We start from the raw sequence: 57671 nt of genomic DNA, 5'->3' as shown, positions 1-57671 counted from the left end.
ATCAAGAGAGGAGGAGCCGGGAGAAAAGCCAGATTTGACCAAAGTCGCCTGAACATCACGCAAATTGTCATTCTTCAGAGAAGGATATTTCCATGCTTCGCGAGCTTTTCAATGACGAGATCGGTTTCGTGTCCGGGGGCCTGCGGCAGGACCACAGCCCCATGCCCAAGCCCACCGGCCCCGACGTGGGCGGTAGTGTCGGCGGTGGCGGCGGCGTCAACGTCTGGAGCGGTGGCGGTGTTTCGGTTGACCTCCGCCCGACAGGCGGCGTCCCCCCGACCGGCGGCGTCGTGACCGTCACCATCGGCGGAAGCTCAGGCGGTAGCGGCAATAGCGGGAGCACCAACTGGGCTGCGGAGGCCCGAGAACTGCAGCTCCAAAATGACGCCGCCAGCGGCCGATCACCGAACGACTGACGGGTTTCATCAGAAAATATTAGGCACCTGGGTGAGCGACGGATTTCGTCGCTCACCCTTTCCCGAAGGTTTGGCCCCATGAAGCGCTTCTTTGTCATGTTCCTCGCCTCGATCGGTATTATTACGGCTTTCCCACCTTTGCAGCGTGAGGTGCGGGCTCAGGATCAAGACACGACCGAACCGCGTTTAGGCTTCAATGCCACCAAGGCGATGCAGTGGCTTCCTCTCGCCGGCGACGAGCAAAATGGGATCATTACCGTCCCGGTGACGGTCAACGGGCAGGCAACCCTTGCCGAAATCGATACCGGATTGAGCACCCCTGGCGTAGCGGTCATCTCGTCGAAACTGCTCTCCAATGCCGGCAAGGCGGTAGGTGGGAAGACTGTTTCCTCCGACGCATATGGCGGCGCGGGCCGCTATGTCATGCGACGCGTCGAATCGCTGGTCGTCGGGGGGGCGACACTCCTCAACCAGCCCGTGGCGGCGACGGAAAGAACCCTCTCCAAAGACGGGCGCGTTGGTGCCGTGATCGGCATCAACCTACTTATGGGTCTCGCACTGCAAGTTGATTGGGAACATGGTCGTGCGCGCTTCCTGCTCGGTGGCGACCTGCCCAAGGATGAGCATACCGCGATGGTGGTGATCGATAGTCGATCTAAGCTCCCCTTTGTTGATGCCAATATCTGCGGAACCACGGTCAAGGCGCTACTGGATACTGGCACCAACAGCGACCTTCGCCTGGTCCCTGAACAGGAAAACCTCTGGGAATGTGCGAGTGTGGCAAGAAGTACGATTCGCGGCAACGGCGCTGGCGGCCCAGTCATCAGCGGACTGGTGAGCTTGCCTGCAGTGCACATTGGGAAGCGTCCGATGGGGCCGGCATTGGCCTCAATCGATCCCGAGGGTGGACCGCTTTCCGCGCTTGGCTCTTCGGCGTCAGTCGGAACCGGGCTACTACGGCGATCCAACTTCGTGCTCGACATCGGGAACGCAGCGCTCGCTTTCTACGGACCCGATCGCAGCGCCAAAGTTATCGATCGAACGAGAATAGGCATCCAGTATCGCGTCGATGGGAATGGGCTGCTTATCACCCATCTCATGAAGGGTTCGCCTGCCTCGCAGACAATCCTCAAGGCGAATGACCGAATCTGCGCGCTCAACGGCAAGGCGATCGAAACGCTTGCGGGAAGATATGGCGATATCAATCCGCGTGTCGGGCAGACCACAAGGATCGGCCTCTGTGGCGGCCCGACGGTTTCGATCGTGGCTCGCGACTTTCTGGCCTTTCCCGGAGCACCGGATGCGGCCCTTCCGGCGGGCGCCCCGGCAGTTTCCGAGCCAGCGGGTGTAGGCAAGGTTACCGGCGCCTTCGCCCGCTGCGTGAACGGAGACCTGTCCGGCGAGGAACTGGCCGGAGCATGCTCGATCGTACTGAATGCCCCTGCGGTAGCGAATTACTGGAAGGAAATTGCTCGTACCAAGAGGGCCGCTGCCCTTTCCGGGGCCAAGAGCCCCGGAAGTCGCTAGTTCCTCGTTCGGGCTGTTTGGAGTGCAGGCCCTGCGCACACGGTCGGCTGGGCGGCGGGTTCGACGCCCACCGTTTCGAAGAGGCCGAATCTCCATGGAGTACTTACTCGCCTCGGCGGCCGTAATGATCAGCCTCATCATGTTCCCTCTCCTTGCCCAAGCCCAGCCTCAGGCCCAGCCCGAGGCGCGCTTCGGCTTCAACGCCACCCAGGCACTGCAATGGCTCCCGCTATCCAGCGGGGGGTGGGGCGGCATCATCATTCCGGTGACGGTGAACGGACAGGCGACCTATGCCAATGTCGACACGGGATCGACCGTATCGGATGTGGCGGTGATTTCTTCGAGGCTCCTGCCCGCCGGCGAGGGGGCCAAGGATGAACAGAGAATTTCCGCCAACGGCTATGGCGGCATCAGCCACTATCCCATCCGGCGCGCTGGCTCTCTGGTGATCGGCGGGATCACACTCCTCAATCAAATGGTGGCGGTGACCGATCAGCCCTTGTCGCTCGACGAGCGCGTCGGCGTCACGATCGGCATCAAAATGCTCATGGGCCTCACGCTGCAGATCGATTGGGAGAATCGCCGAGCCCGCTTCCTATTAGGTGGCGATTTGCCGAAAGGCGCAGACACGGTGACGGTGGCGATCGAAACACGAACCCACCTTCCCATTGTCGATGTCGAGATTTGCCGACTACCGGTCAAAGCATTGCTGGACACCGGCGCCAACAGCGACCTCAATCTGGCGTCAGAACAGGAGAAGCTGCGGGAATGCGCAGCTCCGGTACGCAGCGACATTCGAAGCGTGGGCGCTGGTGGCCCGGTTATCAGCGGGCTGGTGAGCTTGCCTGCGGTGCGCATCGGGACGCGTTCGATGGGGCCTGCCATAGCATCAATCGACCCTGAACGCGGACCACTTTCCAGGCGAAGCATTCCTGCCTCGATCGGCACTGGATTGCTAAGGCGCTCCAACTTTGTGCTTGATGCGGGAAACAGCGCGCTCGCCTTCTACGGCGCCGACCGCACGGCCCGAGTCATCGATCGGCCAAGGATAGGCATCCAGTACCGCCCTGACGGGAAAGCGCTGCGCATCACCCATCTCATGAAAGGTTCGCCTGCCTCGGAGACAATCCTCAAGGCGGGAGACCGGATCTGCGCGCTCAACGGCAAGACCATCGAAGCGCTTGCGGGAAAATATGGCGACATCAGCCCTCCCGTCGGCCAGACGGCCAGGATCGGCCTCTGTGGCGGCCCGACGGTTTCGATCGAGGCTCGCGACTTTCTGGCCTTCCCCGGAGCACCGGACGCGGCCTTTCCAGCGGGCAGCCCGCCGATTCCGGAGCCGGCAGGGGTAGGCAGGGTGACCGAAGCCTTCGCCGGCTGCGTGAACGGAGAGCTGTCCGGCGAGGAACTGGCGAAGACGTGCTCGATCGTGCTGAACGCACCTGGCGTCGCGAACTATTGGAAGGAAATCGCTCGGACCAAAAGAGCTGCCGCCCTTCCCAACACTGCAAATCCGGGGCAACCATAATTTCGGCGAGCAAAGCAGGCTTACCCGCGCGGAATCCACTAGGGCGCGATCACCGCACCGAGGGTCGACGGATCGATCCACTCGGTTGTCAGGAGCGTAGAGTGAGCGAATTGGCTTGGGCTTTCGTCCACGCTTAGCTGGTTCGACGGCCGGACCAGGAGTGTTTGTCACTCCGTCGCACTGCGAGGGGGCTGCGATTCACGTCTTCTTCTCTTCCAACGCGCCCGCTGTTGGACACGGTGGCGCCATGGCACAGGGCATGAATCACGGGTGTGGATGCGCAAGGCTGCTCTCGAGGACGTGATCTCCAGCCTCAATCACAAGGCTGTCTCCCTCCATTCCGAGCGCGAGCTGGCCCTGGACGACTAGGGGCCAAAGCGGGCATCGGAAACATCACGCTCTGCTTTCCAGCATCGGTGTTTCGTCGCCACGCAGCGTCAGGATCTCGGCGCCGGTTCTCGTGACGGCGACCGTATGCTCGAACTGGGCGGAGAGCTTCCCATCATTGGTTACGACCGTCCAGCCGTCGTCAGCAGTGGAAACCTTGCGGGTGCCCTGGTTCAACATCGGCTCGACGGTGAAGACCATGCCTTCGCGCAGTTTCAGACCCGTTCCGGGCCGCCCGAAATTGAGGATCTGTGGCTCCTCGTGCATCTCTCGGCCAATGCCATGCCCGCAAAATTCTCGCACGACCGAGTATCCGTTCCTCTTGGCATGCCGTTCGATCGCAAAGCCGATGTCGCCAAGATGGGCTCCGGGGCGGACCTGTCCTATGCCCTGCCACATCGCCTCACGGGCGACCCGCACGAGCCGCCGTGCAGCGGGTAGGACGTTGCCGACCAGGTAGGTCTTGCTCGAATCCGCGATGAAGCCGTTCTTTTCCAGGGTGACGTCGAAATTCACGATGTCGCCGTCGCGGATGATCTCGCCCGAGCTGGGTACGCCGTGGCAGACTACATGATTGATCGAACAGTTCAGGACATACTCGAACCCATATTGTCCCTTGCTTGCTGGGCGGGCGGCGAGATCGTCGGTTATGAAAGCTTCGACCAGGTCGTTGATGTGCAGGGTCGACATGCCGATAAGGTCCTGTCCGTCCAGCATCTCGAAGACCGATGCCAGCATTTTGCCTGACGCACGCATGAGCGCCAGTTCATCGGGTGTCTTCACCATGTCAGGCGGCCACCAAATCCTTTGGATGCACGTCTGCCGCTTCCAGCTGCATCTTCGTGATGTCGTTGAAGGAAAGCGTCGGGTTGGCCTCGGCCAACATTCCGATCTTCATCCAGAACTCCGCCTGCGCATTGATGGAGCGGCACATCACCGTGCTGGCCCGACGAATATCATCATGCAGGTGGTCGTCGATCTTCACGATGCCCATGGATTACCTCGAATGTTGCACGATATACGAACCGTTTATGAAACGTATATCATGCCGTCAAGGGCTCGTTCTGACGCACGACCGGTTATGGGCACTCCAGGACTTAACCATCTCGTGGAAGCCAGCTTGGCCACAATGAGGCCGGCGCGGCCCCTGGAGCAGCCTCCCTAACCTCCGTTCTGCTCACCCGGGATATGCGAAAGGCTGGCCCGTTGCGCGAAGCGATAAGGCATGGCGGAAAGATCGTGGACATGACGACATATGACGCCGCCGGCCTGCGCTGGCGCCGTTTCGAGCCTGCCGAGCCGATCTGGGCAACCGGCTATCGCCGCCTTGGCATCGGCGCCTATGATGGGCGGTCTGAATCCGGAGGACGACCATGACGTCTATCGAGGCCCAGCCCGTTGCCGCGCGCCTCTCACGCTCCGCGATCTTAGCGGCGTCCGGCCCCGCACGGGCCACGGCGGCGTGAGCCCGTCACCGGCCAGCGCGATCGAGCTTCCCATGCGCCGGCTCGGCCTTGCGGAATCCGGAAACGAGGCGTTGACGCGGCTCGTGCCGATCGAGGCACCGGTCTCGGTCGAGATCGGTGGCCTCGGCTATGCGGTCATGATGGCCACGCCTTCCGACCTTCACGACTATGCGCTCGGCTTCGCCCTGGGTGAAAATCTGGTGGACCGGCCCGACGAGGTCGACGGCGTCGATGTTGATGAGGTCGCCGGTGGGTGGGCCGTGCGAATCTGGCTGGCGCCCGAGCGAATGGAACGCGTGCGCGCGCGCGCGCGCCGGCGCGTCTCCGAAAGCAGCTGCGGATTGTGCGGCATGGACAATATCGACGAAGTGCTGCGCCCGCTGCCGAACGTCACCGCTCGGATCCGCGTGGACAGCGCCGCCATCGCGCGCTCCCTGGCGTCCCTGCGGAACCATCAACCGCTCGGCCGGGAGACCGGCGCGGTCCACGCCGCCGCGTTCTGCACGGCGGACGGCCAGATCCTTTGCGTGCGCGAGGATGTCGGCCGGCACAACGCGCTCGACAAGCTGATCGGCGCGCTGGCGCTCGGAGGGATTGATCCGGCGGGCGGGTTCATCCTGCTATCCGCGCGGTGCAGCTGCGAACTGGTCGAGAAGACGGTGCGCGCCGGCTGCCCGATGCTCGTCACCATCTCCGCGCCGACCAGCCTGGCCGCCGAGCGGGCGGCGGGGGCCGGCTTGACGCTGGTTGCGCTCGCGCGAACGGATTCGGCGCTGATCGTCAGCGATGCGCAGCGGATGATCGCATGAGAACGCTGGGCGTCGTTCTGGCCGGCGGCCAATCCCGGCGCTTTGGATCGGACAAGGCGGTGGCGATGCTGGGCGGCCGGGCGCTGCTCGACCACGCGATCGATGCGCTACGGCCCTTTTGCGAGGCGCTGGCGATCGCCGGGCGAGCCTCGCCCGACCTGATGTCCATCGACGATCGGCCGCGCCCCGCGCTGGGACCGCTGGGCGGCCTCGCCGGTGCACTGGCCTATGCCAACGACCAGGGGTTTGCCCAGGTGCTCAGCATCTCCGTCGATTGCGTCTGGCTGCCGCCCGACATCCTTCGACTTCTCGATCCTGCTCCCTCCTGCCTGGCCGGGCAGCCGGTCATCGGGCTGTGGCCCGCCACCGCCCTGGCCGACCTCGACGCCGAGCTGGCCGGCGATGGCGGACGATCCGTCCGCGCCTTTGCCGCGCGGATCGGCGCGCGGGCGGTGGCGGGGGATTTTGCGCCTCCGAACATCAATACGCCGGCCGACCTGGCACAGGCGGCCGCCGCCCGCACCGCGCCGCGCTAGCCGGCCACCACGCGAACCGGAATGGACTTGGCGGCCGGCGTGCCGCTGGTCTTGTCGTGATAGTCGAGCGGCAGAAGCGGATTGAGCTCCGGATAGTAGCCGGCGACCGATCCGCGAGCCATCGGATAGTCAAGGAGCGTCAGCCCCTCGACACGGCGGTCGATCCCATCGTCGCTGATCGTCTCAAGCGCGACGCGCGATCCAGCCTCCAGTCCGCGGCAGGTGCGGTCCTCGGCGTTCATGAAGAGGACCATGCGATCGTTGTACACGCCGCGATAACGGTCGTTGTAGCTGTAGATCGTCGTGTTGAACTGGTCGTGCGAGCGCACCGTGGCGAGGCGCAGCATCTCCGGGTCGGCGACCGGCGCGTTCACCTCAAGGCCGGGCAGGACCAGGAAGTTGGCCTTGCCATTGGCGGTCTGCCAGACGCGGCGGCGCGGCGGCACGTCGAGGTGGAAGCCGTTGGGCGCCTGAATACGCTCGGAGAAATCGCTGTAGATCGCCGGATAGACGTCAGCGATCCTGTCGCGGATGCGGCCATAGTCGTCGATATAATCGGCCCAGGGCACCTTGCTCGCCGGCAGCGTCGCCATCGCCATCCGGCAGACGATCTCCACCTCCGGCATGAGGTCCGGGCTCGCCGGCTCCAGAACGCCGCGCGATGCGCTGACGTTCGAGAAGGAATCCTCGACCGTGATGAACTGCTCGCCCAGCGCCGTGCGGATCGCCTCGGAACGCGCGACGACGGGGAGGATGAGCGCCTCGCGGCCGTGAACGAGATGGCCGCGGTTGAGCTTGGTGGTGATCCCGACGGTCAAGGCGAGCTTGCGCATCGCCGCATAGGACCGGTCGGTGTCGGGGACGGCACGGACGAAATTGCCGCCGAGGCCGATGAAGACCTTGGCGGTGCCCCGCTCCATCGCCGCCACGCTCTCGACCGTGTGGTGGCCGTGGGCGCGCGGCGGGTCGAACCCGAAGACGTCGCGGACGCGGTCGAGATAGGCCTCTGACGGCTTTTCGTCGATGCCGACGGTGCGGTCGCCCTGGACGTTGGAATGGCCGCGGATGGGCGAGATGCCGGCGCCGGGCCGACCGAAATTGCCCTTGAGCAGCAACAGGTTCGCGACCTGCTGGACCAGCTCGGATCCCCGCAGCTGCTGGGTGATGCCCATGCCGTAGCAAATCATCGTCGCGCGGGCGCGGATATAGATTTCGGCGCAGCGGCGGATCTGCGCCTCCTCGACGCCGGAGGCGGCGACGATATCGGGCCATGCGAGGGCCAGGACCTCGTCCCGGACCGCCTCGATGCCGATCGTGTGCTCGGCGAGGAAATCGTGATCGAGGATTGCCTCGCCGGCCGCTTCCCGCTCGAACATGACCTTCATCATGCCCTTCAGCAGTGCGAGATCGCCGCCGATCCGGATGTGCACGAACTCGCTGGTGATCGGGGTCGAGCCGAACGTCGCCATCTGCACGATGTCCTGCGGCTCGGTAAAGCGGATCAGCGCCCGCTCCGGCATCGGATTGACCGCGACGATCGGGACGCCGCGTTTCCGCGCCTCGACCAGGTTGCTCATCATGCGTGGCGAATTGGTGCCGGTATTCTGCCCGAGGATGAAGATGGCGTCGGTATGCTCGAAATCCTCCATGACCACGGTGCCCTTGCCGATCCCGATCGAGAGCGGCAGGCCGCGGCTGGTCGGCTCGTGGCACATATTCGAGCAGTCGGGGAAATTGTTCGTCCCGAACTCGCGCACGAAGATGGAATAGAGGAAGGCCGCTTCGTTCGGCGTGCGTCCCGAGGTATAGAATTCCGCTTCGTCGGGGCTGTCCAGCGCCTGGAGATGGCGGCCGATCGTGGCGAACGCCTCGTCCCAGCGCACCGGCACATATTTGTCCGACGCCGCGTCATAGCGCATCGGCTCGGTGAGGCGGCCCTGCATCTCCAGCCAATAGTCCGTCTGCTCCATCAGCTCGGTGACGGTGTGCTGTGCAAAGAAATCCCGGGTAACGCGGAACTTGGTGGCCTCATGCGCGAGCGCCTTGGCGCCATTCTCGCAGAAATCGAGCGTCTTCTTGCAGTCGGCGTCGGGGTAGGCGCAGCTCGGGCATTTGAAGCCGCCGGGCTGGTTCATCGAGAGGAGGGCACGCGAGCCCTTGGTGATGACGCTCTGCTCGAGCAGAACCTTGGCGGTCGCCGCCGCGGCGCCCCAGCCACCGGCGGGATGGTTGTAGGTCTTGTACCGAGGCGTGTCGTCGACCATCGCGCAACTCCCCGACTTTCGTAGAACATATTCCCCGCTGGCGCCAAGATGATCTCCGCCTAGAAATCGAGCACGTCGACGGTTTCGCCGGCCGCGCGCGCCGGCGCGCCGATGCCGCGACGTACGAGCAACTCGGCGGCGGCGAGCGCGCGTTGCGCGCCGCTGTCCTGGTCCGAAAGCGGCATGACCCGGTTTCCGGCCCAGCATGCGCGCACGAAGGTCTCGCGATCGCGAACCGCCGGAAGCCCCTCGGCCAGCACGGACTCCCGCCAGCGCAATGCGGAGCTCGGATCGCCGCCGCCCATGCGCAGCAATAGCGGCGCGAGGAACAGGCGTGCGGCGACCAGCGCCGACGTCGGGTTGCCCGGCAGGCCGAGCACCAGCTTGCCCCTCGCGCGCCCGAGCCACGCCGGTTTGCCCGGCTTGATGGCGACTTTGGTGAAGATGCATTCGAGGCCCGCCGGCCCGAACATGGCCTTGGCATGATCCTTCTCGCCCACCGACGCGCCGCCGGTCACGACGATCAGGTCGGCCGCATCCAGCGCGGCGCGGGCCGCGTGTTCCAGCACGCCGGAATCGTCGGGCAGCCGGTACCGGCCGGCCGGCGCGCCGCTCCATTGCGCTGCCATGGCAGCGACGCCGAAGGACACGCTTTCAGGAATCGCGACCGGAGAAGCGCGAGCCGTGCCCGGTTCCGCCAGCTCATCGCCCGTGGCGAGCACGATCACGCGCGGCCGGCAATGGACTTCGATCTCCGACAGATCGGCCGCCGCCGCCGCCACTATCGACCGCGCATCGAGCCGCGTTCCGGCGGCGAGCAATATCTCTCCAGCGCGAAAGTCTCCTCCGCGCGGCCGGATGTGCCTGGCAGGCCCGAGCGGCCTCTCGAAGCGTACGACACCGCCGTCGCGCGTCACCTGCTCCTGGATCACAACGCGATCGGCGCCCGGTGGAACCGGAGCACCGGTGAAGATGCGCACGCAGGCCCTCTCGCCGACTTCAGGCAGATCGGGCTGGCCGGGAAAGGATTCGCCGGCCAGCCGCAGCCGGGCCGGCAAGCGAGCCAGATCCGCCTCGCGCACGGCATAGCCGTCCATCGCCGAGACGTCGGCGCGCGGGGCGTCGAGACTGGCGACGATGTCGGCGGCAAGAATCCGTCCGGCGGCCTGGTCGAGCGGGATGCGCTCGACCGCGGCGCGCTCCGGCAGCGCGGCAATGCGCGCGCAGGCTTCATCGAAGCCGATCATTCGGCCGACCGGCGGTTCGGTCTGCCGCCGGCCCTGGCGGTCGGGCGCAGATCGGCAACCCATATGCCGCGGTCGATCGCGCCCGGCATGTCGTGGGGCGTCAGGGCGACGGCGCTGCCTGGTGCGTCGATCTCGAGCCCAAGTTCGCGAACAGCCCGGTCGGCCAGCCGGCCGAAGGCGACGATGGCGAGAGCCCGGCTCATGGCGCCCGTCTTGGCACGGGCATCAGCGAGGCGCCACTCTCATATCGGACCCATCAGGTCGGTCGGTGACCGACCTGTCCACCCTGGAGCCTGAATCAGCGGAAGGGCGTTTCGTTCCTGTGGCTCGGAAATACGGAAATCTCTCCTGGCGCGCATTTCCGCGCTGCACATGCGGGATTTCATCCCTTGGTCGCAGCCGCTTCGGCAGCGCATGGATCGGAACGCGCGGGCCGCGGAAGTTCAGCGGCCAGCGATCTGCCGAGCCGCATCCTTCAGGCGTTCGCGTTGCACCTTGCCGAGCGGCGTCAGCGGCAGCGCGTCGATATACGCAATGCGTACCGGCGGGAGCTCGGGGATCGCAAGTGCCTTGCCGAGATGCGCCTGCTCGATCTCGCCATTGCGGACGATCGCGAGCCAAGGCTGCGCAATTCCGTCATCGTCCTCCAGCGCGAAGGCCGCCACAGCCCCGACGCCGGCAACTTCGAGAACCGGTCCCTCCAGCGCACCGGGCAGGAACTTCTGGCCGCCGAAGTTCATCACTTCGTCCTCGCGGCCTTCGATATGGAGCATGCCGTTCGGGGTCGTGCTGCCGATATCGCCCGGATAGAACCATCCATCCTTGAAACGATGGTCGGACTCGACGCCCAGATAGCCTGTGGCGACGTCCGATCCCCGAACGCGGACGCGTCCGCTGGCGCCATGCGGCAAGCCATTGTCGTGCTCGTCGACAACCTCGATCTCGCTCCACGGCGTGATCCAGCCGACCTGGCTGCCATTGCCCAGGCTGGCGGCAAAGCCATTGGTGCACACCCCCGCCTCGGTCGAAGCATAGGTGACGTTGACCGTGCCGAGACGCAGCGCCGCGCGGTCGCGCAGCCTTGGCGCGGCATGGGCGCCGCCGATCGCGATCTGCAGGCCGGGCAGGGGCGTCGCGTCCTCGGGCAGCGCATCGAGCAGCGCGGCGAGCTGGGCCGGTGCCGCCAGCATGCCGGTCGGCTGCAGGACCGTGAGCGAGCGGGCAAGGAACTGGGGATCGGGCGCGCCGAACAGCACGCAGCCGCCGCGCGCCCAGCACCAGAGGAAGAGCGGCAGCGCGCCGCTTTCCGGGCCGATCAGGGACAGCAGCCGCTCATAGCCGAAATTGCGTGTCCAGGTATGCTCGATGCGGCGATCCATCAGCGCCCAGCTCATGCCGACCGCCTTGGGCTCACCGGTCGAGCCGGAGGAAAGCTGGACGCGGCCCAGCGCCTCGGGATCGCGCTTCGGCGTCTCCAGCATATGCGCCGGCGTGGCGATCGCATCGGCGAGCCAGGCGGCGTCGACCAGCAGATCGGGTGCGTGCGCGGGATCGTCCGACAGCAGCTTCACCGCGCCGGTGAATGCCGCCATCGGCCGCGCCGTCTGCGGGATCAGCGAGACTGTCGGCACGCCGCGGCGGGCGCAGGCAAGGATCAGGACGAGATGGCGATACGCGTCGGGCGTGCTGACTGCCACGAGCTCCGGTCCTTCGACACCGGCGCGATCGAGTGCCGCCGCCGCCTGATCGATGATCCGGTCGAAATCCCGATACAGGATGTGTTCGGCGCCGTTGGAGACGGCAACCGCCAGCGGGGACATACGGGCGGAGAAGCGGACGAGACGGTCGAACATGCAATCACACCGGATAGGAGGTCAGATCAGAAGCGCCAGCTCAGCGCTGCCCGCGCGCCGTGATCGGTCGCGCGCGTGCCATAGCTGCCGGCATAGGAAATGCCGAGCGTGACGTGCCTGGCCAGGTCCAGCTCCAGCCCGGCATCCACCACGGCATTGTCGCGGTCCAGCGCATTGCCCGCGGTGACGAAGCCCGGCCCGGTTGCGAAGCCCAGGTCGATCATCGGCACCGTGTCGCCAAAGGCGTGGCGTAGCGCCGCCGAGCCCTTGAAGCGCAGCGCGCCGCCGCCGAGCGCCATGTTGGTGCGCAGGCCGAAGCTGCCATAGGTCATGCTCTGGTCACGCTGCCCGCCATGGAGCGCGGCCGCCCCTCCCTGCTCGGCGATGTCCGAGCCCTGGAGACGGACCCAGGCCAGGCCGGCAAAGGGCTGGAGCGCGACGCCGCCGAGTTCGCCCTTGACCGCGACTTCGCCGAACACCTGCGCGGTGTTGGCGTGGTAGCGATCGCCCAGCCCCTGGTGGAGCCCGCCGAACCCGATCCGGCGCTGCGAGCGGACATCGTTCCAGGCATAGGCAGCGCCGAGCTGGACCGAGGCGATGCCGTAGCTGCCAGCGAGATAGCCGCCGGCATGATAGGTATCGGCCTTGTGCGTGGCATTGCCGGTGCGCAGCTCGCTCGCGTCGTAGCCGGTAACCAGCCCCGCGCGCCAATGGCCGCCGAACCCGGCATCGAAGCCTGCAAGGAAACCCTTGAGATCGCGGTCATAGCCTTGGGCCAGCGCGCCGTGGTGCATCGAGCCCCAATTGCCGAGGGCAGTGCCCCAGACCGACAGGCCCTCCTCGCCCGCCAGGTCGCCGCGCGCCAGCATCGCCTCGCGCGCGAAGCGACTGTCGTCCAACAGCCGGCCGCGCATGCTGGCATAGTCCGAGCCGGAAAGCTGGTCGAAGGCCGCGCGCGCTTCCGGCGCGGTGAGCGCGACGACTGCGTCGTAAACGGTGTTGCCCAGGCCCAGTGCCTCGACCGCCGGGCCAACGCCGCGCTGATTGCGCGTCTGCGCCACCGAGGCGAAGTCGATCGTGTTGCGCTTGAGGCTGAGCGTCACCGCGTTGGCGCCATAGGCGAGGCTCGGCGTCAGGAAGGCGAGGTTCGAGGTCACGCTCGAGAAGGTGCCGGTCAGGCCGCCTGTGGCGGTCAGGATCGTGTAGCTGGTGTTGACCGCGTAATTGCCGTCCGCCGCGAGCACGCTGACCACCGCGCCGCTCTGGATCGATGCGCTGCCGTTCACGACGATCTTGTCGCTCTGGCCGGAGGCGTTCGCCTCGACCTCGTAGGTGCTGCCCGAGAGGAAGCTGAGATTGCCCGCCACGGTGAGCGTGCCGATCGAATTGCCCGGCGCGATCGTGCCGGCGATGCGGCTCGCGCCGATCGTGCCATTGCCCTGCAAGCGCCCGCCAGCCAGCACGTCGATCGTGCCGCCCAGCGTGCCGTTGACCGAGAGCAGGCTGCCGATCGTGGTGACGCCGGCAAAGCCGGCGGAGTTGCCGGTGAGCAACACCGTGCCGCCGCCGCGGAACAGCACGCTGCCCGCGCCGGTGAGCGTTCCGGCATAGCTGCCGTTCACCGCCTGGTCGAAGACGAAGCTGGTGCCGGCACCGAGATCGAGATTGCCGGTGAACAGCGTCGAGGTGGAGACCAGGCTGCCGCCGGTGACCCGCCAGTTGCCGCTGCTCGCCGCGGTTAGGGTCAAGGCTCCCGCGCCCGACTTCACATAGCCGCCCGCCCCGCCGGTCGTGCCGGCGAAGCTCGCATTGCCCGCCTGGTCGAACACGACCGTGCCAGCATTCTGGACATTGCCGCGGATCGAGGCGGCATTGCCGATCAGCGTGCCCGCCTGGACGATTGTGCCACCGGCATAGCTGTTGGCGCCGGTGAGGGTGAGCGTACCGAGATCGGTCTTGACGAGCGCCGCGGCGCCGGTGAGCGCCGAGGCTATGGTGGCGCCGATGCCTGCCCCCGCGGCGGTGCCGTCGCCGACGCGGACGATCGCCTGCTCGCCCGACAGCGCCAGCGCGCCGCCGGCGAGAGTATAGCCGCTGACGGCGAACTGCATGCCGGTCGCGCCGACCTGGCCCGCGCCATTGTCGATCGTGACCGTGCTGCCATTGCCCTGGAACACCGCGAACCCCGGCACAGGCTGCATCGGCCCGTTGAGCGCGCCGTTCGCGTCGGTCCAGTTGCGTGTGCCGAGGCTCCAGGCGCCGCTGCCACCCTCGATCCGTCCATTGTCGTGGTTGGCGGCGATGCCGCCGTCCCAGAAGGACAGAGTGACGCCGCTGCTGTTGACCAGGTTGACCTGGCCGGCATTGGCGGTCTGGACGAACAGGTCGCCGGTTCCCGTGCCGAGCGCTAGGCCCTTGTCGGTGAGCGCACCGCCATAGGAGAAGAGGCGGTAGATGCCCGTGCCATAGCCCGGCTGGGTGGCGACGTTGAGCGTGCCGTCCAGCGTGAGGTCGCCGGCGATGGCGAACAGCGCGCTGGTCGAAGGCTGGCCGAGCGTGATGTCGACCATGCTGCCCGAACCGAGCACCAGCGCGCCCATCGACAGAGTCGATCCGCTGATGCCCGCGAGATGCGCGCCGTCGGCCAGCGTGACCGTGCCGCCGATGCTGCCGGCACCCGAAAGCGTACCGCTCGCGACGTTGAGGTGCGCGTCCGCATTGCCGAACTGGCCGGTGACAGCGAGGCCGGCGCCGGAGGCAGTGAACGTTCCGCCAAAGCCGCCGCTGCCGCCGCTGAGCGTGAGGCTGCCCTGCGCCTGGCTGACGCTGCCATTGCCCGAGAGCGCGCCGGCATAGGTCACCGCGTCGCTGCGATCGAAGACCAGCGCGCCGTTCACGGCGACGTCGCCGGTCAGCCAGCCCGCAGTGCCGCCATTGCCGATACGCAGCGTGCCGCCGGCGATGACGGCATTGGTGCCGGTCGCGGTGCCGGCGAGGATCGAGGTGCCGCTCGCCTGGGCAAGCGTCCCGCCGGCGAGATTGGCGTTCACCGTCGCACCGTTCAGCGTATAGCGCGCGGCGGACAGCGTGCCCGCGCCCGAAAGCGTGCCGGAGAGCGCGAGGCTGCCGATCGTGTCGCTGAAGCCCTGCAGATCGAGCGTCGTGCCGGATGCGACCATGATCAGGGCATTGTCGGCAAGGCGGTTCGAGCCGCCGAGGCGGAGCGTGCCGCCGTCGATCTCGACGGCCTGCGCGGCCGTTGTGCCGTTCAGCAGCGAAATGCCCGAGCGCTGGATCAGCGTGCCTGCGCCAAGGTTCGCATCCAGTGTCGCGCTGTCGAGCGTGTAGGTGCCGGCGGCAAGCGTGCCGGTGCCCGAAAGCGTGCCGGCCAGCGCCAGCGTCCCGACCGTGTCGCTGAAGCCCTGTAGTGCCAGCGTCGCGCCGTTCGCCACCGTGACCGCGGCGGTGTCGGCAAGCCGATCCGAGGCCCCGAGCCGGAGTGTGCCGCCGTCGACGCGCACGGTTTCAGCCTGGGCGATGCCGCTCAGGAACGACGTGCCGGAGCGCTGGATCAGCGTGCCTGCGCCAAGGTTCGCATCCAGTGTCGCGCTGTCGAGCGTGTAGGTGCCGGCAGTGAGCGTCCCGGTCCCCGCGAGGGTGCCGGCCAGCGCCAGTGTCCCAACGGTGTCGCTGAAGCCCTGCAGCGCGAGCGTCGCGCCGTTCGCCACCGTGACCGCGGCGGTGTCGGCAAGACGATCCGAGGCGCCGAGCCGGAGCGTGCCGCCATCGACGCGCACGTTCCCGGCCGCGGCGCTGCCATTCAGGAACGAAGTCCCCGAACGCTGGACCAGCGTGCCTGCGCTGAGGTTCGCGCCCACCGTCGCGCCGTCCAACGCGTAAGTGCCGGCGCTCAGCGTGCCGGTGCCCGAAAGCGTGCCGGCCAGCGCCAGTGTCCCGATCGTGTCGCCATAGCCCTGCAGCGCGAGCGTCGCACCGTCCGCCACCGTGACCGCGGCGGTGTCGGCAAGGCGATCCGAGGCTCCGAGCCGGAGCGTGCCGCCATCGACACGCACCACTTCGGCCGCGGCGCTGCCGCTCAGGAACGAGGTCCCCGAATGCTGGACCAGCGTGCCCGCGCCGAGGTTGGCGCCTACCGTTGCGCTGTCGAGCGAATAGGTGCCGGCAGTGAGCGTCCCGGTCCCCGCGAGCGTGCCGCCGAGCGCGAGGCTGGCGACCGTGTCGCTATAGCCCTGCAGGTCGAGCGTGGCCCCCGTCCCGACCGCGACCGCGCTGGTGTCTGCCAGGCGGTCCGACGCGCCGAGTCGGAGCGTGCCGCCATCGACGCGCACCACTTCGGTGGCGGCGGTGCCGTTGAGCAGAGAAAGGCCCGAATGCTGGACGAGCGTGCCGATGCCGAGATTGGCGTTCACCAGCGCGCCATCGAGCGCATAGGTGCCCGCGGTCAGTGTACCGGTGCCGTTCAGCACGCCGGCCAGCGCCAGGCTTCCGACTGTGTCGGCGAAGCCCTGGAGGTCGAGCGTCGCGCCGCTCGCGATCGTGACCAGCGCCGTATCGGCCAGACGATCATCGGCGCCGAGCACCAGCGCGCCGCCCTCGACATGCACCGCCGACCCCGCCGAGCTGCCATTGAGCAGCGTCGTACCCGAGATCTGGTGAATCGCGCCGCCGCCCAAGTCGTGGTCGATGGTGCCGCCGAGGAAATTGTAGAGCGCGGCGGTGAGCGTGCCGGCGCCGACCAGATTGCCGCGGATGGTGAAGCTGGCGACGGTCTCGTCGAAGCCGTTCATGTCGAGCGTGGCGCCGTTCAGCACCTCGAGCGTCGAATCGTCGGCGAGTACGCCGGCAGCGCCGAGGCGCAGCGTGCCGTCCTGCACCGAGGTGAGGCCGGTATAGCGGTTGGCGCCCGAGAGCGTCAGCACGCCGGTGCCGGTCTTCACCAGCCCGCCGCTGCCGCCGATCACGCCGGAGAACAGGCTGTCCAGATTGTCGCCACCCAGCATCAGGTCGTTGGTGCCGAGCGCTACCGTGCCGCCGCCGGAGAGATTGGCGATGGTGACGTCGCCGGCCGCGCCCGAAATGTCGAACGCGCCGTTCGCGATCACCGCGCCCGCGCCGACCGTGCCGGTCAGCGCCAGCGTCGCGCCGGTGTCGATCCTTGTGGTCCCGGCATAGCTGTTGGCGCCGGCGAGCGTGCTGCTGCCCGCCGCGAAGATCAGGCCGCCATCCCCGGAAACCTCGCCCGAGAAGCTGCCGCCGCCGGTCAGTGTCAGGCTGTTCGCGCCGAGCAGGACCGTGCCGCTGCCGCTCAGTCCGCCGATGCGCGCGGCGCCGGCGTGCAGGCTGATGTCGAGCGTGCCGTCGATCTGCGCCGCGCCGGTCAGCCCGCCGTCGAAGCCGAGCAGATAGAGGCCGGCCCCCGCATCCACGGTGGTGGTGCCGGTGTAGAGCTGCGTGGCGCTGAACTGGCCGTCGCCGCCCAGGATGTGCACGCCGCCGGTGCCGTCCATGACGCCGCCATAGACCTGGTAGCCATTGGTGATCTCGAGCGTCTTGCCGCCCAGATGCACCGCGCCATTGTCGGAAAGATCGCCGATGGCGAGGCTGTCGGCGGTGATGCCCGAGATGTCGAGCGAACCGAAGGCGATGGCGACCTCGGCATCGGCGCCGATCGTGCCGTCGCCGGCCAGCGCGACGGTGCCGTCGAACACCAGCAGGCGCGACAATTCGTTCTGGCCGCTCAGCGTCCAGGTGCCGGTGCCTTCCTTCCGGACGCGGCCGGGGCCGAGGATTGCGCCCGAGAAGCTGGTGTCGGCATTGTCGCCGCCGACATCGAGGTCGCCGAAGCCGAGCTGGACGCTTCCTCCGCCCGAGAGCGACGCCACCCTGGCGTTGCCGACCAGGTTGCCGAGATCGAAGAAGCCGTTCACGGTCACCGCCGAATTGGCGATCGACCCGGACGTGAGCACGTCCCCGGTATTGAAGTCGAAGGTGTTGCGGAGCGCCAACGTTGCGCCGCTGTCGATCACCGTGTCGCCGCTATAGCTGCTGGCGCCGGTCAGCATCAGGTTGCCGCCCGCGATCGTCAGCCCCCCGGTGCCGGTGATCGTGCCGCCGAAATGGTCATTGGCGTCGAGCAGCGTCAGCCTGGCGCCGCCGAGCGCCACGATGCCCCGATCGCCGCCCAGCGACGCGAATTGCGTCATCTGGGTGGAGACGCCCGAGGCATCGAGCGTGCCGCCCTGGAGGAACAGCCGCGCAGTGTCGCCGAGCCTACCATTGCCCGCGAGCGCAAGCGTTCCGCTGTTCAGGTCGATCCGGTTGAGTGCGTTCCAGCCGGTGAGCGTCAGCGTCTCGGGCCCGCCCAGCGTCAGGTCGCCGCCCAGGCTGTCGAGCGTGCCGGCGAACATGGTCGAGGCATTGCTGCCGACATAGAGGCCCTTGGAGCCGATCAGGACGGTGCTGCCCGCCACGCCCGAGAGGTTGTGGATGTTGGTGGCACCGAAGCCGCTCTGGCCGACCTTGAGCACCGTGCCGGCGCCGGTGAGCGAGACCGAGGCGACATTGGAGAAGGACGTGCTGTCGTTGAGCGACAGCGTGCCGCTCTGGATCACCGCATCGCCGGTGAAGCCATAGGCGTTGGTCAGCAGGGTCGTGCCGGTGCCGGCCTGGACGAAGGTGCCGCCGCCGCCGAGGCCGTTGATCGACGCCACATCGGAACGATCGACCGTGAGCGTGCCCGCCTCGAGCACGATCGGGCCGCCGACCGAGCCGCCGGTGCCGCCATTGCCCAGGATCAGGCTGGCATCGCCGAGCAGCCGGGTGGTGCCGCTATTGGTCCAGTTCGTCGTCACGCGCTGGGTGCCCGAGCCGATCGTCACGCCGCCGGTGCCGCCGGTGACGGTGCCGGCGAAGTCGCTCTGTCCCCCGTTGCCGTTGATCACCAGGCTCCGGTTGCCGAGCGTGATCGTGCCGGCGCCCGAGAGCGTGGCCAAGGTGAGCGTATCGCTCATGCGCTGGAGATCGAGCGTGCCCGCCACCGCGACGTTGCCGCTGGCGAAGCTGCCCGCGCCGAACAGCGCCAGTGTGGCGCCGGCATCGATCGTCGTGGCACCGGTATAGGCCTGGCCGGCCGCCAGCCCCCAGTTGCCGCCGCTCAGATGCACACCGCCGCTGCCCTGGATCGCACCGCCGAAGTCGTGGCCCGACACGGCGTTGCCGATCGCCAGCACATTGTTGCCGAGCTTGACCGTGCCGCCCGCGCCGCCGAGATTGGCGAGCGCATAGGTGCCGCCGGTACGGGCAGTCAGGTCGAGCGTGGCGCCCGCCGACATCTGCAGATCGGTGGACGAGCCGAGCGTGCCGGCACCCGACATGGCGAGCGTCCCCGATGCGATGCCGGCTCGCCGCACGTCGCTCTGTCCGGTCAGCGTGAGCGTCGCGGTGCCGCCGAAATTGATTGCGTTGGGCGCCGGTGCGTCGAAGGTGCCGGCGAAGTTCGTATCCTGGGTGGTCGACAGGGCCAGTCCGGAAATGCCGACGCGGACCACGCTGCCGCTCACGCCCGAGAGGTTGTTGATCGCCGCACTGGTGGCAGTGGCGCTGGCATCGAGTACGCTGCCGGCGCCGTCGAGCGCGACCGAGCTGCTGCCGCGCAACGCCTGGCCATCATCGAGGAACAGCGTACCCGCCTCGATCACGGTGGCGCCGGTGAAGCCGCCAGTGCCCGAGAGATGCGTGGTGCCGGCCCCCGCTTGGACCAGGCGGCCGGCCCCCAGCAGCCCGTTGATCGTCATGCCGTCCGAACGATTGATCGTGAGCGTGCCGGTGCCGAACGAGATGAGGCCGGCCAGCGAGCCGCTGGTGCCGCCATTGCCGAGCGTGAGATTGGCGTCGCCGTGGAGATAGGTCGTGCCGGCGAAGCTGCTGTCGCCGGCGAGCGTGAGCGTGCCTGCGAGGACGGAGAGCGAACCGCTCGAATAGCTGTCGCGGATGAGGCCCGAGAAATTCCCGCCATTGCCGAGCGTCAGCCCGTTGCCGTTCAGGTCGAAGACGCCCGCGCCGGACAGGCTGCCGACCGTCTCGCTGCCGCCGAACAGCTGCGCGGTGGCGCCGGACAGGACGATCAGATCCGAGGTGTCGGCGATCGCGTCGCCATAGTTGAGCTGCAGGATGCCCGCGGCCGCAGTGGTCGTGCCGGTCCATGTGTTGTGCCACAACTGGGTGAGGCCGGTGCCCGCCTGGACGAAGTTGCCCGCGCCGCCGGTATAGCCGACCGCATAATTGTCCGAATGATTGATCGTCAGCGTGCCGGCGTTGAGCACGAAGGGCGTGCCGGAGACATAGCCGCTGGTGCCGCCGTCGCCCAGCGTGAAGTTGCCGCCGTTGAGCGCGATCGTGCTCGGGCCGCCGCTGCCGGTGTAGACGAAGGTGCCGCCGGTGAGAGAGAGCGTGCCGCTGCCGTTGAGCTGGCCGGCATAGGTGCCGCCATGGGTGACGGTCAGCGTGTTCCCGTTGATGAAGGTGGCGCTCATCGGCGAACCGCCCGACAGGCTGCGAACCGTCGCGTCGGCGTTCAGCAGCTGGAAGAAGCCGTTGGCCGTCACGTCCGAATTGGCGAGCGAGCCCGCGCCGCTCAGATTGAGTTGCGCGCCGGACGCGATCACGGTCGTGCCCGAATAGCTGTTGGCGCCGGCCAAGGTGGCGATGCCGCTCGACAGGGTCACACCGCCTGTGCCCGAGATCACGCCGGCATAGCTGTTGCCGTAGCTGCCATTGACGATGGTCAGCCGCTTGTCGCCCAGGATCACCGAGCCGCCAGAGCCGCGCAGATCGTTGATCGAGGTGCCGGTACCGCCAACCCCGGAGATGTCGAACCCACCGCCGTTCACTGCGATATAGCCGGCGCTCGCCAGCGAGCCGGCATCGATCAGCGCGATGGTGCCGGCGCTGATCAGCAGCGGCGCGGTGAGGCCGGAATTGTTGCCGGACAAAGTGAGCGTGCCCGATCCCGCCTTGGTTATCCCGCCGGAGGAAGTGCCGCTGAGCGTGCCTGCAAAGATCGTGTTCGCGCTGTTCGCCAGCGTGGTGCTCTTGCCGCGCAGCAGCACCTGGCTTCCCGCGACGCCGGACAGGTTGTTCAGCACGGCGCCGTCCGAGCTGTTGTTGTCGAGCACCGCCGTCGCGCCTGTCAGCGCGATGCCGGAGGTGCCGGAAAGCGCGCCGACGCTCGTGAGTTGCAGCGTTCCGGCCTCGATCGTGGTGGCGCCGGCATAGTTGTTCGCGCTGCTGTACAGGAGCATGCCGCTGCCGCGCTTCACCACGCCGCCGCTGCCGGAGATCGCGCCGATCTGCGTGTAGGTGCCGGTTTCGTCGAAGATGATCGTGCCGTCGTTCGCGATGGGGTTGTAGCCGTTGCCCAGCGCGGTTCCCATTCCCTGAAGCGTCGCCCCGGCCAGGATCCGGGTGCCGCCGCTCCAGAAATTATTCTGGTTGGTGAGCACGATCGTCCCCGATCCGCCGATCACCAGCGGCTGGCCCGTTCCCTGTTCGAGGAGCTGCCCGGTGAGCGTGGCGACCACGCCGCTGTCCGCCTCGAGGCGCGTGGGATCGTTTGTCGGGTCGGCCGAAGCGAGGATGATCTGGTTCGTATAGGTGCCGGTCGCGCCATATTGGATCGTCGGGTCGATCGCGGTGATCCTGCCGGTGCCGAAAGCGCCTGCGCTCGTGGCGCGGAGGATTGCGCCGTTGACGGTGATCGCGCCGGTGAGCCCGCTGCCGTTGAAGACCAGCGTGCCGCTCGGGGTGCCGTTGCCGGCGCCGATCACCATCGCCGGGCTCGCGGCCGCGCCGTTCAGCGTCCAGGTACCGCTGCCGACCTTGTTGAGGATCTCGAAGGTCGCGACGTTCGCCAGGTCCAGCGTGCCGGTGGTCGTGCCGCCGAGCACCAGCGTATCGGTGCCGGCGCCGCCGGCGAGCGCCCCGAAGGTCGCCCCGGTCATGATGTTGAGCGTATCGTCGCCGCTGCTGAGGCTGATCGAGCCGATCGTCACCGAACCCGGATTGAGCGTGACGACATCGTTATAGGCCGACAGCGAGATCGCCCCGGAGCCACCCGAGATGGTGCCGCTGTTGACCACGGTCGTCGCGGCGCCCGCGGAAGTGATGCCGTAGGACACGCCGATCAGCGAACCGGTGTTGGTGATGCTGCCGCCGCCGTTCAGGGTCGCGCCGATCGCGCCGTTGACGCTGCCCGAATTGGTGAGGGTCGCCGTGCCGGAGGGCACATAGATCGCGAAGCTGGTCGAATTGATCGTGCCGGAATTGTTCAGCGTCGATCCCGACGCGTCCGTGCGGATCCCGATGTTCGCCGTGATCGTGCCGCGATTGTCGAGCGTCGAGGCCGCGCCGGTGCTGCGCAGGCCGGTGCTGTTGTTGCCGCTCGCGTTGATCGTGCCGTAGTTGGTCGCGGTGCCGCCCGCGTTGAGCATGATGCCGGCGGCATTGCCCACGCCGATCGTGCCGCGATTGTCGATCGTGCCGGCCGCGCCGGCGACGTTCACGCCGTTGCCGCCGCTGCCGCCGCCGTTGATCGTGGCGCCGGCATTGTTGGTCAGGGTGCCGCCGGCGAGGAAATTGACGCCGAAGGTGGAGCCCTGGATCAACCCCGAATTCACGACCGAGGATGCCACGGTGCTGGTGATGCCCACGCCGCCGCGGACAGTCCCGCCGTTGTTGGTCGTTCCCGCGCTGCTCCGCGCGATGCCGGATACGCCGCCCTGGACGGTGGCGTCGGAGCCGACATGGATGTCGGTCGCGGTGGAGCTGCCGGTATCGATGCCGGCCGAAACCGCATCGATGCTCGCGTTGACGCGGATGACGTTCCCGGCGAGCCCCATCCGGTTCTCGAAATAGATGCCGGTGTTGACGTTGCTGATCGCGCCGTTGGAGGTGATGTCGAAGCGGGCGGACGATGAGCTCTCGCCAAAGCCGGTAATGCCGACCGACTGGGCCGTGCCGGTGCCGATGATCGTGCTGCCCGAGACGATCGTCGTCACGCCCGCGGAACGGGCATCGATGCCGGTCAGCGCCGAGATCGTGCCCCCGCCGGTCGTCACGTTCGCGCCGGCATAGCCATAGGCATAGATGCCGGTGCTCGCGCCCCCGGCGACGCTCACTGTGCCGAGGTTCAGGGTCGCGGCGCCGTTATTGGCCCGGCTGTACACGCCGGCCCCGCCGGTCGCCGAGATAGTGAGCGGTCCGCCATTGTTGACCAGGTCGATCGCGTCCATCGCCCGGAGATGCAGGCCGTCGGTGCCCGAGAAGCGCTGCGTCCCGCCGTTCAGCGTCAGGGTCAGGTCCCCGTTCAGGGTCTGCGCCCGGAATGCCGTTCCGCCCGCCTGCGTCGTCGCGAAGCTGTTGGAGCCGTTCAGCGTGATCGACTGGGACGTGGGATTGGTGTTCACCAGGCCGATGGCGTTCGCGGCCTGCCCCACCGTGGGGCCCGCACCGGTGGTGTTCGCGATCGTCACGTCGGTGAAGGTGATCGGAGCCCCGGCGCTCATCACGAAGATGCCGCCGCCCGCGGGGGTGTTGTCCTCTACCGTCTCGGCGCCGGCGCCGGCGATCGCCCCGCCATGTTGCGGCGATGCGATCTGGGTCTGCGCCTGCGCCGGCAGCGCCGCGGCGGCGGCGATCAGCGCGGTGGAGGCCAGCAGGGTGCGGCGGGCATTGCGCTTGGTGGCGGCGGTCATCGATACTTCCCCTGTTCTTCGCCGTCGCGCGCAGGGCGCGCGAAGGCTCTCGCGCAGGCACGGGCCTGCGCGTGGCAATTCGGTCGCGATCATGCGAAATTCGTCTGCACGGACGCGGATCGGGTCGCTGACCCCGATCCGCGCTGCCCCCGGCCGTCGCTTGACCTAGGGGAAGGCCTTAGGTGCGGCAGGCAGGCCGCTCAACGGAACAAGTTGGTACGATCTGGTCGATCACGGGGTTCTCCGATCGAGAAAATCCTGTAAACACAGCGATATCGCTCTCGTGTCTCACGTGATGGAATCCTGGATTGACGGAAGAATCCCCAGCCTGCCCGTTGTTCCCGCCCTATCTCTCGCCCGAGGACATCGCGCGGCATCCGCGCTTCGACGATGCCGTGTCGAACCTGATCGACGGCCTCGCCAATCTCTATGGCGACGACCGGCGGCTGGTGCGCGAACTCTCCGAATATGGCCGGGCCGTAACCTTCATGCTCGCGATCTGCATCGCGATGGCGGCGGAAGAGGACAGGCCGGACACTTGGCTTACCGTCGGGCGCCTGGCCCAATTGGGAGCGTTGCTGGGGCTGGGGACGGAGCGCCGCATCCGTCGTTTCGTCGAGGAAATGCGCAGTGACGGCTATCTGATCGAGACGCCGATGCCCGGAGACAAGCGGCGCCATCGCTTGCACCCCGGTCCGCGCATGCTGGAAATCGATCGCGAATGGACGGTCGTCTTCCACGCGCCGCTCGCGCTGATGATGCCGCAAGAGGCCCGCTATCAGGCTGCGATATCGGGCGACCCGAACTATCATCGCCTTTACCGTGCCGCTTCGCTGAAGACCCTCGGGCTCGCCCGGGACAACATGGTCGAGCATCTCGCGGTCGATTCCTTCATGCATCAGGCCGGCGGCTCGCGGGTGCTGGCTGCGCTCATGCGCGCGGCGCAGGACAATCCCGGCGGGTGGAGCGAAGCCGGCTTCTATTCGATGGCGGCCGAGCGCAGCGCCACCACCCGCGCCCATGTTCGCGGCATGATCCGTGCGGCGGCCGCAGCGGGCTATGTCGAGATCGCGGATGCGCCGAACTCACGCGTCCGCGCGACTCGCTTGCTCGTCGACGACTTCCGTTCGTGGGTGGCGCAGGGTCTCTCCGCGATCGATCTGGTTTCGAGATTTGCGGAGAACGCATCAGTCCCTATGCCAGAGCCCAGCTGACGGCCTTTGGGTGCGCCGGATGTTCCCATTTCAATCCCCTTGCGGGAACCGGCACGGTATTCTTGCCCGGCAAGGCCGAGTGGTCGGGTGCTTGGCACTGGTTCCGGCGCAGCGGGAATGGCCCTTTTGCCTTGGACGACATCGTCAGCACGGGATATCGCCCAAGCAGGATCGATCGAGCTCCCCTTCGGCCCCCAGCCCATTGGCTACCATCGCGGTCTCGCCGAGAAACCTGCGCCGCAAACGAGGAGCAGCGTCGCCAGCGCCCCCAAAAGCTCGGTCCACGACCGGCTTGCGGGTTGGGGGCTGAGAGTGCGCTGCTCTGGCACCAACTCGAAGCCGGACACCGCATTCGAAGGCGATGCCGGGGCCGCTCGCGCCGGTATCTTGCCGCCACCCGCGGTGGGGCGGCTCGCACCCGGCACATGGCCGAGCGAACCGACATCCGGCGCCGGCGCCATGGCCACCGCCTCCATCCCCAGTTCGCGGCGAGTGGCGGCATCGGCATGCCAGTTCCCCCGCTCGATGGCGTCACGCATTCCCGCGACGAGCTTGGCACGCGCCGCCGGATTGGCTTCGGCGAAGAAGCGGTCGAGGCCCAGATCATAGCGATCGTGCAGATAGACGTCGCGCACCGCTTCCCAATCGCGGTCGGTCACCAGATCGGGCTTGGTCGCTTCCCACAGCAACATCGAGTCCGTCAGGTCGGCCATGTAGCGCGCGCCATTATAGCCGCTCGCCTGCATGCCCTTGATCCATTCCGGATTGAGATACCGGCTGTCGCGTTCGCGGGCATAGAAGCGGTCGAGCGTCTCGATCCGCGCTTCGCCGGCAACCTGACCATTGGCGACATAGGTCTCGATGTTGCGACCGGTGCGCTGGCGCACCGCCATCGCCAGCCCGCCGAGATAGGCGGCAGGCATCGGTGTATCGAGTAGCCCATAGGCGCTGGAGGAACGACCGAACACGGCCGCATCGACGTGCTCCAGATTGGCAACGAACGCGGCGCCGTCCGCCTCGCCGTCGCTGCCATCGCCATAGGCATGGCCCAGCCGCGCCTCGTAGAGCCGGTTCATCCGCTCCGGACTCCAGCCTTCCCGATTGGCGAACTGGGTCGAAGGCGAATAGGCACCGGGTGCGGTGGAAAATATCCGGCGGAGCGCGCGACGCTCGGCGACCTCCGCCGGCACGCCTGCCCGGCGGAGCGCAGCAGCCCGCGCCTGGGTTTCGGCGCGGATCGGATTGTCCGGCTCGCCGGCAGCCGAGGCCAGAGCGACCGCGCGGGAGACCAGTCCGAGCTTGTCGCCGAAATGATCGCGATAGGTGCCCGAGGTGGTCACCAGCACATCGACCCGAGGCCGGCCAAGCGCCGCGCGCGGTTCGAGCGTCACGTCCACCACCTGGCCGCGGCTGTTCCAGACCGGTCGAACGCCGAGCAGGCGAAAGATCTGGGCTTCGCTGGTGCCGCCATTCTGCGCGGTCTCGCCCGACCACAGGACGAAGGCGACCTTGCGCGGCGGCTTGCCGGTGCGGGCGCGGTGCTGGGCGATCATGTCGTCGGCGAGCTTTGCTCCCGTAGCCCAGGCGGCCGGGGTCGGGATCGCGCGGACATCGAGCGTATAGGGATTGCGCCCGGCGGGCAGCGCATCCGGATTGCGGATCGCATCCTGCATCGGCCCCGGCGCGACATAGCCGCCGGAGAGCGCCGCGACGACCGCGTCCATCTCTCTCGGTGCCTGGGCCAGCCGTGCGGCATAGTCGTGCGCCTGCGCTGCCATCTCCGGCGCGAGCGCGGTATCGTCGCCGGCAAGTGAACGGGTGACGGCGACGAGATCGGGCGCAGTGCCCCCGTTGCCGGCCAGCATCGCCTGGACGAGCCTTGCCACGGTTGCCAGATCGGGCGCCCGACCCAGGATATGGCCACCCATCGGCATCGGTGCGCCGGCCGCCTCCTCGAGATAGCGGCGAAGCGCGGGTTCGAGAGCCTGCCAGGGCGCGCTTGCGGGATCGAGGCCGAGTGCGCCTGCCGCCCCTGCGCGGATGGCGGCGTCGCGGACCGACCGCTGGTCGGCGGGCTTGCCATCGAGCAGTTTCGCAATCGCGGCCAGATCCGGGTTGAGTCCGGCGCGCACGATCTCGGGCATGAAGCCGATGGTGACTGCCTGGGTGCGGCGCTTGTTGCCTACCCCGCCATTGGCCTGGAGCGGCAGCGGCTGGATATGCGGCAACGCGCCGATCAGCACGCCGACCGCATCGCCCGCCGCCGGGCCTTCCTGCTTGCCGGGCATCAGCGAAAGCTGGGTGAACATCGGCAGATAGGCGTCGGCGTGCTCGCCTTTCTGCATCCAGAGATAGAAGGCGAGATACTGGTGATGCGGTGGCAGGGCGCCCTTGGCGGCGAGCGCGCCGGCATCGGCCTGGACGCCCCAAATCGGATGCGCGACCAGCGTCACCTTGCCGAAGCGCAGCGCCGGGATGACGATCTGGCCATCCACGGTCATGATCCTGCCCGGCGGCGGGCCCCAGCGGGCCTCGGTCGCTTGCCGGACATCGGCGGGCAGCATGGCATACCAGTCGAGATAGGTCGCGAGCGGGACGGTGATCGCGCCCTGGGCGATCCGCGCACGCAGCGCCGCCATATCGCCGGTGCGGGTGTTCGAACCCGCCTCGGCCATGCGCTTCGACAGGGTTGCGGCATCGGGTATTGGATCGGGGCCTACATCATAGCCCTCGGCGCGCAGCCGGGTGAGCAGCGCGACGATGCTCCCCTGCGCATCCATGTAGCTGTCCGGATCGCTGCCGACATCGGCCTCGCCCGGCTCTTCATTATGATAGGGAATGACGATGCGCTTTTCGGCATTGGGCAGCCGGTGGAGCCGGGCCCAGGCCATTGCGCGAGCCACGCGCCAGCGCACCTGATCCGCCAGCGCGACATAGCCGACCGCGCCGTCCGGTGCGACGGCGCGGGCGCCCACCACCATCGGCTCGACAATGCCTTCCAGCTCGCTCAGCGCCAGCTCGCCGGTCTGGTCGGGCGCAAACCCGCCCAGGCTCTTGCGCCAGGCCTCGGGCGTGCGGCGATAATCGGTGGCGCACATCAGCGGCGGAACGCCCAGCCGGGCGGCTTCTGCCGCGCCGGCCTTCGCATCGGCATAATCCAGCCGGTTCGCGCAGAGGATCAGCGCGTCGAGGCGCTCACTGCCCAGCAGCGATGAAGCCAGATCGCGGCCAGCTTCGCGCCAGATCGGTATGGGCACGCCGCCCTGCCTTTCGATTTCGCGGATCAGCGCCGACACCACCGCTGCATTGTTCGCCAGCACCAGGCTACGATAGAAGAGAACGCCGATGCGCGGCCGGGTGCCTGCACCCGGCAGGTGACCAGCCTCCCAGGACAGATAGTCGGGAAATGTCGCGAACGGCTTGGGCGCGTCGGGGTGCCACAGGGCGAGATCGGGAAAGACCTGCGGCTGCGGCACGACAAGGGGCAGGCCCAGCAGGCGCGCGCCGGCATAGGCGAAGAGGCCCGCATAATTGTCCTCCGTCGCGTTGTCCCAATAGCGTGCGACATCGGGATGCTGCGCGGGATCGACATTGCCTGTGATCGGCGTGCCGGCGCCGACGATCAGCACCTTGGTTCGCCGCTTGGCGGTTTCGATCTGCTCGGAGAAGTTGAGCAGGCGCGGCCCGGCGGCATCGATCAGGACGAGATCATAGGAACCAAGATCCACTCCTTCGATGCCGGGCAGCAAGCCTCCGCCCAACCCGAAGAAGTCGATTGCCATACTGCCCTCGACCCGCTTTGCCGCGGCACGGGCGATCGTCGGCATTTCCGCGATATGGATCGAGACGAAGGCGATACGCGGCCGCGCCCCCTGCGCCTGCACGGAAGCCGGCGCCATGAACCCCGAAAACAACAGCAACAACGCCACGATCGCTCTCACTTGGCGGCTCCGGCCTTGTCTTCGGGCACATAGACGACCTTGCCGTCGGGCAGCCGATAGGCGACGCCCAGCCGGTCTCCATCGCCCGACAGCTTCCTGTCGCTCACCTTCTCGACCTTGATCGTCTTGCCGTCCTTGCGGACGATCTCCATGCGCCCGTCTGCCGTGGTGCGGGTCATCGTCCAGGACGATTGCGGATCGAGCATCGAGGGAGCGCCCATCATCGAATAGAGCGCGACCACCATTGCCACGATGAAGGCGAGGCTGATGTCGAACAGGTTGGCAACCCCGGACAGGGGGTCTTCCTGCCAGCTGCCTTCCTCGCGGCGCCGCACGAAGCGCAGGGCACGCCGCCGCGTCACGCCTTGTCCTCTTCACGGCGCAGCGCGCGCTCGGCATGGAAGCGCACCGCGTCGAGATCGCTGCGTGCCCAGCCCTCGCGCACCATCGCGATCAGATAGGCGACCACGCCCACCGCCAGGCCGACGACGGTGCTCGAAAAGGCGATCACCATGTTGGAGGCGAGCATCTGGAGATCGCCCTTTGCCAGCCCCGACAGCGCAGTGGCCATCGGGATCAGCGTGCCCATCAGCCCGAGTGACGGCCCCACGCGGATGGCAAAGCGGACCAGATTGAGCGACCGCGCGGCATCGCTCTCTGCCCGCGCTACCACTTCCTCTACTGCGAGCTCGTCATCCTGCGCATTGCCGGTCAGCGCGGCATCGATCGCGGTGCGATAGCGATCCCGCGCCGGGCGCCGGCCGCGCAGGCGACCGATATAGCTGCGCGCGAACAGGCCGATCGCCAGCACCGTCCAGGCGACGACGCCGAGCAGGCCAACGACGACAGGGAGGAACAGCAGATCCGAGATCGCTGCCAGCGCTTCCTTCGCCCACATGCTCAGAGGCTCCGCACATAGCGGGCATAGAGGGTGCGCCCGGGCATGGCGTAGTCGGCCTTCTCGTAATAGTTGATGTCGAAGGCGTTCGCGACCTCGAGGCGCAGCGTATCCTTGGGCGTCATCCGCCAACGGCCGCTGAAGTCGACAGTGGTGAAACGGTCATAGGTGAACAGCCCGCCCACCCCGTTGGTGAAGATCCTGCCCTGGCTGTTGTCGGTATCCAGCCGGTCGCCATTGTAGCGCACGGTCACCGTGCCGGAGACCGGCCCGGCATTGACGGTGGCGGAACCGGTGGCCTTCCAGTTCGCCACGTTGCGGATCGGTGTGGCGGTGCCCGAGGGCAGTATGTCCTCTGCCTTGAGGATTCGGGTGACGCTGCCGTTCAGGCTGAAGCGCCCCGACGCGACGCCCAGCGCCGCGCCGGCGTCGAGCGCGAACTGCCCCTCGATCCCGCGCATCCGCGACTTGTCCGAATTGATATAGCTCGTCTGGCGCAGAGTCGGGGTCTCGGAGACGATCGCCGTAGTGATGCGGTTGCGCGTGCGGGCGTCGAAATAGGTGACGTCTGCGCTCAGCAGGCCGCGCGCAAAGCCCAGGCCGGCGTCCCAGGTGGTGTTGCGTTCGGGCTTGAGATCCGCGTTGCCGAAGGTCACGCGGCGCTGGATGCCGGCGAACTCCTCGCTCTCGCCGGCAAGCTGGATCGCCTGGGCGGGTACGAAGGCACGGCCGATCGTGCCGTGCGCGCGGAAGCCCGCGCCCAGCTTGACCACGGCGCCGCCGCGCGGATTGAACACGCCGAAATCGGCCTTGCCCGGCGTGAAGTTGGCCCGAAAGGGCGTCGCCCGGGTCGCCACGGTAAGCCAGTCATAGCGGCCGCCCGCCGTGAGGATCACGCGCTCGCCGAACAGGTTGAGCCCGGCCTCCGCGAATACCGCCTTGGTCTCGCGGCTTTCGTTCGGAGACGAAGGCGCCTTGCCGGTGCCGTTCGCATTGTACGACAGCCTGTCGGCCCAGACCTTCTGCCAGTCGAAGCCATAGGTGAGCCGCAGAGGCGCGAAGACTTGCCAGCTATCCTGCAGTTGGGCGCCGCGATAGGTGGTGACGGTGTTGTTGGACTGGTAGCGCACCGCCGCCGCCGGCACTTCGAAATAGGTGTAGTCCTCGCGCGAGGCATAGGCGACCAGGCGGATCGCGTGATCCTGCGGCGTGATCTCCACGCGGATATCGCCGCTGACGCGGTTGGTGCCCGTCGCCGAGCGGCTTTGCGGGTTGAAGGAGCGCGGCCCGGGCGCGTCATTGTCCAGGTCCGCGAAGTCGACGCTGCCGTCGATGCGCACGATCGGGCCGAGGTTGCTCCCGACGCGCAGCCGGCCGGAAGCACGGCTGAAGTCGCTGTTGGGGCGCTTCTCGCCGCCGCCCAGGCGGAAGTTGCCCATCTGGTTGACGTAGCCGAGCTCGAGATCGAAGTCGGTGCCTCCGACCAGGTCGCCGCCGAGGCGCATCCCCGAGCGGATCGTCTCGAAGCTGCCGCCGCCGATGTTGAACGATCCGGCGAGCGGCCCGGACGAGCGCCGCGTGATGATATTGACCACGCCGCCGACAGCCGATGCACCATAGAGTGCGGAAGCCGGCCCCTTCAGGACTTCCACCCGCGCGATGCTTTCCGGCGAAATGGTGGTGAAGCTGGTCGAGCCCGAAGGACGACCATCGACCAGCACCAGCGTGCGTGGGTTGATGGTGAACTCGAAATCGGGCCGGAGCCCTCGCAGGCCGATCCCCGCCAAGCCGTTAGGATACTGGATCACGTCCAGCCCGGCGTTCTTCTTGAGCTGATCGAGGAAGGTGACGCCGACGGTCTGGTCGAGCTGCGCCTCGGTAACCACCTCCATCGACGATGCGACATTCTCGCGCTTCTCGCGCGTGCGGTTTGCCGTGACCACGAGCGCATCTTCGGGCTGCGTAACCGGCGTGCCGTCCGCGACGCCCTGTGCCGATACGGGCGTCCCGCCGATGACGGCCAGCCCCAATCCCCAAATCACATATTTCACAAGTGGCTCCCCGCTCTAATGGCATGATATGATATCTTGTATCGTGCCATGGCGACGGTTACCGCGGGCGTCAACCCGGAGCTTCGCGATCGAAGGCTCCCACAAGGGATCGCTGCGGATGGTTGGGAATGCTGTGCTGAAGTCGACGATGGGCTTTTCGGACGGGGAAGCCGCCGCCATCGCCAATTGCGAGTCGATCCTCGCCGCCATCCGCAACGACAGCGTCCACCTCGCGCTCTGGGACCGACCCCGGCCAGCGAGACTGAAGCCAGTCGACGATCTGTCCTGGGACCAGATCGACGACATCGACCGGAGCATGGACGTCGCGGATTGCGGCCAGCTGATTCCCGGAGCGCTGATCGAGGCGGGCTACCCGGCCCGGATTGGCCAACTCCTGGGCGAAGAGACGCTTGGCCTCACCCGCATCTTCGCCGAGATCATGGCTTGCGATCGTATCCGGCTCCGGCTGGAGATCGTCGAGACCGACGCCTGCCGAAAGTTTCACGCCGACATGGTGACCGCGCGCCTACTGATGACCGTGTCGGGACCGGCGACCCAGTGGATCTACGCGGACGAGCCGGACAATATCTTCGATATGAAGACCGGAGCGGTGGGCGTGTTCAAGGGACGTCTGTCGGCGGAGGTGCCGCATATCCTGCATCGATCGCCCCCTATCGCCACTGCGGGAGCGACGCGGCTGCTGCTCGTCATCAATCCGGTCGAACCGGACGATATCGCATCCACCAGCACCGGCTCCCGGCAGACCTCGCCATAGACAATGGCGAGGGCACCGAAGTGCCGCTTGCTCCGGAACCTCCTCATTCCTCCCAGAAGAGGTCCGCCGGAGCGCGATCTGCGAGGAGGGCGGGCGCCGAGCGCCGAACGAATTCTCCGATCGGTTGCGCTGGGAGGTTCGGGCGATCAGTGGAGATATTCGATCGTGGCACCGATTGACTGACCCGGCTCTCCTTGGAGATCTCGGCCGGGGGCAGGCTGGCTGCGTGTCCGGTTCAGCCTGCAGCACGGGCAAACTTGCCGGGCGCGCACCCTAGCCGCTTGCGGAACGCGGTGCTGAATGCACTCGCGGACTCGTATCCAATCTCCTCGGCGATCCGGTCGAGTGTCTTGATACCGCGCGCCAGCGCGTCCTTGGCAATCGCCATGCGCCAGCGAGCCAGATACTCGATCGGCGGACAGCCCAGAACTTCGCCAAAGCGGGCCGAGAAGGCGGACCGCGACATGCCGGCAACGCTGGCGAGCTCGGCGACGGTCCAGCTGGCGCGGACATCGGCATGGATCGCCTGCAGCGCGCGAGCCAATGCCGGATCCCGCATCCCGCTCAGCAAGCCGGCTGGGACGGACCGGCTGGCCAGGCTGCTCCAGCGCAGAGCCTCCACCAGCAGCGCCTCGAGCATGCGGTGGAGGATCAGTTCCTTGCCAGGGTAATCCGTCGCGCATTCTTCGGCGAGCAAATCGATTAATCGACCGAAACGCGTCGCACGCCCTTCCGAAGCCGGAATGTGAATGCGTTCGGGCAATAGCGACAGCAGGAGAGGGGCGTTGACGCGCTCGAAGGAAAAGCTGCCGCCAAGGGCGACAAAGTCGGCCTCGCCCTCCGGCGCGCCGTGCCGCACCGCCTCGGAGCGCGGGGCGACGGGGGCTCCGACGATTCCCGCTTCGCTCCCCAGCGAGAAAGCCGGCGTGCTCGGCAGTAGCAGGAAGTCGCCCTGTTCAAGGCGAAGGGGATCTTCTCCGTCGAACGTCAACCACGCCTCGCCCGAAACGATGATCGTGAAGCCGGGTGCGTCATGGGCGTCGTAATGGACGCCCCAGCGCCCTTTGGCCGAGATCGGCTTCGACACGGCGGCGCTCGGACGAAGCAAGGAGATAATGTCGCTCAAGGGGTCCATGGTTTGGACGATCCGTAATAAATTATGGACATTGAGTTATATAAGGTATCGGCTTCCCTGTCTATCTCCCGGTCATCGATCCCCAAGGAGACTGACATGACCAAGACGATCCTCATCACCGGCACCTCGTCGGGCTATGGCAAGGCCACGGCTGAACTGTTCCTCGCCAAGGGCTGGGACGTCATCGCGACGATGCGCCGTCCCGAAGCGGCGTCCTTCGTCGGGGACACCGGACGGCTGCGGATCCTGCCGCTCGACGTCACGAGCGAAGCAAGCATCGCGGTCCTGGTCGAGAAGGCCGGCCCGGTCGATGTCCTGGTGAACAATGCCGGGGTCGGCGGCGTCGGTGCCTTCGAGGCGATGCCGATGTCGCTCGTCCGACAGCTCTTCGAGACCAACACGATCGGTGTCATGGCGATGTGCCGGGCATTCATTCCGCAGATGCGCGAGCGCCGCGCCGGCACGATCGTGAATGTGACCTCAAGCGTCGCTCTGGGCGATTTCCCACTCGCCGCCGCCTATACCGGCAGCAAGCAGGCGATCGAAGGATTCACGGCGTCGCTCGCAATCGAGCTCGGCTATTTCGATATCCGCACCAAGCTGGTCGAGCCTGGCTATGCCCCGACCACTCGCTTCGGGGCCAATGCCATCATCCCGGTCGAGGACCTGCTTCCTGGTGGGTATGCGGACTTCGCACGCCCCATTCTCGAAGCGTTCGGGAAGCCGGCCATGACGACCTCGGAGATCGATGTCGCGCAAGGCGTCTGGGATGCGGTTCACGACACTCGGGGTCAGCTCCGTTTCCCCGCGGGCCCTGACGCCGTCGCGCTCGCCCAGGCGCGCTGATCGCCCTCTCGTGCCGGCTAGCCCCAAAGCCGGCACGAGACTTCAAGCAGCCGGTTGGTCTTTTGTGGTCTCGGCGCCCGAACCGCCCTTCGAGAGACCGGGATGGCGGCGTTGTTCGAACTTCGTCTGTCAGCGCCTTAGGGGCCCGTCGGCCTCATCGCACCTGCCTCTACGCTCCTCCAAGCCTGACGCGTCTCGACTTGGAACTGTTCTTTCGCGGGATCGGGTAAGGAAGAGATATTACGTACCCGTAACGAAAGGCGAATGTTTCAGCGGGCCGCGAGGACGGGGAAAGCCGGCCATCGGCAAGCGCAACTCCATCGGGCCCGCCGCGTCCGGTGCGCTATTTTGCGCGGGCGACACAGGTGCCCCCGTCCGGACCGATCATGCCGGTGCACGTACGAACCGCGATCATCGGCTCCCGCAACTCGATCAGGCGATTGCGGCCATCCGCGCCGCGTTCCAGCATGAACCCGTCATAGAGTTTCCCGGACGCCGTATAGGTGCGGAACTGGAGACGATCGCCCGCGACGTCGACGACCTGGTACAGCTCGGTCGCCTCCGCGATCCTGTCGGGCTGGGTACGGGAGCGGTCGTTCAGCGCATACATTTTCGAGCCGGTTACCGATACCAGATAGACCGGCCCCTGGATCGCGCCGTTCCTGCGCGCGGATGCCGATGCTTCCCGTCCCGCTTCGGAAGTCAGGCGGCTGTAGCAATGGTCATGTCCCTGCAGCACCAGATCCACCTTGCGCGCGTCGAACACGGGCTTCCATGCCGACTTGATCTCGGCGATGTCCTCGGGGCGGGCACAGGTGAAGACCGGTTGGTGGAACAGCACCACATTCCATTTCGCCTTGCTCGACGCGAGCGTCGCGTCGAGCCAGCGCGTCTGGGCGTCCATCGTGCCGAGGTCGATCGCCGAGGTGCCGTCCAGCACGATGAAGCGCACGCCCTGATAATCGACATAATAGGTGGTTGCCCTGGCCGGCTCGGCGCCGTTCGCAGGGAGCGCGAACTGAAGCGGCCAATAGGGCCCGAGCTTCCGGCTCTCCATACCGTTCGGCAGCACGACATCGACATATTCGTGGTTGCCGGTGGCAGGAATCTGCGGGACGATCGCATAATTATATCCCGCTGCCTGGTTCCACTCGCCCCATTCGTCGTCATGGTCGAGATCGTCGCGTTGCGCCGCGAGATCGCCGGCGTGCAGCACGAGCTCGATACCGCCATTTGCATGGAATGCCTGCCGGATCACGCGGCTGGCATAGGTGAGGATGCCGTTCTGAATGTCGCCGAGATAGAGGAAGCGGAAAGGCTTCGGCTCGGCGGCGGCAGTGCGGAATTGCAGCCATTCGCTCCAGCCCGCGCTGCCCTTCAACCGATAGGCATAGACGGTATCCGGCTTGAGCCCCGTAAACCGAATCTGGTGGTACAGGGCGGAACCGTTGGCACTTTCCTTGGCGTGTGGCGGGTTGGCGCCGATTGCCTTGACCGCCCTTTCGGACAGCGTGGGGCCGTCGACCGAGACGGCGATCTCCGCCTCGCTGACGCGCTGGGTGGCATCGGTGCGATAGGCGACCGCCATTTCCCGGGTGGGATCCCCGCCCGGCGTCAGGACGATGCGATCGGGCAGGTTGCGTGCGGCATAGGGCGTGCCGGCCGACCGGGGCGGCGCGATCTGCGCCCGGGCATCGAGCGTCGTCGCGGCCGTGAGCAGCAGGGCGGAGAGGACCAACGAGGTATTTGGAACGCGCATGGCACCCCTTCGAGTGATTGGAGCGGCGGCGAGGCGGGCGCCTGCGTTTCCGGGCTCGACCTGCTCGAGCCCGGAACGACCCGTTTAGAGCTTGATGCGGATGCCGCCGAAGATCGAATAGCCGAACTTCTCATATTCGTAGACGCGCTCACGCACGCCATAATAGCGAACGCCCGGCGAATTGGTCAGGTTCTTGGCTTCCACGAATATGGTGGCCTGCTTCACGACCTGATAGCTGGCGGTCGCGTCGAGCTGGCCGCGCCCTTCCCAATAGAGATCGAGCCGCGGCTCGTTGGCGTCCACCGCGTTCAGATAGTCGCTGCGCTTGGTATAGGAGAGGCGCGCGTTGAACGGGCCCTTCTCGTAGAACAGGGCGGCGTTCCAGCTCGACTTCGACTGGCCCGGCAACGGCATCACCCGGCGGCCGGCAAAGGCCTGCGACAATTTTATCTCGGCGTCCGTCCAGGTGTAATTGGCGAACACGCCAAAGCCGCTGAGCAGGCCGGGCAGGAAGGTGAACTGCTGCTGCCAGTTCACCTCGATACCCGCCAGATGTCCATCGGGCGCATTTTCCGGGCGCACATAGATGGTGCTGCCGACGGTGCGGCTCAGCGTGTAGCGATAGTCGGTCAGGTCCTTGTAGAAGGCGTTGACCGAGATCAGGCCGACCGGCCGAATATAATATTCCAGGCCCGCGTCCACATTGTTGGAGAGCGTCGGCCGCAGATTGGGATTGCCCTCGGTGATGCGCGTCAGGCTGCTGTCGGTCTCGTCGAGCTGACGCGGCACCAGATCGACGAAATTCGGCCGGTTGATCCCGCGGCTGAGCGCGAAGCGGCCGATCAGCTCCGGCGTGAACGCCTGCCGCACGGTCAGGTTCGGGAACCATTTGCCGTAGTGCGAGCCGACATTCGCCTTGCCGACCGTGCCGTTGAGCGCAACGGTGGGCGCCGATCCCTCGAAATCCGTCGCTTCGTAGCGGACGCCCGCGATCACCGTGGTGTGCCCGAATTCCGCCTTGGCCATGCCGAACAGGCCGAGAATCTTCTCGCTCGCCCGATAGTCGGCCGTGATCGATTGCGGAATGCGCCGCTCGGACGCGCCCTTGGTCGCATCGAAATAGGCGTCCGCCTTGCCCGGATCGATCTTGTAGCCGAGATTGTAGTTGAAGTTCGCCGAGCGCTCGTCGGTGAGGAAGCTGGTCAGCGAACCGCTGGGCGCCGCGGACGCACGGCGGTCACGGAAACGCTCTTCGTCCGACACGACGTCGCGATCGCGATAGCGGCCGCCGAAGCTGACCATCACCTGCTGGCCGCCGAGGTCGACGGGCAGCTCGACCTTCGCCGAAAGACCCCATTCCTTGTTCAGCGTATCGTTCGCGCGATAGGCATTTTCGCGGAACGCATAGCGATCGGCCTGGAGATGCTCGTTCGTCGTGAACAGCGAGTAGGTCGGATTGTCCGGATTGGCGAAGTCATAGCTGAGGGTGGGGCGCAGCGACGAGCGGAACAGCAATTCGTCGCGGCGCGGATAGGTCTGCTTCGATTCCGAATAGCTCGCGGAATATTCGACCTTGCCTTCGCCGATCAGGTTTTCGCCGCCCACGGTGCCGGTATAGATCTTGTTGCGCTGCACGCGGTGCCGGATCTGCTTCTCGATACGGGTGTTCGAGAAGGTCGCGCGGCTATCCGTCGATCCCGCGGCCATCGCGCCTTCGCTCCACAGGATGCTCAGGCGATTGCGATATTCGTCGTCCGTGAATTGCGAGAAGGAACCGCGGGCATAGAGCCGGTTGCCCGGCGAGGGGCGCCATTCGAGCGCGCCGTTGAGCGAAACGCGCTCGCGCTTGGTGTCATAGTCCTTGAACAGGGTCTCGACGAGGCGCACCTGTCCGGCGGCATTGACCGCCCAGCCATTCTCGACATTGTCGAGCTGGCGATCCGTCTTGGAATAGCTGCCGGCGAGCAGGATGCCGAATTGCCGGTCGGCGCCGAAGCGGTTGCTGATCGAAAGCGAACCGCGCCTGTCGCTCGTGCCGCCATAGTCGTTGTAGCTGGCGCCGGCCGATGCGCTGAGGCGGAAGCCCTTGCTGTCGAAGGCCGAGCGGGTGGCGATGTTCACCGAGCCCGCGATCGCGTCGGCATCCTGGCTCGGCAGCAGGCTCTTGGTCACCTCGAGATTCGCGACGATGTCCGACGGAATGGTGTCAAGATCGATCGCGCGGGTCGTCGGGCTGGGAGCGGCAACCGTCGCGCCGTCGATGGTGACGGTGCTGAACTCCATCGGTGCGCCGCGGATGTTGATGTAGCGGCCCTCGCCCTGATCGCGCTCGATGCCGATGCCGGAAACGCGCTGCAGCGCCTCGGCGATGTTCGGATCCGGGAAGCGACCGATGGCGTCGGCCGAGACGATGCTGACCGTATTGTCGGCCTGTCGCTGCTGGTTGAGGGCCCGTGCGGTGTTGTCGACGATCGAAGCGCCGGTCACCACGATATCGCTCGAGGCGCCGCGGGGCACGGTGATGTCGACGACTATCCTGCGATCCGCCAGGGTCACCGGCGTGCTTGCGTCCGGGCGGCCGAGATATTCGACGCGGACCGTCACTTCGCCCTGCGCCGGTGCCGGCATCACGAACTCGCCCTGGAGATCGGTGGTGGTTTCGCTGTTCAGCTCGGGCACGACGACGCGCGCGCCGGGCAGGGGGGAGCCGTTTTCGTCATGCACGCGGCCGGAGAGGATGCTTGCATTCGCCTGCGCCCGCCCGGTCGTTGCGGCGTCCTGGGCCAGCGCGGGCGGCATCGCACCCACAAGGGCAATCGTCATGACGGATGCGGCGAGCGCAAAGGAGCTGCGGCGACGGTGAATGGCGTTCATGGTGACCCCCGATGTCCTGGCGAACGGAATAACGGGGCGACCCCGCCGTTCTGGCGGCGGCGGCTAGGAATGCCGTGTGACGGTCCCGTTACAATGACGCTCGGCGGGGCCAACCTTGGGGCAATTTTATCTTCGCGATCGGGCTGGCGCTGCCGACGAACGAACGAACGGACGGCCGTCTGAAAACTGTAACCTTGTGGCGGCAGAGCCGATGGATGCGCTTGCTTCTGATCGAAGACGATATCGCCATCGCAGACTATATCGGCGCTTGCCTGTCCAATGCCGGGCACGAGGTGCGACATGTGCCGGAAGGGCAATCCGGACTGGTGGAGACCAAGAATGAGCATTTCGATCTGCTGATCGTCGATCGCATCCTGCCCGATGGCGATGGGGTGCTCGTCGTCGACAGCTTGCGCAAATCGGGCTTCACCAATCCCGTATTGATGCTGACCGCGCTCGGATCCATCGAGGATCGGGTGGAAGGACTGCGGCACGGCGCGGACGACTATCTGGTGAAGCCGTTCGCGCAGGCGGAACTGCTCGCGCGTATAGATGCGCTGTTCCGCCGATCGAAGGGCGCGTTTCAGGACGTTCATGAATATGCGTCGATCACGATCAACCGCCGTCGCCGCGAAGCCTGGCGCGCGGGCCAGCGGATCATGCTGCAGCCGCGCGAGTTCGAACTGCTGGAACAGCTTGTCCTGCACGAAGGGAGATATGTCTCCAAGGCGATGATGCTGGAAAACGTCTGGAATTTCCATTTCCACCCGGACACCAATATCGTCGAAACCCATATGAGCAGGCTGCGCCAGAAGCTGAATGCCGGGTTCGCCTCCGATGCGATCCAGACGGCGCGCAGGGTTGGCTACAGGCTCCGGGATGATTGCTAGAGGCGTGCGAAGCGCACGACAGATCACGCTGCTCTTCGTCGCCGGGCTGGTAATCGCCGGAGTATTGCTGGGGGGGATCGCATATCTCGTCGGGCACGACGCGATCAGGGGCCAGATCGATGCCCGCATCGAAGCGGAGATGCATAGCCTGCGCCATCTTCAGAAGCAGGGCGGGAACAGGGCCCTGCTCGCTGCGATCGACGAGGATGACGAGCGTGGCGGCAGCTTCGACTATGTTCTGGTGAACGCCTGGGGGCATCGCCTGTCGGGCGAGCGCGGCCATCCCCTGCTCGCCATCGGCTGGCATGATGCCGTCTTCCGTGACGATGCCGGCAACGGAATTCCGGTCCGCGCCCTTACCGCTCCTCTCGACGATGGGCTGCGCCTGACCGTCGCCACGGATACGGCGCCGGCGGCCGCGTTGTTGCGCACTACCCTTGTTCTCCTTGCGCTGGCGTTACTTGTGTTGATCGTGTTGGCGATCGGATGCGGGCTGCTGTTCGAGCGGGCGATCCGCCGCCGGCTCGACCTGATGAACCGCACGGCAGTTGCGATCATCGCCGGTCATCTCGACTCCCGCATCGCGCTCAGCGGCCATGGCGACGAATTCGATCAGCTGGCGAGTACGTTCAACTCGATGTTCGGTCGCGTCGAAGCGTTGATCGGCAACCTCCGCCAGGTTTCCAGCGATGTCGCGCACGAACTCCGCACGCCGATCACGCATCTGCAGAACCGGCTGGAAAGGGCGCTCGAAGAGATACCGCCGGGTTCGCCGGGGCTGGAAACCGTCGATGCCGCGATCGGAGACAGCGAACGCATCCTGTCGCTCTTCTCGGCATTGCTGCGAATATCGGAAGTCGAATCCGGTACCGTGCGCCGGTATTTCAGGACGTTCGATCTCAGCGCTCAGTCCGCGATGGTCGTCGAAAGCTATTCCGCGGTCGCGGAAGACAAAGGCTGTCAGCTTCTGTCAGATATCGAGCCGGGCATTCTCGTCGACGGAGATGTGGAGCTTCTCTCTCAGGCGATGACCAATCTGATCGAGAACGCCCTCAATCACAATGGACCTGGCACCAGGGTGACGCTGGTGATCGAGCGTTGCGAGGATCGAGTGGCGTTGAGGGTCACCGACGATGGCAAGGGCATAGACGAGGCCGATTTCCCGTCGGCGCTGCGCCGTTTCGGGCGGCTGGAGGCACGCCGGAACCCCGCCGGCCACGGGCTTGGCCTGCCGCTTGTCCAGGCGATCGCCCGGCTGCATCAGGGTGCGCTCGAACTCCAGGACGCGCGACCGGGACTACGCGTGACGATCTGGCTCCGGTCCGAAGGGCAACAGCCTAGGGTCGGGACTCACTGACCAGAGCCGGAAGATGACGGTGGCGGCAAGCGCGATTGGGTCGATCATCACCGTCTTGCGCTCGGCGCCTGCCGTGGCTCTTCGGGCATTACGGCTCGAGCCGCGTCATCTGCTTCTCGGTTGGCCAATACAGGTCGCGCATCAATGGAGCCTGACCCTAGGGGAACATTTGAAGCGGGTCATGGTGGCGGTGGGCTGTCGATAAGATCAGAAGAGCTCGTCGAGAAGCCGGTAATAGTGCAGGCGCGCCCGGTCGACCGGACCGCCATAGCGCGCGAGAAATGGTTGGACGAAGGCGGCTCCGAAATTGAACTCGATGCTCCAGGCGGCCAGCGCCAGATCCTGATGCCGATCGGCCACGCCGAGACGGCCGCAATCGATGAAGCCGGTGAAGCGCCCATGTTCGGCCATCAGGTTGGGCATGCTGGCGTCGCCGTGCGCGACCACAAGGTCTTCCGTGGCGGGACGTAGTGCAAGCGCCTCTTCGAGGACACTCGCCGCAGTCCGCCCAAGCCGTTCGTCGTCCATCTCCTCCTCATCCACGCGCCCGGCTGCGACATTGGCTTCGGCCTGAGCGAGCTTGGCGGCGAGCCGCTGATCGAACGGGCAGAGCGCGACGTCGAGCGCATGGAGCTCGCGCAGCGCATCGGCAGCGATCTCGGCGATCTTCAACGGGGAAAGATCGGGGGAACTGGCGAGGTCACGGCCCGGCACTTCGGACATCAGCAGCCACAGGCGCCCGTCCTCTTCCGCCTCGGCTTCGACGCTCGGCGCAAGCTGGGGCTGGCCGGTCAGCCAACGCAGCCTGTCGATCTCTCCCGGAAGCTCGGCAAAGGGGCTGATCGGTTCGGATTTCACGAACAAGGGGGGCAAGCCTTCGCCGGTCAGGCGAAACACCTCTGCTTCCGAACAGCCAATGGTCTGGGCGTGCCATGCATACCCCTGCAGCCGGTGGCTCCAAGCACGCGGCATCGGACGTATTGCATCCGCTACGGACGGCGAATCTTGGAGCGGCGACATGGGGTTCCGAGGTTCTGAGCCAGCCGCCAAATAGCTTCCGATCTATCGCCCTTCAAGCCTGGCGAAGCGGACATTTGGGTCACAGCCATGCGGTGCGCGTGCGGTAATCGCCAGGGTACCGGCATCATCGTATCTGGAAAAGGCACCACGCGCAGCATCAAGAGCAATGGATTGACGGGAAGGTGACAGGCCGACTCTTTTGCCGGTCTGTCACCTTGGAGCGGCGCCACAGGCGCCGGAGCATTCAGGAGATCGTGCAGTACGCAGGAGTCCAATCGGTTCCGCTCACATTTGTATTGCCGGAAGTGAGACGGTGCCAGCCAGTCAGAATCTTGCCGCCGCTGATGGCCGGCGAGGTGTTCGCGACGAAATCGCCGGCAGTCCAATGGCCGATCGCAGGTTGGCCGGTGCCGTAATTACGGCCCTGAACATTGCGTGACGGCAAGAAAACATTGAAGCCGCATTGGATTTGCGGTGACGGATATCCAAAAAACGCACAGTCCGCAATCACGCAATCTGAAAAGGTCATCCCTACGGATGTCTGGAAGCCGAAACTACTATCGTCGTAGGCGATGTCCACTGAATAGACTATTGCGGTCTGCAGTACCGATCCCCGCTGGCCGGGCGCTACTTGAACACCATAGGAACCGGCACCCTTGCCGCCACGCACAAAGCCGGAAAGCCGCACCCGGTTCAAGCCGGTAACGGCCAGACCGGCCGCACTGTGATCCTCGACCTGCACGTGAATGTCGCTGTCATTCACGAAATTCTCGAAACCGAGCTCCACAGCCGTCGTGCATCCTTTGGCGCGAAGGCTCAGCGCAGCAAAATCGACATAGTCGACCGAAATTCCCTTGCTACGCCCGCCCGTCCGGAAGAGCGTCACGTCCGCGGTGAGGTTCTTGACGCGCTTGAAAATGGGCCCGCCGACGTCCGCAGCGGTGATCGTCACCGAAGAGGGGGCGATGAGGACATTGTCGATGTTCCAGTCCCGCGACTGGTCGTCGGTGATGGCTCGGCCGATAAGGCCGAGGCCACTGGTACCAGCCGTCTCGATCAGCCAAGGGCCGGAGACGACATTTCGGATCAGGTCGCTGGGGCCGTCGACCTCTAAGTCCAAGCCGCCGGGCATCCGGAGGCCGCCGATCGTGCCGCCGATCTTCTCCAGGATACCGCCGGCTAAGGCGAGACCATCACATGAGATGACGGAAATGCCATTGCGGCCCGCGTCGATGGAGTTTCTGCCGATAACTTGGCCAATACAAATATTGTGATTATTGCGAGAGGCCGAGCGCCCGATATAGATGCCATCCCCCATGACTTCGCGGAGATTTACCGGTGAAGCCCAGGAATTCACGGCGCCGGAGAAGCGCAATCCATTAATGTGTTCGTCCACCGGCTGGTTGATAAGATTGCCGTCGATGATTCCAGTGACGATCACGCCACAATTCTCGCAATCCGCGAGCACGATGCCGTTCCATGACAAACCGTCATAGTTGCCGCCGCTGGCCGGTTTCAAGAGGAACGTGCCTTCTATTGCGATACGCGTGCCATCGTAAGAGGAACCGAGGAGAATAATTCCTGCTGCAAGGAAGGTGTATCCTGCTGGAAGCACCACGAGACTGCCCTTGTTGGCATCGATCGCCGCCTGGATCGCGACGCTGTCATCCGTCACTCCGTCGCCTACGGCGCCGTAGTCTAGGACGGAAATACTCTCCGTTGCCTTATCGAGCATCGTACGGGCGACGGCGCCGCTGCCTAGCTGCGCAAAGCCAACCATGGCGGCACCCTGATCCGGTGCCGTCGCCGCTAAATCCGTAGTTGTCACATAGGCCATCTGAAAGCTCCAAGTTTTGCGAACAAAAGTGGAACATTGCGAAATCCTACATTGCAAGCTCGACGTTGCCGGCAGCGCGTGGAGATACTTTTTGATCCGCGAGAGAAGGCGAGGGACGGTTGCCTTTGGGAGCGGTTTGGTGTCAGCCGAACTTCCGAGATGAGGGCGCTTGGCCGCCACGACAATTCAGGCGCGCTTCTGCCGCACCATATGACGGCCGTTCGCCTGTTGCTCAAACACCCAGCGCTGGCCCGTGAAACGCTCGATGATGTCGACGGCGGTCCGTGCATGGGGGCTTGGCTTTACGGTGGTGAAGCTTCCGCCGCCTGCCAGCGAGAATGGCAGCAGCAACTGGTCCGCCAGATAGGGTCCGGCGAACGCGCCCGATGCGATGAACCCCGTCATCCGCCGCGCCGCGGTCTTTGCGAGCGATTCCGCCGACACCCCGAGCTTGCCGAAACCGGTGACGATTTCGGTCACATGCTCGAATTCGGCTTCAAGCAGCAGCACATTGCCTGGCCCCTGCGCATCCGGAAGCTGGCGCACGGCGAAGGCGTCATCCGGCCAGTCGGGCAGGAGCTTGCTCGCGGTTCTGATCTCGCGTTCGGCGATATCGAACGTGAGGGCCGCGAGCAGCGCCGTGGCCGAGACCGACTTGAGCATGCCTCGGTCAGTACCGTCGATCGGCGCGAGCGCGCCCGGCACGATCTCCACCTCGATCCGCCCGCCGCCGCGCGGATAGAAGCCGTGCCGCAGCAGCCGCGCGGAGACCTGCGCGCCCATGCGGCCGAGCACCGGCAGGAAAGCACGCGAAAGAAACTCGAACGGCGGCGCCATCATATTGTGGGTTCCGCCTTCCAGCACCAGCCGCGAGGGGCCGTCGGCGCCAAGCAACGGCATGAGCACGGTCTGGAGGACCAGGCTGGTGCTGCCCGCGGTACCGACCGCAAAGTGATAGTCGCCGGCCACGACCTTGCCGGGCGTGAACATGATCTCGGACGAGCCCACCGTCACGCCTTCGCAGGCGGCGCCAATCCGGCATGCCGCCTCGATTGCGGTGACGTGCTGGCGCATCAGCCCCGGCTTCTCGCGCCTGCCCCGCACATTGGTAATGCGGAAAGGCTGGCCCGTGACGAGCGACAGCGCACAGCTGTTGCGCACGACCTGCCCGCCGCCTTCGCCTTCCGATCCGTCGATCTCGATCATGTGTTCACCAGGTCTAGGAAGAGTTTGTCCGCGCGGGTCACGAAGCGATCGCGCGGCGTGCGTGCCGGCAGTTCTCCGGCGCGCCCGATTTCGTCGCGGATCAGCGCGTCGATCTCGGGCAGGCGGGTGCCGTTGGCGCGCTCGTTGGTGCGCGCCTTGGCCTGGACCAGCATGTCGATCTGCTCGGCCAATGCGGACGGCAGGTCACCGGCAGCGACAAGCGCCTGCAGGTTCATCGGCGGCCGCACGGACGGGTTGAGGCGTGTCGCGCGGATCGCCAGCGCCGGACGAAGGGCGTAGAAATACCGTTTCACCGGCACGTTACCGTCGCCATCGAGCCACCGCTCCGCCGCCAGCTTGCCCGAGCGTGCATAGTGATGGGCGATCGCGCGCGGGTTGAGCAGGTCGTCCGCCAGCGTCGCCAGCTTCGCGATGAAGGAATCGTCCGGCCGATAGCGGATCGGAGATTCAATCCACTCGCTGACTACCGCGTTCGACTTGAGCAGCAGCCCCAATGCCTTGCGGACGTCCCAGCCGTTGAGGTCGATCTCGTCCTCGATCGGCGCCTCGATCACGTCACGACCGGGCACCAGCGAGAGATACCAGTCGCGGGGGCGGACATAGAGGAAGCGCACGTCGAAATCGCTGTCGGGCGAGGGGAAACCCCAGGCACGCGAACCGGACTCGACCGCAATCAGCAGGCGCACGCCATGCGTCGCCTCGATCGCAGCAAGCCGGGTTTCGACCTCCTGCCGGACGGCAGAGGGAATCGGGTCAACGACAGTCATTCTTCGTTCCAGAAGGTTGGCGGTGCGCGCCAAGGGTGACGAGAGCATTTAGCCCTTCACGCACACCACCTGCTTGAGCGTATGGACGATCTCGACCAGATCGGCCTGGGCGGCCATCACGGCTTCGATCGGCTTGTACGCCTTGGGCGTTTCATCGATCACGCTTGCGTCCTTGCGGCATTCCACGCCCGCGGTGTCGCGGATGTGCTCGTCGAGCGTGACCAGCTTCTTGGCCGCGGTGCGGGACATGATGCGCCCCGCGCCATGGCTGCAGCTGTCGAACGATTCCGGGTTTCCGAGGCCCCGGACGATGAACGACTTGGCGCCCATCGATCCCGGGATGATCCCCATCACCCCCTTGGCGGCGCGCACGGCGCCCTTGCGGGTGACCAGGACGTTCTCGCCGAAATGGTTCTCGCGCTGGACGTAGTTGTGGTGGCAGTTCACCGCCTCCAGCTCCGCGTCGAACGGCTTCGCGATCTGGCCCCGGAGCGCGCGGATGACGTTGGTCATCATCATGCGCCGGTTGAGCGCGGCGAAGTCCTGCGCCCAGCCCACCGCTTCGACATAGTCGTCGAAATGGTCGGTCCCTTCCGGGAAATAGGCCAGGTCCTCGTCGGGCAGGTTGATGTGCCACTTGCGCATGTCCTGCTTGGCCAGCTCGATGAAGAACGTGCCGATCGCGTTGCCGACTCCGCGCGAGCCCGAATGCAGCATCACCCACACCCGCTGCTCCTCGTCGAGGCAAAGCTCGATGAAGTGGTTGCCGGTGCCGAGCGTCCCGAGGTGCACGAGGTTGTTCGTGTTCTTGAGCTGCGGATGCTTGTCTGTGAGCCGATCGAACCGCTGCGCGAGCGTCGCCCACGCCTCGACGATCGCCGGCGGCGGATCGCCCCAGGAGCCGGTGTCGCGCTTGTTGCGGTTCATCGACCGGCCGTGCGGAACCGCTTGCTCGATCGCCGAGCGGATGCCTTCCAGATGGTCCGGCAGGTCGCTCGCCACCAGCGAGGTGCGCGCCGCCATCATGCCGCAGCCGATGTCGACGCCGACGGCCGCCGGGATCACCGCGCCCTTGGTCGGGATCACCGAGCCCACAGTCGCGCCGATGCCGACATGGACGTCGGGCATCGCCGCGACATGCTTGAACACGAACGGCATCTGCGCCGCCCGCGCGAGCTGGGCACGCGCGCCGTCTTCGACCGGCACGCCGCGGGTCCACATCTTGATCGGCACGCCGCCTTCGACGTGCTGGAAATCGTACAGCGTCTCGGTCACTTGGGACCTCCTCCTGGTAGGGCATATCAGTGCGGCCTCGGCGCGGCGACGACGGATTGACGAGACATTTCGGCCTTGCGGCCGGGAGGATTCGAACCTCCATTCCCGATATAGTCCCGTCGGCATTCGCCGGCCTTGGGGTGCTGGCGACCAGTTGGTGGTGAGACGTGCCTTGTGCTCTATCCATTTGAGCTACGAGCCGATGCGGCGCGGCCGGAATCGAACCGGCATCCCAGGGTCCGGATGTAGTCTCACCGGCATTCGCCAGCGTGCAATCGGTCACGGCGACAAGAGTGGGAAGGACGGCCCCGAAGGGCCCGGTGCTCTACCAGACTGAGCTACTATCCCTTTCGAGACAGGCGGGATTCGAACCCGCGACAGCCGCATTACCAATGTAGTCCTTCTCGGCATTCGCCGTGATGTGCGTGTTGGGCCGTGGCGACAAGAGTGACGAGAACGTCCTTGAGCTACGGCTGCAACCGGGGGATTCGAACCCCATCTCCCGTTCGGCATCGCTGCTTCCCGGGCGCTCTACTCTGGACTTTCGGGTTTCCCCTTGGAGCAATGTAATCCCGTCGGCATTCGCCACGGCCCTTATGTCCTTAGACCTCCACCTGGTTGACGATGCTCACCCAGTCGCGCGTTTCGCCGGAGACGAAGCGTGCGATCGTATCGAACACCGCGTCGGAGAAGCCCCCGACATTGAGAATGTCAGCCCGCGACACCGCTTGCGTAGTGCCGTAGGGCTGGATGTCGATGCAGACCAACTTGGCCTGCGGGTTACGCCGGCGGATGGCTTCCCATTCGCGCATCGTCTGAGTTGCGCCGCGCCGGTTGGCATCCACCCACGACTCGTTGTCCGAGACGATGACGACCAAGTCGACCATCGCACGCTCCGTGTTGAGCAGGGCGAGCGGTGCCGAGACGCTGGTTCCGCCCCCGCCAACCGCCGCCAGCTTCGCCGCATTCACGGCGACGCGGGCATGCGGGTCGAGCTTCAGCTTGACCACCGTCTGCTCGAACGGGAGCACTCGGGTGTCGCGATTGGTCCGCAGCATCGCTGCCGCGACCAGGGCCGCAACATCGATGCACCGCACCTTCGACGAAGCGCCTTTGCGGTAGCCCGTCACCGGAGAGCTCATCGACCCCGACACGTCGGGGCAGACGACGACCCGGCCCGCCACGGTCGGCACCCGAACGAGCGACTGCTCAAGCGCATCCTCCAGTGCGGCCCGGACCTTCAGCGGCACGCCCTCGCCGGCCTGGCCCAGCGCCACCATCAACTGATAGGGCATCGGCCGAACCTTCGTCAGCGCGTCGCCGTCGGACAGGCGTGCGGCAACCGCATCGGCGACCCCTGCCACACCGAACGCACCGTTGCGCGCCAGCGTGTTGAGGTTCATCCGCAGCGCCTGCCACCCGATCCGGGTCGAGAGCGCAGCCCAATCCCGGGCGGTGAGTTCGAACGCGGTCAGCCACTCGAACGGCACCGGCGGCAGGGCCAGCGACCGATCGGCCTTCCATGCCTCGAACGCGGCGATCTCGGCAGGCAGCGCGGCGACGTCGTACGGACGCCCGATCAGCCAGCCATAGAATGCCTTGCGCGACGCGTCGGCAGGCTTGGGGTGCACCATCCGGACGATATCCGCCAGGCTGGGATCCTTGCCCGTCGCCGCTGCCATCAGCTGCGGCGTCGAGGCCCGCTCCAGCCAGTGCTGGACCAGCCGTTTCGGCCGCGAGCCGAGCGAGGCCCGCCCGACCCGACCCGAGCGCATGATCTGCACGAAGTTGCGCAGCATCCGCCCGTTGTCGATCACGCGGTTGAACACCGGGACCGCCAGGTCGGGATCGGCGACCGTGAGATACGCCGCCAGCAACGCCGGCATGTCCTTCATCGCGCCGGACTGGCGAGCATAGACTGCCGCCTGCGCCACGAAATACGGGTCGCATGCCTGGGCCGCTGCCAGCACATCGGCCAGCTGCGTCTCTGCGGCGCCGTAGAAATTGTCGGCAAGCGTGCCCGTCGCGGCGAGCTGCGCCAGCTTGTGCTCCGGGCCATAGGCATAGGCCGGAGCGAGCTCGCGGTTCACCGTATCGGCGCGCGGCAACAGCTTCGCGATTGCCGAAGCGAAAAGCCCCTTGTTGGCCATCGTCCAACTCCTCGTCTGGTCAGGGCGGCAGGATTCGAACCTGCGGCCTCCCGCTCCCAAGGCGGGCGCTCTGCGCAGCCTGAGCTACGCCCTGTCTGAATTCCTCGGGGGCGGCCGGCCCATTCCGGCCGCCCCTCACGCTGCTTGTCGGCCCGGGCGTTCGACCATCCCGTCCGACGCAGATCTGTAGAGCATGAGGCGTGCCAACCAGTCCGACGCGGCGACGGGGAATCTGATAACAGATTGATAAAACAGAGAATATGTCGATTTTCCGCCAAGGCGCGCATTCAGGTGCGGAGCTTGAGCAATCCGGATTAGCTATCGATTTCGATAGTAGATTATTCTAATGTATAAGAATGAAACCACTCACCGTGATCGGATTCCTCGGCTCGACGCTCGATGCGAGCAAATTCGGCCCGACGCGCTGGAACAAGTGGCGGCCGACGGTCGGCCTGACGATGCACGAGGATCTGCGGGTCGACCGGCTGATCCTGATCCACGGCACGGCGCACCGGCGCCTCGCAGACTATGTCGCGGAGGATATCGCCGACGTCTCGCCCGAGACGAGGGTCGAGAAGCGGGTGCTCGACTTCAAGAATGCGTGGGATTTCGAGGAAGTCTACGGCAAGCTGCTCGATTTCGCGCGCGCCGAACCCTTCGACCCGGACGCCGAGGATTATCTGGTGCACATCACCACCGGCACGCACGTCGCCCAGATCTGTCTCTTCCTGCTGACCGAAGCGCGCTATCTCCCCGCCCGCCTGCTCCAGACCCAGCCGCGCCGCGGATCGCCAGGTGACGCCGCCGGCATCTGGAACACGATCGATCTCGACCTCTCACGCTATGACAGCATCGCCACGCGGTTCGCAGTCGCCACCCAGGAGAGCACGTCATTCCTGAAGTCGGGCATCGCGACGCAGAGCCCGACCTTCAACCGGATGATCGACGAGATCGAGCGGGTGGCGCTGCGGTCCAAGGCGCCGATCCTGCTGATGGGGCCCACGGGCGCCGGCAAGAGCCAACTTGCCCGACGCATCTACGAACTCAAGCGCCTGAAGCACCAGATCGCCGGCACCTTCGTCGAAGTGAACTGCGCGACGCTGAAGGGCGACGGCGCGATGTCCGCATTGTTCGGGCATCGCAAGGGCGCCTTCACCGGCGCGGTCTCGGATCGCCCGGGCCTGCTCCGCGCGGCTGACAAGGGTATGCTGTTCCTCGACGAGATCGGCGAACTCGGGCTCGACGAGCAGGCGATGATCCTGCGCGCGATCGAGGACAAGCGCTTCCTGCCCGTCGGCTCGGACAAGGAGGCGGCGTCCGATTTCCAGCTGATCGCCGGCACCAACCGCGACCTGGGCGAGGCCGTTGCGGCAGGCGGTTTCCGCGACGATCTCTATGCGCGTCTGAACCTGTGGACCTTTCGCCTGCCGGGGCTTGCCGATCGCCGCGAGGATATCGAACCCAATCTCGACTATGAGCTCGACCGCTTCGCCGAGCGTGAAGGCGACCGCGCGACTTTCAACAAGGAAGCCCGACAGGGCTACCTCGCCTTCGCCACGGGCCCCGACGCCAGCTGGCCAGGCAATTTCCGCGACCTGGCGGCGAGCGTCACGCGCATGGCGACGCTCAGCCCGAAGGGTCGGATCGATGTCGAATGCATGGAGGCGGAAATCCAGCGCCTGAAGCGCCTCTGGTCCGGCCAGCGCGATGATGCTGCCAGCGTGCTGGTGGAAGTGCTGTCACCCGAGGCACTTGCGGAAATCGATCCGTTCGATCGGGTCCAGCTTGCCGAGACCATACGGATCTGCCGCAGGAGCCGTTCGCTGTCGGAAGCCGGCCGGGCGCTCTTCACTGCGTCACGCGCGCGTCGAACCTCGGCCAATGATGCCGATCGGCTTCGCAAGTACCTTGCGAAATTCGGGTTGGATTGGGCCAGTTTGATGCATTGAGCAGCCCGAAGGGAATCGGCAGCTGATCCTGCCTGCCCTGAATGACCGGAATGGGTGCGCATTGCCGACCGGCCACTCGCACCGATACGTGCCCGGCACCCGGCAAGTAACCACCGATGGCTCATTGGATACGCGGGCAGGCGGGAGCCTGAGCGATAGCTGGCCTAGTTGGGCCCAAAGTCTAACTATCTCGCCAATTCCGACCATTTCGGTAGGTTTTTAGCTGCAAGCAAAACAAAGGTGGGTTGCGCGTTTCTGCAGTGATTCCCGCGAGGGATGATGATTCCGCTCCGCGAGGTTCCTGATGGGCTTCGCGGTCGAGAAGTTGTGCTGAAATCATATTGGTCAACCCGCCTGATGTCCATTCAGGGGGATAGCATAGTCATGCGACATGAAGACTGCGCGAATCAGGACAATATGCCTGGAAGGCGCGCAAACGCCCGCCGTTTATTCGGAGGAGTGACGGTTGCGGCGCTCACCGCGCCGTTGGCGCTGATCAGTCCGGCACAGGCACAGTCCGGTGCCGCCGCGGACGAGCAGGACGCCATCGTCGTCGTGGGCTCGCGCAGCGGCAACAAGGCGCTCGAGAGCTCGGCTCCAGTCCAGCTCGTCAGCGGCGAAGACCTGCAGGCCACCGGTGCCCGCACCTTGTCCGAAGCGCTCCAGCGCCTCGTGCCGTCCTTCAATTTCCCGACCTCGGTGCCGTCGTCGAACGCGGCGAGTTTCGTCAAGGGCGTGTCCCTGCGCGGGCTGGCGGCGGATGAGACGCTGGTGCTGATCAACGGCAAACGCCGCCACGCGACTGCCCAGCTCAATGCCGGCAGTGGTGTCGCCAAGGGCGCGCAGACCGTCGACCTCAACAGCATTCCCCTGAGCGCGATCGAGCGCGTGGAGGTGCTGCTCGACGGGGCATCCGCGCAATATGGCTCGGACGCCATCGCAGGCGTGGTCAACATCGTGCTCAAGAAGCAGGCCGGGCACGGCAATCTCGCGGTTCAGTACGGCGTCAACGACAAGGGCGATGGCGAGACCAAGAGCATCGAAGGTTCGATCGGCGCCAAGCTGCCGGGCGACGGCTCGGTCACGCTGGCCTTCGACGTGTGGGACATCGGGCGCACCCGCCTTTCCGGGCGCGACAACCGCACCATGTATTTCGCCGGCGATCCGCGCGAGGCAAACTACCCCAACCGCAACTGGTTCTATGGCAGCGGCGCCACCAAGCGCGAAAACCTGCTGCTCAATGCCGAGAGCACGGTCGGTGGAGTGACGCTCTATCTCAGCGGCAGCTATGGCTGGCGGAAGGACGAGGGCTTCGGCAATCTGCGGCAGCCCAGTGCCGACCAGACGGTGCGCGCATTGTTCCCTGACGGCTTCCAGCCCTTCCTGCGTGTCCATTCGCGTGACGCTTCGATCGGCGGCGGCGCGCGCTGGTCGGGCAAGGCGGGCGATTTCGACCTGGGGGCGAATTATGGCCGCAACCGGGTGGAGAGCCTGGTCTACAACACCAACAATGCCAGCCTGGGCACTGCCAGCCCGACCTCGTTCGATACCGGCGACCTGCTCAACGAGCAGGCCAATGTCACCTTCGACTGGAAGCGCCCCTTCGAGGCCGGTTTCCTGCGCGCGCCGCTCAACGTCGCGGCGGGGCTGGCCTATCGCCACGAGGCGTACCAGGTGTTCGAGGGCGACCATGGCTCCTGGGCCAATGGCGGCGTGCCGATCCTCGACGGTCCCAATGCCGGCAAGGTGGCGACCCCGGCTTCGCAGGGCTTTGGCGGCTTCTCGCCCGATGACGCGGGGCGCAGCACGCGCGACGTCGTCGGCGGCTATCTCGAGCTCGAGACCGAACTCGCCAAGAGCCTGCGGGTAACCGCGTCCGGACGCGTCGAGCATTATTCCGACTTCGGCACGACCGCGAACGCCCGCCTGGCGCTGCGCTATGAAGTAACGCCGAAGCTCGCCTGGCGCGGTAGCGCCGGCACCGGCTACCGCGCGCCGTCGCTTGGCCAGTCCGCCTATTCGCGCACGATTCCGAACATCACCAACGGCGTGCTCGCGACGAACAAGCTCGCCCGCGTGGACAGCGCGGTCGCCCGTGCGCTCGGCGCGACGCCGCTCAAGCCGGAAAGGGCGACCAACCTGTCGACCGGCCTCGTCTGGACGCCGAGCAGCGACCTGTCGGTGACGGTCGATTTCTACCAGACGACGATCGACGACCGCATCGCCTTGTCCGAGACGCTGACCGGCCCGCTGGTCCGCCAGATGCTCACCAGCGCCGGCTTTCCGACCTATTCGGGCGCGCAATATTTCACCAACGCCGTCGATACCCGCACGCGCGGCATCGACGCGACCGCGCGCTATCGGTGGCGTCTCGGCCAGGACCGGAAGCTCGACCTGAGCGCCGGCTTCAATCTGAGCGATACCAGGATCACGCACATCAAGGCGACCCCGGCGGTGCTGGCGGGCAGCGGCCTGACGCTGATCGGGCACGAGGCGCGCGGGCTGATCGAGGAATGGAACCCCGACACCTTCGTGCGCCTGGCGGCCGACTACACCAATGGCGGGTTCGACGCGCATCTCTCCGGCACCCGCTACGGCACCTATTGGGCGCGCAATGCGGTGGTCGCCTATGACCAGCGCTTCGGGCCGCAGGAGGTCGTCAATCTCTCCGCGGGCTACCGGCTGTTCGCCAATGCGCGCGTCTCGGCCGGTATCAACAACCTGCTCGATAGCCATCCCGACCAGGTCCTGCCCGCCGCCCGCAATCCCGTGGTCGCCCTCTATTCGGGCCTGTCGCCCGAAGGCGGTGCCGGCCGCACCTATTTCGCTCGCCTGGACCTGTCCTTCTAAGGAGCCCCTTCCCATGAAATCCCGATATCTCAGTGCGTTGCTGATCGCCGCGGCCGGCCTTTCCGGCGCCGCCAGCCTGTCCTCCATTCCCGTCCTCGCGCAGGAGCATGTAGCGGTCGAGGAACATGGTCCCGCCGCGACACGCGCGGCAGTGATCGCGGCTATCGACGCCTATCGCGTCGCTGTCGTGAAGGGCGACCGGGCAGGGCTGGACGCCGCGTTTCACCCCGACCTTTCCTACGGCCATACCGATGGCGAGGTGCTTTCCAAGGCTGCGCAGATCGACCGGACCCTGGCGCCAGGCAAGCGCTTCACCGCGGTGGACATCGCCGATGCCCGGGTCCGCAGCTACGGCGATGTCGCCTATGTCACCGCCGGCTGGACGTTCCACCTGAGCAAGGACAACGGCACCACCAGCACCGCGCGCCTCTCGGGCCTCGACGTGTGGACCAAGGGTCCGCGCGGCTGGCAGCTCATCGCCCGCCAGCTGACTCGCCCCGCGCAATAATCCCTCTTTCCAAGCGAGACATTCCATGGCCCGATTTGCCCTTCGTTCGAAGCTGCTCCTGCTGCTGGCAGGAACGGCGCTGCCCCTTGCCGGCGCGCATGCCCAGAGCTTCACGCCGGAACAGCTCCAGGCGGCGACCGCCCTCCAGGAGCGGCTGCCCAATCTCGACAACCATCTCGACATTCCCTTCGACTTCGGCACCGGGGAGCATGATCCGGGCAAGGACGGTCCCGACCAGTTCGACTTCGTCAAGGCGAAGCGCGGCCGGCTGAAGGGCGTGGTGCTGGCGATCTTCGTGCCTCAGAACGCCCGGACGCCCGCCGGCTATGCCGAAGCCGCGGCCAAGGGGCAGCAGAAGCTGTCCGCCATCCAGGGCGTGGTCGCGCGCTATCCCGAACAGGCCGCGATTGCCCATTCGCCCGAGGCGCTGCGCGCGATCGAGGGCTCGGGCCGGGTTGCGATCATCCTGTCGATCCTCAACGGCAATCTGATCGGCAAGGATCTGCGCCAGCTCGATGCCTGGCACGACAAGGGCGTGTCGATCTTCGGTTTCACCCATGCCGGCAACAACGACCTGGCGGATTCCGCCCGGCCCAATCTGCTGCGCGGCGACAAGCTGAGCGAACATGGCGGGCTCTCGCCGCTCGGGCGGCAGGCCGTCGCTCGGCTCAACGATCTCGGCGTGGTCATCGACGTGTCGCAGATCACAGGGCAGGCGGTGCGGCAGGTGCTGGAGCTGAGCCGCGCGCCGGTGATCGCCTCGCATTCGAACGCGCGCGCGGTGATCGATCATCCGCGCAACCTCGACGACGCGACGTTGCAGGCGATCGCGGCCAGGGGCGGCGTGGTCGCGATCAACGCCTATAGCTCCTGGGTGAAGGCCTTTCCGCCCGAAGCGCTTGCCAAGCTCAATGCGATCCGCCGCCGCTACGGCATTCCCGAGGACAAGACGCCTGCGGGCATCCAGCCGCTGTCGGACAAGGGCGTGAAGGTGCTCCCGCCCGAGGTCTTTGCGAAGTACAGCGCGGAATTCCATGAGATCACCGGCAGCCCGGACTATCGCGCGACGCTGAAGGATTATGTCGACCAGATCGACTATGTCGTGAAGAAGATCGGCATCGAGCATGTCGGCATCTCGTCCGACTTCAACCATGGTGGCGGCGTCATCGGCTGGAACGATGTCGGCGAGTCCGTCAACATCACCGCCGAGCTGCAGCGTCGCGGCTATGGCGAGGCGGATATCGCGAAGCTGTGGGGCGGCAACTTCCTGCGTGTCTGGGGCCAGGTGCAGGCGCTCGCCAAGCCGAAGGCCGGCAAGTGAGGATCGACCGCCGCGCGACATTGGGGCTGCTCGCCGCCGCTCCGCTGTTCCCCGGGGCAGCGCGTGCCCGTCCCGTTGCACCGGGGAGCCGTTCGGCGATCGTGATCGGTGCAGGGATCGTCGGCGCCGCAATCGCCTACGAACTCGCAAAGCGCGGCGTGGCGGTCACCCTCCTCGAGAAGTCCAAGCCTGCGGCGGGGGCGACGGGCGACTCCTTCGCCTATCTCAACGCCTCGACCAAGACCGGCTCGCGGCCCTATTTCCAGCTGAACTGGCTGGGCATGGCCGGCTGGCGGATCTGGCAGCGGGAGCCGGGGGCGGCGCTTCCCCTGCAATGGGGTGGTGCCACCTATTGGCGCGATAGCGAAGCCGAGTCCGCGAAGCTGGGCGAGAGCCTGCGGATCGCGCAGCAATGGGGCTATGCCGGGCGTCGCCTGGACGCGCCCGGGCTCCAGGCGCTGTTGCCGGGGCTCGCCATCGGCCCGGTCTCGGTGGCGGCCTTCTTCCCTGAAGAGGGCGCGGTGGACCCGGCCGGTGCCGTGGCCGCGCTGCTCGAGCGGGCGGGCAGGCTCGGGGCGAAGCTGCGGGCGCCAGTGGCGGTGCATTCGCTCATCGTCCGGGAAGGGAAGGTCGTTGGCGTACGAACGGCGGACGGCGCGATCGAGGCGGATACCGTGGTGTTGGCGGCCGGCCTGGGCAGCGAGGCGCTGGCGGCACAGGCCGGCGTGCAGCTGCCGCTCACCGCTTCGCCCGGCGTCCTGCTCCACACAAGGCCGCAAAGGCCGGCGCTCGATCGAGTCGTCTTCGGGCCGCGCAGCACCTTCAAGCAGATGGCCGACGGGCGCTTCGTCGCCAGCATCAGCGGGCATGAAGGCGGGGCACCGGCGGGTGCCGGAGTGGAGGCCTTCGGGAAGACCATCCAGGACGCCGCCGCTTGCTATCTTCCCGCTTTGGGGAAGGCCGAGATCGAACGGGTCAGCATTGGCCAGCGCGTGGTCCCCAGGGATTCCTTGCCGGTCGTCGGCTTCGCGCCGCGCCTGGGCGGCCTCTATGTCGCGGTCACCCATAGCGGCGTCACGCTGGCGCCCGCGCTGGGCCGGCTGGCCGCGCTGGAGATACTGGACGGCGTAGTCGCCGATCCGCTTGCCAATTTCCGGCTCGGCCGCTTCGCCTAGCGGCATCGCCCGAATTGCCTATCCATTGCAGTAATTGAGTCCATGTCG

At 66.3% G+C, this 57671-nt stretch carries 36 protein-coding genes, 1 tRNA gene and 1 pseudogene (1 of these 38 cut by a window edge); 17 read left to right on the top strand and 21 right to left on the bottom strand.

The features are described from left to right. The 4 genes from BGP17_RS12165 to BGP17_RS12150 form a co-directional block, all read left to right on the top strand. Window positions 1-52 carry the 3' end of a peptidase domain-containing ABC transporter gene (locus BGP17_RS12165; RefSeq protein WP_286712166.1) on the top strand. It extends 2099 nt beyond the left edge of the window, so 52 of the gene's 2151 nt are visible here — the last part of the coding sequence; its start codon lies beyond the left edge, outside the window; it ends in the stop codon at window positions 50-52. 40 nt (window positions 53-92) lie between these two features. Further along, entirely contained in the window at window positions 93-416 is a 324-nt protein-coding gene (locus BGP17_RS12160) for a hypothetical protein (protein WP_286712164.1), read from the top strand. A 78-nt stretch (window positions 417-494) separates the two neighbouring features. Beyond that, window positions 495-1943, top strand: coding sequence for a pepsin/retropepsin-like aspartic protease family protein (locus BGP17_RS12155; RefSeq protein ID WP_286712162.1), 1449 nt, complete (start codon window positions 495-497; stop codon window positions 1941-1943). 124 nt (window positions 1944-2067) lie between these two features. Next, the gene (locus tag BGP17_RS12150) at window positions 2068-3471 is read left to right on the top strand and encodes a pepsin/retropepsin-like aspartic protease family protein (RefSeq protein ID WP_286712161.1); all 1404 of its coding nucleotides are present in this window, start codon (window positions 2068-2070) and stop codon (window positions 3469-3471) included. 393 nt (window positions 3472-3864) lie between these two features. Here the strand turns inward: BGP17_RS12150 and map are convergent, their stop codons facing one another. Together map and BGP17_RS12140 are read right to left on the bottom strand one after the other, a co-directional pair. Further along, window positions 3865-4644, bottom strand: a complete 780-nt coding sequence (gene map / locus BGP17_RS12145; RefSeq protein WP_286712159.1) for a type I methionyl aminopeptidase — start codon at window positions 4642-4644, stop codon at window positions 3865-3867. A gap of 1 nt (window position 4645) precedes the next feature. Further along, entirely contained in the window at window positions 4646-4852 is a 207-nt protein-coding gene (locus BGP17_RS12140) for a ParD-like family protein (RefSeq protein WP_167300262.1), read from the bottom strand. Window positions 4853-5103: 251 nt separating this feature from the next. Here BGP17_RS12140 and BGP17_RS12135 point away from each other — a divergent pair, with 251 nt between their 5' ends. The 3 genes from BGP17_RS12135 (at window position 5104) to mobA (ending at window position 6669) form a co-directional block, all read left to right on the top strand. Further along, window positions 5104-5235, top strand: a complete 132-nt coding sequence (locus BGP17_RS12135; protein ID WP_286712157.1) for a hypothetical protein — start codon at window positions 5104-5106, stop codon at window positions 5233-5235. Window positions 5236-5356: 121 nt separating this feature from the next. After that, entirely contained in the window at window positions 5357-6133 is a 777-nt protein-coding gene (gene fdhD, locus BGP17_RS12130; RefSeq protein ID WP_286712156.1) for a formate dehydrogenase accessory sulfurtransferase FdhD, read from the top strand. Beyond that, window positions 6130-6669, top strand: a complete 540-nt coding sequence (mobA, locus tag BGP17_RS12125) for a molybdenum cofactor guanylyltransferase (RefSeq protein ID WP_286712155.1) — start codon at window positions 6130-6132, stop codon at window positions 6667-6669. The genes fdhD and mobA overlap by 4 nt, the downstream gene beginning before the upstream one ends. On the opposite strand, the gene BGP17_RS12120 is transcribed toward mobA, so the two are convergent. The 5 genes and pseudogenes from BGP17_RS12120 to BGP17_RS12100 all read right to left on the bottom strand — a co-directional run. Then, window positions 6666-8933 (bottom strand): FdhF/YdeP family oxidoreductase, encoded by a 2268-nt coding sequence (locus BGP17_RS12120; protein ID WP_286712153.1) that lies wholly within the window; start codon window positions 8931-8933, stop codon window positions 6666-6668. The genes mobA and BGP17_RS12120 overlap by 4 nt on opposite strands. Before the next feature lie 59 nt (window positions 8934-8992). Further along, the gene (locus BGP17_RS12115; RefSeq protein ID WP_286712151.1) at window positions 8993-10180 is read right to left on the bottom strand and encodes a molybdopterin molybdotransferase MoeA; all 1188 of its coding nucleotides are present in this window, start codon (window positions 10178-10180) and stop codon (window positions 8993-8995) included. After that, a complete protein-coding gene (locus BGP17_RS12110; RefSeq protein WP_286712149.1) occupies window positions 10177-10383 on the bottom strand; it encodes a hypothetical protein in 207 nt (68 codons plus the stop codon). Before BGP17_RS12110 ends, BGP17_RS12115 begins: the two co-directional genes overlap by 4 nt. 240 nt (window positions 10384-10623) lie before the next feature. Continuing rightward, on the bottom strand, window positions 10624-12033 hold the full coding sequence (locus tag BGP17_RS12105) for an AMP-binding protein (RefSeq protein WP_286712148.1): 1410 nt from the start codon (window positions 12031-12033) through the stop codon (window positions 10624-10626). 1892 nt (window positions 12034-13925) lie between these two features. Beyond that, window positions 13926-21881 (bottom strand): annotated as a pseudogene (locus BGP17_RS12100) (beta strand repeat-containing protein); the annotation flags it as partial. A 2231-nt stretch (window positions 21882-24112) separates the two neighbouring features. Here BGP17_RS12100 and BGP17_RS12095 point away from each other — a divergent pair. Further along, window positions 24113-25018 carry a hypothetical protein gene (locus BGP17_RS12095; RefSeq protein ID WP_286712144.1) on the top strand — a complete coding sequence of 302 codons (906 nt, stop codon included), beginning with the start codon at window positions 24113-24115 and terminating at the stop codon, window positions 25016-25018. 206 nt (window positions 25019-25224) lie between these two features. On the opposite strand, the gene BGP17_RS12090 is transcribed toward BGP17_RS12095, so the two are convergent. Genes BGP17_RS12090 through BGP17_RS12075 form a run of 4 tightly spaced genes read right to left on the bottom strand, consistent with a single transcriptional unit; the run spans window position 25225 to window position 31908 of the window. Beyond that, on the bottom strand, window positions 25225-28947 hold the full coding sequence (locus BGP17_RS12090; RefSeq protein WP_286712774.1) for a cobaltochelatase subunit CobN: 3723 nt from the start codon (window positions 28945-28947) through the stop codon (window positions 25225-25227). An 8-nt stretch (window positions 28948-28955) separates the two neighbouring features. Further along, window positions 28956-29321: a DUF2149 domain-containing protein gene (locus BGP17_RS12085; protein ID WP_286712142.1), complete on the bottom strand. Its 366-nt coding sequence runs from the start codon at window positions 29319-29321 to the stop codon at window positions 28956-28958. Then, window positions 29318-29857, bottom strand: a complete 540-nt coding sequence (locus tag BGP17_RS12080; protein WP_286712140.1) for a MotA/TolQ/ExbB proton channel family protein — start codon at window positions 29855-29857, stop codon at window positions 29318-29320. The genes BGP17_RS12085 and BGP17_RS12080 overlap by 4 nt, the downstream gene beginning before the upstream one ends. Before the next feature lie 2 nt (window positions 29858-29859). After that, on the bottom strand, window positions 29860-31908 hold the full coding sequence (locus BGP17_RS12075; RefSeq protein WP_286712139.1) for a TonB-dependent receptor: 2049 nt from the start codon (window positions 31906-31908) through the stop codon (window positions 29860-29862). A gap of 133 nt (window positions 31909-32041) precedes the next feature. On the opposite strand from BGP17_RS12075, the gene BGP17_RS12070 reads away from it, so the two are divergent. Further along, entirely contained in the window at window positions 32042-32683 is a 642-nt protein-coding gene (locus BGP17_RS12070; RefSeq protein WP_286712137.1) for a DUF1826 domain-containing protein, read from the top strand. A 235-nt stretch (window positions 32684-32918) separates the two neighbouring features. On the opposite strand, the gene BGP17_RS12065 is transcribed toward BGP17_RS12070, so the two are convergent. Next, the gene (locus BGP17_RS12065) at window positions 32919-33818 is read right to left on the bottom strand and encodes an AraC family transcriptional regulator (RefSeq protein ID WP_286712135.1); all 900 of its coding nucleotides are present in this window, start codon (window positions 33816-33818) and stop codon (window positions 32919-32921) included. Window positions 33819-33914: 96 nt separating this feature from the next. Between BGP17_RS12065 and BGP17_RS12060 the strand changes: the two genes are divergently transcribed. Further along, on the top strand, window positions 33915-34664 hold the full coding sequence (locus BGP17_RS12060; protein WP_286712133.1) for an SDR family oxidoreductase: 750 nt from the start codon (window positions 33915-33917) through the stop codon (window positions 34662-34664). A gap of 343 nt (window positions 34665-35007) precedes the next feature. Here the strand turns inward: BGP17_RS12060 and BGP17_RS12055 are convergent, their stop codons facing one another. Together BGP17_RS12055 and BGP17_RS12050 are read right to left on the bottom strand one after the other, a co-directional pair. Then, complete coding sequence (locus tag BGP17_RS12055) at window positions 35008-36423, bottom strand: purple acid phosphatase family protein (protein WP_286712131.1); 1416 nt, start codon at window positions 36421-36423, stop codon at window positions 35008-35010. 84 nt (window positions 36424-36507) lie between these two features. Continuing rightward, complete coding sequence (locus tag BGP17_RS12050) at window positions 36508-39246, bottom strand: TonB-dependent receptor (RefSeq protein WP_286712130.1); 2739 nt, start codon at window positions 39244-39246, stop codon at window positions 36508-36510. Window positions 39247-39512: 266 nt separating this feature from the next. Here BGP17_RS12050 and BGP17_RS12045 point away from each other — a divergent pair, with 266 nt between their 5' ends. Then, window positions 39513-40187, top strand: a complete 675-nt coding sequence (locus BGP17_RS12045; protein ID WP_286712128.1) for a response regulator transcription factor — start codon at window positions 39513-39515, stop codon at window positions 40185-40187. After that, the gene (locus tag BGP17_RS12040) at window positions 40159-41544 is read left to right on the top strand and encodes a sensor histidine kinase (RefSeq protein WP_286712126.1); all 1386 of its coding nucleotides are present in this window, start codon (window positions 40159-40161) and stop codon (window positions 41542-41544) included. The genes BGP17_RS12045 and BGP17_RS12040 overlap by 29 nt, the downstream gene beginning before the upstream one ends. A gap of 207 nt (window positions 41545-41751) precedes the next feature. On the opposite strand, the gene BGP17_RS12035 is transcribed toward BGP17_RS12040, so the two are convergent. The 7 genes from BGP17_RS12035 to BGP17_RS12005 form a co-directional block, all read right to left on the bottom strand. Next, window positions 41752-42516 carry an APH(3') family aminoglycoside O-phosphotransferase gene (locus BGP17_RS12035; protein WP_286712124.1) on the bottom strand — a complete coding sequence of 255 codons (765 nt, stop codon included), beginning with the start codon at window positions 42514-42516 and terminating at the stop codon, window positions 41752-41754. A gap of 292 nt (window positions 42517-42808) precedes the next feature. Continuing rightward, window positions 42809-44401 (bottom strand): glycosyl hydrolase family 28-related protein, encoded by a 1593-nt coding sequence (locus BGP17_RS12030; protein WP_286712122.1) that lies wholly within the window; start codon window positions 44399-44401, stop codon window positions 42809-42811. 186 nt (window positions 44402-44587) lie between these two features. Beyond that, complete coding sequence (gene rtcA / locus BGP17_RS12025) at window positions 44588-45607, bottom strand: RNA 3'-terminal phosphate cyclase (RefSeq protein ID WP_286712120.1); 1020 nt, start codon at window positions 45605-45607, stop codon at window positions 44588-44590. Continuing rightward, complete coding sequence (locus tag BGP17_RS12020; protein WP_286712118.1) at window positions 45604-46395, bottom strand: nucleotidyltransferase domain-containing protein; 792 nt, start codon at window positions 46393-46395, stop codon at window positions 45604-45606. Before BGP17_RS12020 ends, rtcA begins: the two co-directional genes overlap by 4 nt. 48 nt (window positions 46396-46443) lie before the next feature. Beyond that, the gene (locus BGP17_RS12015; protein ID WP_286712116.1) at window positions 46444-47670 is read right to left on the bottom strand and encodes an RtcB family protein; all 1227 of its coding nucleotides are present in this window, start codon (window positions 47668-47670) and stop codon (window positions 46444-46446) included. 602 nt (window positions 47671-48272) lie between these two features. Continuing rightward, the gene (locus BGP17_RS12010) at window positions 48273-49820 is read right to left on the bottom strand and encodes a vWA domain-containing protein (protein WP_286712114.1); all 1548 of its coding nucleotides are present in this window, start codon (window positions 49818-49820) and stop codon (window positions 48273-48275) included. Between the two features lie 16 nt (window positions 49821-49836). Continuing rightward, window positions 49837-49914: transfer RNA gene (locus BGP17_RS12005), tRNA-Pro, on the bottom strand. Window positions 49915-50176: 262 nt separating this feature from the next. Here BGP17_RS12005 and rtcR point away from each other — a divergent pair. From rtcR to BGP17_RS11980, 5 genes are all read left to right on the top strand, one after another. Further along, complete coding sequence (gene rtcR / locus BGP17_RS12000; RefSeq protein WP_286712112.1) at window positions 50177-51769, top strand: RNA repair transcriptional activator RtcR; 1593 nt, start codon at window positions 50177-50179, stop codon at window positions 51767-51769. A gap of 459 nt (window positions 51770-52228) precedes the next feature. Then, window positions 52229-54619 carry a TonB-dependent receptor plug domain-containing protein gene (locus BGP17_RS11995; protein ID WP_286712110.1) on the top strand — a complete coding sequence of 797 codons (2391 nt, stop codon included), beginning with the start codon at window positions 52229-52231 and terminating at the stop codon, window positions 54617-54619. A gap of 13 nt (window positions 54620-54632) precedes the next feature. Further along, window positions 54633-55127, top strand: a complete 495-nt coding sequence (locus BGP17_RS11990) for a nuclear transport factor 2 family protein (protein ID WP_286712108.1) — start codon at window positions 54633-54635, stop codon at window positions 55125-55127. Between the two features lie 25 nt (window positions 55128-55152). Beyond that, complete coding sequence (locus tag BGP17_RS11985) at window positions 55153-56448, top strand: dipeptidase (protein WP_286712106.1); 1296 nt, start codon at window positions 55153-55155, stop codon at window positions 56446-56448. After that, window positions 56445-57623, top strand: coding sequence for an NAD(P)/FAD-dependent oxidoreductase (locus tag BGP17_RS11980; protein WP_286712103.1), 1179 nt, complete (start codon window positions 56445-56447; stop codon window positions 57621-57623). Before BGP17_RS11985 ends, BGP17_RS11980 begins: the two co-directional genes overlap by 4 nt. Window positions 57624-57671 lie beyond the last annotated feature (48 nt).

The organism is Sphingomonas sp. 67-41 (assembly GCF_001899725.1).
GTDB lineage: Bacteria > Pseudomonadota > Alphaproteobacteria > Sphingomonadales > Sphingomonadaceae > Sphingomonas > Sphingomonas leidyi.
Note: the sequence above shows the minus strand (reverse complement) of the source record. Positions and strands in the feature narration are given on the sequence as shown.

Excerpts from the sequence above, each read along its gene's own strand:
- BGP17_RS12160 (WP_286712164.1), top strand. The coding sequence starts at position 93 with ATGCTTCGCGAGCTTTTCAATGACGAGATCGGTTTCGTGTCCGGGGGC.
- BGP17_RS12155 (WP_286712162.1), top strand. The coding sequence starts at position 495 with ATGAAGCGCTTCTTTGTCATGTTCCTCGCCTCGATCGGTATTATTACG.
- BGP17_RS12150 (WP_286712161.1), top strand. The coding sequence starts at position 2,068 with ATGATCAGCCTCATCATGTTCCCTCTCCTTGCCCAAGCCCAGCCTCAG.
- map (WP_286712159.1), bottom strand. The coding sequence starts at position 4,644 with ATGGTGAAGACACCCGATGAACTGGCGCTCATGCGTGCGTCAGGCAAA.
- BGP17_RS12140 (WP_167300262.1), bottom strand. The coding sequence starts at position 4,852 with ATGGGCATCGTGAAGATCGACGACCACCTGCATGATGATATTCGTCGG.
- BGP17_RS12135 (WP_286712157.1), top strand. The coding sequence starts at position 5,104 with ATGACGACATATGACGCCGCCGGCCTGCGCTGGCGCCGTTTCGAGCCT.
- fdhD (WP_286712156.1), top strand. The coding sequence starts at position 5,357 with ATGCGCCGGCTCGGCCTTGCGGAATCCGGAAACGAGGCGTTGACGCGG.
- mobA (WP_286712155.1), top strand. The coding sequence starts at position 6,130 with ATGAGAACGCTGGGCGTCGTTCTGGCCGGCGGCCAATCCCGGCGCTTT.
- BGP17_RS12120 (WP_286712153.1), bottom strand. The coding sequence starts at position 8,933 with ATGGTCGACGACACGCCTCGGTACAAGACCTACAACCATCCCGCCGGT.
- BGP17_RS12115 (WP_286712151.1), bottom strand. The coding sequence starts at position 10,180 with ATGATCGGCTTCGATGAAGCCTGCGCGCGCATTGCCGCGCTGCCGGAG.
- BGP17_RS12110 (WP_286712149.1), bottom strand. The coding sequence starts at position 10,383 with ATGAGCCGGGCTCTCGCCATCGTCGCCTTCGGCCGGCTGGCCGACCGG.
- BGP17_RS12105 (WP_286712148.1), bottom strand. The coding sequence starts at position 12,033 with ATGTTCGACCGTCTCGTCCGCTTCTCCGCCCGTATGTCCCCGCTGGCG.
- BGP17_RS12080 (WP_286712140.1), bottom strand. The coding sequence starts at position 29,857 with ATGTGGGCGAAGGAAGCGCTGGCAGCGATCTCGGATCTGCTGTTCCTC.
- BGP17_RS12065 (WP_286712135.1), bottom strand. The coding sequence starts at position 33,818 with ATGGACCCCTTGAGCGACATTATCTCCTTGCTTCGTCCGAGCGCCGCC.
- BGP17_RS12060 (WP_286712133.1), top strand. The coding sequence starts at position 33,915 with ATGACCAAGACGATCCTCATCACCGGCACCTCGTCGGGCTATGGCAAG.
- BGP17_RS12055 (WP_286712131.1), bottom strand. The coding sequence starts at position 36,423 with ATGCGCGTTCCAAATACCTCGTTGGTCCTCTCCGCCCTGCTGCTCACG.
- BGP17_RS12050 (WP_286712130.1), bottom strand. The coding sequence starts at position 39,246 with ATGACGATTGCCCTTGTGGGTGCGATGCCGCCCGCGCTGGCCCAGGAC.
- BGP17_RS12045 (WP_286712128.1), top strand. The coding sequence starts at position 39,513 with ATGCGCTTGCTTCTGATCGAAGACGATATCGCCATCGCAGACTATATC.
- BGP17_RS12035 (WP_286712124.1), bottom strand. The coding sequence starts at position 42,516 with ATGCCGCGTGCTTGGAGCCACCGGCTGCAGGGGTATGCATGGCACGCC.
- BGP17_RS12030 (WP_286712122.1), bottom strand. The coding sequence starts at position 44,401 with ATGGCCTATGTGACAACTACGGATTTAGCGGCGACGGCACCGGATCAG.
- rtcA (WP_286712120.1), bottom strand. The coding sequence starts at position 45,607 with ATGATCGAGATCGACGGATCGGAAGGCGAAGGCGGCGGGCAGGTCGTG.
- BGP17_RS12020 (WP_286712118.1), bottom strand. The coding sequence starts at position 46,395 with ATGACTGTCGTTGACCCGATTCCCTCTGCCGTCCGGCAGGAGGTCGAA.
- BGP17_RS12010 (WP_286712114.1), bottom strand. The coding sequence starts at position 49,820 with ATGGCCAACAAGGGGCTTTTCGCTTCGGCAATCGCGAAGCTGTTGCCG.
- rtcR (WP_286712112.1), top strand. The coding sequence starts at position 50,177 with ATGAAACCACTCACCGTGATCGGATTCCTCGGCTCGACGCTCGATGCG.
- BGP17_RS11990 (WP_286712108.1), top strand. The coding sequence starts at position 54,633 with ATGAAATCCCGATATCTCAGTGCGTTGCTGATCGCCGCGGCCGGCCTT.
- BGP17_RS11985 (WP_286712106.1), top strand. The coding sequence starts at position 55,153 with ATGGCCCGATTTGCCCTTCGTTCGAAGCTGCTCCTGCTGCTGGCAGGA.